Here is a 49,561-nt window from a genome sequence, read left to right as displayed (position 1 = left end):
CGCTGCTCGACAATTTCTCGCATCCCGACGCGGGTGGACAGAATGTCATCAACCTGACCGGCATCAATGTGGTCGCTACCGATTCGGACGGAGACCAGGCGAGCGCGACGGTTCAGGTCAATGTTACTGACGACGTGCCGACGCTAGGCTCCTTCACTTCCGCCACGATCCCCAACGAAATCGGCACCGTAAATGGTACGTTCAACGTCAGCTTCGGGGCCGATGGCCACTCCACTAACAATGCGTTCGACATCACCGGGCCGGTCATCGATGGAATCCATTACACCGAAACCGATCTTGGTAATGGAACGACACGGCTTCTCGCCGAGGACTCAAACGGCACGGATATCTTCGCGCTGACCGTCAAGGCCGATGCGACCTATACCTTTGAGCTGATCACACCCGGCGCGGCGACCACAGAACAGATTTCGTTCGCTCAACTTGGTGCTGGAGGCCCCGGTTTCCGCGAACTGGCCGATGATCCAAATACTCCGGTCAATGAATTGGGTCGGGTCGAATTTCAAAGCAACGGCAACGGAGTCAACGCCAGCAACCAGGGTTTCGGCGTCAGCAATCAATGGACCGACTACGGCGAATGGTTCGAGATGGAGTTCCACAAGCCCGGAGTCGCTGGCAACGATGCCGCGAGCTCCAATCCAGACCTTCTTGAATCCGTTACCATAAACATCCAGCAGATTCAGCAGGGCCCTGTAACAATACGATGGACCGCAACAAATCCAGTAAACGGGGATACAGAGACCCACGACATCACTGTATCCTCAACAGGTCCTCTAACCATCGATCCGACGATTCAATTCAGCGTCCTCAAGATCGAAAATATAGACACTGTAGGAACAGGAAGTTTGCGTATCGGGACGGATGTCAGCGTTTCGCATACCATTCTGCCTCCCGATCAAAGTCTAGATTTCCACATCGTCGCCCGTGATGGTGACGGCGACCTCTCGTCAAGCTCCACCCTCAGCATCAACGTTGAAACAGCTGGGACTGGCGGCAATTTCACGCTTACCGGTACGGCCGGCAACGATGTGATCGCCGCAAGCACGCATACCGACACAATGACAGGAGGAGCCGGCGCCGACACGTTCGTGATCGGGTCGGGTGAATCGACACCCGTCATCGGCGGATCAGGCAATGCAGGCACGATCACCGGATATGACATCATCACCGACTTCGTCGCCGGCACCGACAAGTTGACACTGCCCGGCAGTCTGGTGGCCGCCACCGCGGGCAACGTCAATGGCGGGGACTCCACGTTGACGATCGGCGGTGACACGGTTCAGTCCCATTCGGTCACGAACGGCATCGCCAGTTTCTTTGGAACCGACACCTTTACCGCGCCATTGGCGGTCACGTCCGCCGCAAGCCTGGCGGCGGTTGTCCAGTATCTTAACGCCACAGACATCGGCGACGCCGGGGCGACGCTCGCCTTCACGGCAACGATCTCAGGGGTAAACCACACCTACGTCTATACCCAGACAACCACGAATGCCGGCGTGGGAGCACTGGTCGATCTCCAGGGCGTCACCATATCGAACCTGAACAACCTCATCGGAGGCTCGGTCGACCCCATCATTCTCGACCTGAACCACAATGGGTTCGCCTTCTCCGACGTCAGCCACGGTGTCCAGTTCGACATGAACGGCGATGGCACCAAGGAACAGCTCGCCTGGAACACATCCCATGACGGCATGCTGGCGGTCGACCTCAACCATGACGGCAAGATCGACGATGGCACGGAGCTGTTCACGCCGAACTTCAACGGCGGCCATTTCGACAGCGGCGCGGCAGCGCTGGCTTCGCTCGACAGCAACCATGACGGCGTCATCGACCACAACGACGCGGCGTTCAGCAGCCTGGTGATCTGGCAGGACGCCAATGCCAACGGCATCAGCGACACCGGGGAATTGTCGCACCTCGCCGACAACGGTATCGTCTCCATCAGCACGGCAGCGAACGCGGCTGTCGGCGAAATCGACGGGCAGACCGTGACCGGCAACGGCACTTTCCAGATGGCCGACGGCACGAGCGGCAACTATGTCGAGGTGGAACTCGATACATCGCTGGTTGCCTCGACGCAGCCGTCGGTGGCCATGGACGGCACTTCGGGAGCCGACACGTTCAAGATCGACAATCTCAACATCAAGGATCTGATCGTCGACTACCATGGCGACGAAGGGGATAAGATCGACCTAACGGCGCTTTTCGACAAGGCGCCGGCTGGCAACATCGCCGACTATGTGCATTACAACAGCGCGACCAGCACAGTAAGCGTCGATACCAGCGGCTCGGGCAACGCGGCAAACTTCGTGGATGTGGCCGTACTGCAGAACGCACCCGCAGCCGGTACGATCAACATCCTCTATGACGACGCAACACATACGCAGCAGCATGTCACGATTTAACACTTCTGCGCGCTTGTGCTCCCATGCTATGCATTAGCGGAACATGAAATGGCAATTTGGAGAGGGGCTTACATGAAAATTCGTTCAAGATCGCTGGGCACGGCCGCGGCGCTGCTCTTGGCTGGATCCACCGGCTTTGCCGCCGACATCATCGAAGGTCCGACGGCCGACTATTGCCGCACCGTTGGAACCTCCAATCTCGTGCTGACCGAAAACACGGTCGACCTCACGAAACAGGTCGTGAAGCTGATGGATGAGTCGATCGCCGTCGCCAAGAGCCCGGAATGGATCAACTCGTCGCGGCCGGTCTTCGTCTGGGCATCGGAAGCCAAGGTCGCCTGCGGCATGGCTTACGGCTACCTGAAGACGAACTACAAGGACGAAGACACGCTCAACAAGTGCGAGTGTTTTCACGACCGTATGGTCGAGTACATGAACTGACCGCAACAGCGAGAGCGCGCCGGCAGAAAATGGTATCTGACCGGCAGGTCCACAGCTTGCGAACGTGCGTGGTCGCTTGCGCGCTGGCAATGTCGTTGCTCGGCTGCCAATCGAAAGGCGCGGTGTCAGACGCGCTCGACCCCGCTGCCATCCAGGCCCCCAATCAGCCGGCTGCTGTTGCTGTCGCCAACGCAAGCATGGCAACGCAGTCTCTCGGCACCGGCCCCACAAAAGTCGCCATGCTGCTGCCCCTCTCCGCCTCCGGATCCGCAGGCGAAAACGGCAGAAAGATGCTCGACGCCGCCAAGCTCGCGATGACGGATCTCGGCAACCCGCTGCTGACGCTTACCGTCGAGGACACGAAGGGAGACGCGACCTACTCGCAGCAACTGGCGGTAAAGGCCATAACTTCGGGAGCGAAAGTGGTCATCGGTCCGACCGAACTGCCGGCGGCCCAGCATGTCGCGAAACTGTCGGGCGCAAACCGGCCGGTGGTTCTGGCTCTTGCGGACAATTTTGCCGGTGGCCCGGGCGTCTATGCGGTATGTCTCAGCGAGGCAGACAGCGCCGCTGCAGGCGCCGGCGCGATTGCGGCCAAGGGCGGCAAGAAGTTCGTCCTGCTGGTGCCGGCGGGCGCGAGTGCCGATATCGTCGAAAAGCGGGTTGCCAACAGCCTCAGCGTGTACGGAGCCGCACTTGCGATCACCATACCCTATACGAGCGCCGACAGCGCGACAAAGGCGGTGACGGACATGGGCTCGCTGGTGGACGCCCCCGATGCCGTGGTCGTCGCCAGCGGCGACAGCAATCCGTCGCCAATCCTGATCGCCCTGAAGGCAAAAGGCATTCCCGGAAAATCGACCTCGGTGGTTGGCACGAACCGCTGGCTGGAGTACCCGGCCAGTCCACTATTCGAAGGTGCCTATATCGCGACCCTCGACCAACACGAAACAGGCCCCATTTCGGATCGTTTCAAGACAACCTTCAACTACCAGGCCGACGTCAATGTCGCCTATGCCTATGACATGGTCGCCCTGACCGCGGGCATCGCGAGCGCTGCCGGACCGACCGGCTTCAACAGGCAGGTTTTCGAGAACCCGAACGGATTTCGCGGATCGACCGGCTTGTTCAGGTTCCGCGCGGATGGATCCAGCGAACGCTCGATGCCGTTTTACCGGATTGAAAAAGGTGCGCTCAAACTGGTTGCCAAATCGACGTCCAGCTTCTAGCGAATTGGGCGCGGGCGGTCCGGCGGGACAAGCGGGGCGCCTTCGCGTGATGATCGCGGTCGCAAGCCTCGAGCTTCTCGTCGGCATCCTGCTGCTGGTCAAGGCAGCGACCCTGTTCCCTGTCGAGCGGACCGTCACCGACCCGGCCCCGGACGTCAGCGACGACGTCGCGCAGCACCCGGTTCGATCGATCGTCAATTCAGCCCGCAAGATTGCCGAAGATCTCATCGCACCGCCGCAGGTCGTGGGGTCAGAAGTGGAGCGGGTGGAACCTCGCTTGCCCCTTGGCGACCTCGGCCTCGCGTCACAACCCAAGCCATCGATGCCCAGGGATTGGCGGGAAACACCGCTGTATCATCCGGTGGCCACGTCCTCGGCTGGTTTCGACTCCATGGGGCGGAAACTGTTCATCAGCGGAACCCAGAGCGTCGAAGCCGACAGGATCTGCCTGTTTCACGAGAGTGCCTGGCCTTGTGGACAGCGGGCGCGTGCGGCTTTCAACAACTGGATGCGCGGGCGGGCGCTGAATTGTTTCGTGCCTCCGTCGGTCGACCGCTTCCCTGTCGCGGCGACATGCAGGCTGGGCAAACAGGATGTCGGAGCCTGGCTCGTGTCGAATGGCTGGGCGTTGGCCTTGCCGGGCGGTATCTATGGCAAGGCCGAAGCAACAGCCAGGACGGCGGAGATGGGAATCTTCGGCTCCCCATAGGCGGCAGCAACCGGAGTCGCCGCAAAGGCCGGCATCGCCTCCAGAAAGCTTAGCGATCTATCCCGACGCCTCAAATTGTATTGTTCTTTGAAACCGAAATCCTAACTTGCCGGTCTTATGCTTGGCGATCCAACGGAGATCGATCATGTCCAACGCAGCAGCTGATGTCCCGGCCCATCACGAATGGAGGAGCGTCGGCTGGTTGGCTTTCCTTGGAACCATCGGCAGCCTTTGCGTCTCCCTGAGCCTGAACTATCTGCTGTTGTTCAGCGAGACGCTGACGCCTTTCGGGCGCGGCATGATCACCGCAACGCTTTTGCCTTTGGTGATCTGCCTGCCGCTTTTTGTGTTCATAGGCCGGAACCTGGCAGAGATCCGTCGCTACCGGCGGGAACTCAACAAAGCCGCTACCTTCGATACGCTGACCGGTTGCCTGAACGGCAGGGTCTTCACGTCGCTGATCGAGAGACGGGCAATCAGGCCGTCCGTTCCAGGCGAGCGATCGGGCGCCTTCCTGGTCATTCATCCTGAGCATCTGAACGCCATCAACTTGCGCTTCGGCCTGAGCTGGGGCGACGAAGCCTTGCGTCTCATAGCCTCAACCATCCGGTCTTGCGTGCGCTCGCAAGACGTCATCGGCCGCATAGGCGCGTCGATGTTCGGCGTGTTCCTTCCCGGAACGAGCGAGGCCGAAGCCAGGATGGTTGGCGAGCGTATCCGCGCCAGTGTCTCGCGGGTCTATTTTTCCCCTCAGGGCGCCGTGGAGATCCTGGCCGTGACCGTCGGAGGCGTGGTTTTCGAGGAGGACCTCGACTTCGAGGATATGTTCCGGCCGGCGGAACAGAGCTTGTCGGGCAAAGGCGGTTTTGAGTTGTCGCGTATTCAACGCGCTTCAGCCTGACGTCCTCCAAGACCGGTTCAGTTTGCCGCGACTTTTGCGATTATCGGGAAAGTCGATGCCAAAATCCGTGGCTTATCGCCCGCGATCCCTTCGCTACGATCCTTGGAGATCATCAGACAGGGATAGCCAAGGACATGCTGACGGACAAGCAGGCACGCGAGGCGGTGGAGCAGTACCGCGAGGAGGGATACGCGGTCGTTCGACAATTCGTCGACGGCGACGAGATGGTCCGGCTGAAGAAGGAAACGGATGCCGTCTACGCCGAAGGGCTCAAGCATCACGCTACTTTCCGGGACGGCAATCTCAACTTCCAGATCCTGCCCGAGTCGGATTTCGGCCAACGCTACGTGCTGCAGGCCTACTGGTTTTCCTGGATCAATTCCTATTTCGAGCAATTCCGGCGCAATCCCAATTACCTGAAACTGCTCGAAGGCTTGATCGGGCGTGACATCAAGCAAATCGCCCAGCAGCTGCATTGGAAGCCACCCGGGGCCAATGTCACTGGTTATCGCTTCCATCAGGATCTGCGATTCCGCAACCAGGCCGCCTTCGACAATGTCGCCGATGCGACAGTGACGACGGGCCTCGCCGTCGACCGAGCGACGCTCGACAATGGCTGCCTTCAGGTCGTGCCTGGCAGTCACAAGCTCGGCTATCTCGGCCTGTCCGACGAAGGCAAGGGCGAGTTGATGAAGGGGCTGACCGCCGAGGAAGAATTGCGCAAGGTCGGCATCGACCCGGCGACGATCGTTCCATTGGTCCTGGAGCCTGGCGACCTCGCCATGTGGGGGCTGCTTACCGTGCATGGCTCCTCGCCCAACCTGTCGCAGCACGACCGGGCCTTTGCCCTGTCCAGCTATGTGCGGGCCGACTCGACCCAACGCGGCGAGTGGGCGTTCAAGGATGGTGCCTCGGTGGCGCTCGGCAAGACGCCGGCGCTCTGCAAATACGAGAAGCTCTTCGAGGAGCCGGGACCGATGTACGACACCACCGCCTGGTGGAAATGACACCGCCGAGTTTGCCGTTGGGGGCAAGGGTGGCCTGGCGTTCGCGCCGGGCCTTTGCTGGCGCCGACTGGCGATGCCCCTGCCGCGCCTCAGGCGGTAAAATCCGCCGACAGCTCACGGATCAGGAAATCGACGAAGGCGCGGACCTTGGCGGCGATATAGGTCCGGTGTGGGTAGAGGGCATAGATTGGGCTGGAATCCGGGCGAAACTCGTCGAGCCGTACCTCCAGCCGTCCATCGCGGATTGCCGCATCGACCAGGAGGCTCGGCAGGTTGCCGATGCCGAAGCCGGCGATCGTCATCTGATAGGCGGCCTCGACGCTGTTGGTCGAGATGCGCCCGCCGATCGGTGCGTCAAACGGCCCGTCAGGCCCTATGAAGGGCCACGTGCCGAGCCGCTTGGCGAAATTGCTCAAGACGCAGGAATGGCTTGCCAGTTGGTCCGGATGGGTCGGTCGGCCGTTTCTGTCCCAATAATCCGGCGTGGCGCAGACATAGTTGCGGACTTCGCCCAGGCGCCGCGCAATCAGAGCGGAATCGGCCTGGCCGCCGAAACGGATGGCAACATCATAACCCTCCTCGACGATGCCGACGACGTAGCGCGCTGTCAGATCGAATTCGATGGTAGTCAGCGGGTTCTCCTCGAGGAATTTCGGCACCAGCTTGGTGATGCGCGTGTGGCCAAGGACATTGGAGCAGGAAACCCGGATCAGGCCGCGCGTCTCCTTGTGCAGGCCGCGCGTCGAATCCTGCAGTTCCGAAATCTCGTCCAGCAGGCTGCGGGCCCGCGGTGCATAGTCGCGCCCGGCTTCGGTGACGCTGAGGCGCCGGGTCGTGCGGTTGATGAGACGCACGCCAAGATCCTCTTCCAGCTCCTTGATCGTCCGGCTGACCGCCGTCGTCGACATGTTGAGATCGCGCGCCGCCGCCGAGAGGCTGCCCAGCAGGCAGACCCGGTCGAAGACCCGCATGGCCGTCAGAAGATTCATCCTGTTTCCCCCTCGCCGCATCGGCTCGGCCGCTCGCGGTTTCCAACAAAAGACCGTGCCCAGCGCTGTTGCGGCAAGGGCATTCCACCCGATTTGGACGTAAAATCAACAATGGGAGAAACGATATGACATCCAAGCCTCTTCATCCCGCGATCGACGCCTTTGCGCGGGGTGCCAAAAACGGCGCGCTCAGCCGCCGCGAATTCCTGGCGCTGGCCAGCGCCTTCGGCGCCAGCACGGCGGTCGCCTACGGGCTCATCGGCCAGCCGGTTCCGGCCCTGGCCGACGACGCGGCCCAACCCAGAAAGGGCGGAATCGTCCGCGTCGCCATGCAGGTGATGGAGATGGAGGATCCGCGCAGTTTCAAGGTTTCGCAGATGGGCAACATCGCCATGCAGTTTCTCGAGCCGCTGGTGCGCTGGAAGCCGGATTTCACCTTCGAGGCGGTGCTGCTGCAGGGCTGGGAAATCAATACGGATGCCACGGAATATGTGCTCAAGGTACGCCCTGGCGTGAAATGGTCGAATGGCGACGATTTCACCGCCGAGGACGTTGCCTTCAACGTCACGCGCTGGTGCGAGAAGGGGGCCGCCGGCAATTCGATGGCCGGCCGCATGACGTCGCTTATCGATCCCGAAACCAAGGCCGCGCGCGCCGGCGCCATCACGGTTCGTGACGACCACACCGTGGTGCTGAAACTGTCGCAACCCGACATCACCATAATTCCGGCGCTGACTGACTACCCGGCGCTGATCGTGCATCGCACGTTCAATCCGAAACAAGCAGCCCTGTCCGCCAACCCGATCTCCACGGGCCCCTTTGAACTCAAGAAGCTCAATGTCGGTGTCGCGGCCTCCGTGCGCAGGCGGCCTGACGGCTCCTGGTGGGGCGGCGAGGTGTTCCTGGATGGTATCGACTGGATCGACTACGGCACCGACTCGGCCGCCACCGTCTCCGCCTTCGAATCCGGCGAGATCGATCTGAACGGCCAGACTCAATCCTATGACGTCGTCATGCTCGACGGGCTGGGCCTGAAGAAGAGCGAGATCGTCACCGCCGCCACGATCGTCTCGCGCTGCAACGTCAACGCCAAGCCTTATGACGACAAGCGCGTGCGCAATGCCATCCAGCTTGCGGTCGACAACGAGGCGGTGCTGCAACTGGGCGCCAACGGCATGGGCATCGTGGCGCAGAACGATCACGTCGGCCCGATGCATCCCGAACATGCCGAACTGCCGCCGATCAAGCGGGATCCGGCCCGGGCGAAAGCATTGCTCGCGGAAGCCGGCCAGCTCGATTTCGAGTTCGACCTGATCTCGGTCGAAGCCGACTACCGCAAGGAAAGTTCCGACGTGGTTGCCCAGCAGATGCGCGACGCCGGCTTCAAGGTGAAGCGTACCGTCATCCCGGAATCGGCGTTCTGGAACGACTGGACGAAATATCCTTTCGCCACGACCAACTGGAATGCCCGCCCGCTCGGCATCCAGACCTATGCTCTCGCCTATCAGAGCGGCTCGGCATGGAACGAGACGGGCTTCGCCGATGCCGCGTTCGATGCCAAGGTTCACAAGGCCAACGCCATCGCCGATCCGGACCAGCGTCGGGCGGTGATGAAGGAATTGCAGGTGATGTTGCAGGAGTCCGGCATCATCGTTCAGCCTTACTGGCGAAAGCTGTTCTGCCATATGAAACCCGCCTTGATGGGCTATCAGATGCATCAGGCCTACGAGCAGGATTTCACCAAGGCCTGGCTCGCCGCCTGATTGCTCATCCGACGGGGCGGTGCATTCCACGGTGCCGCCCTGCCGTTTTTTCACTGCGTGCTTCGCCTCGTGGCGACACTGTCGAGGACCGACGAGGCGCAGTTCAGGTTTCGCTTCGGACACGTCGCACAGATGCGCCCCCACGTGCCTTGCCCCGGCATGTCCGCGCGTATCCGTGGCCGCGTCGCCAGGTCCGCCGGATCGTCAGGCATACGAAGAATCCCGGTGTCTGGGTCTGTCATCGTCAAGCCGCTCCAATTGATGGCGAGAGCTTATCCTTGCCGAAATGAAGCGAAACCGGCTTTGACGGACAACAACCTTCCCTAAAAACGGGAAAATTCGCCTCGCGCACCAGCGGCAGCAGCGCGAGGGCTCGGCGCAACGGGGCGTCGCGACAAAGGAGGTCCGGATGACGGCTGAATAGAGTTCCTACGGGCCGCGGCGCTGTCAGCGTCAGCTTGCTTCGCGCATCGCCTCCGCGGCCTGCAAGTCGACGGAGACCAACTGGCTGACGCCCTGCTCGGCCATGGTCACGCCAAACAGCCGGTCCATGCGCGCCATGGTGATGGGATTGTGGGTGATGATGACGAACCGTGTCTCGGTGGTCTTGGCCATCTCGTCCATGAGATTGCAGAAGCGCTCGACATTGTGATCGTCGAGCGGCGCGTCGACTTCGTCGAGCACGCAGATCGGCGCCGGATTGGTCAGGAACACCGCAAAGATCAGCGACATCGCCGTCAGCGCCTGCTCGCCGCCCGACAGCAGCGTCATGGTCTGCGGCTTCTTGCCGGGCGGGCGGGCAAGAATCTCCAGTCCCGCCTCCAGCGGATCCTCGGATTCGATCAGTTGCAATTCGGCCGTGCCGCCACCGAACAGGTGCGAGAACAACCGCTGGAAATGGCTGTTGACCACATCGAAGGCGGCCAGCAGCCGCTCGCGGCCTTCACGGTTGAGGCTCTGGATTGCTTGCCTGAGCTTGCGGATCGCTTCGATGATGTCCTCGCGCTCCGACACGATGGTCTCCAGGCGCTCGGAAAGCTCCTTCTGCTCTTCCTCGGCGCGCAAATTGACGGCGCCGAGCCGTTCGCGCTCGATTTTCAGCCGATCCAACTGGCGTTCGATCTCGGGCATCTCGGGCATCGGATCGTCGGCTTCCAGGCCGGTGTGGCGGATGACCAGATGCGGCGGCGTGTTCAGCGTTTCCTGGATACGCGCCTCGACTTCCAGCCGGCGCTCGTCCGCCGCCGTCAGCCGTTCCTCGGCACGGGCGCGGGTTTCGCGCGCTTCGGCCAGCGACTGGATGGCTGATGTGGCGGCCTTGTCCAGTTCGGCCTGCCGGTTCTCCGCCTCCTGCAGACGGTCGGCGGCCGCCTTGCGCAAAGTCTCGGCCTCGGTGAGTTGCGACAGCAATGCACGGCGCTTGGCGTCGATCTCGTCGGGCGCATCGACCAGCCGTTCGCGCTCGGCCTCGGCCTCCGCCTTGCGTTCGCCGAGCGAGGCGATCTGGGTCGAGGCGTTTTCAGCACGCGCCAGCCAGTTGCCGCGCTCGGCGCCGATGGCATCCAGACGCCGAGTGCGTGCCTCGGCTTCGCGCCGCAAGCCTTCATGGACGGCGCGCGCGTCGGCCAGTGCGGCGCGGTCGCGAGAGACATTGGCCGATGATTGTTCGAGCAGCAATTGCAGGTCGCCGAGATCCGGCGCGTCCTGCAACAACATCTCGGCCTCGACGAAAGCCGCCGACGTCTCCTCGTGGCTGTCGACTATGCGGGCACGCGCCTCGTCCAGCGCGGCACGGCGGCTCGACAGTTCACCGCCGGCCTTTTCGGCCTCGGCCAGCGCATTGCGGGCGGCATCCAGCCGATGCTGGGCCTCGCGTCCGGCCTGGCGCGTGGTCCGCTCCGCTTCGCTTGCCTGGCGGAGGGCCTGCTCGGCCTGTGCCAGCGCCTCCTCGGCCTGGCGCAGGACGAGCGTCGCCTGCACCGCTTCGGCATCGAGTTCGGCAAGCCGGTTCTTCTGCGCCAGCCTTTGTGCCGCGGCGGTCGGTGCATCGGCGCTGGCGGTCAGGCCGTCCCAGCGCCACAGCGCGCCCTCACGACTGACCAGGCGCTGGCCGGGAGCCAGAAGCCCCTGCAACCGGCGGCCGTCAGCGGCCTCGACGATGCCGATCTGCGCCAGGCGGCGGGCAAGCTGTGCCGGCGCGCGAACCATGCTGGCAAGGCTCCTGATCCCTTCCGGAAGCGCGGCGTCGCCGGGCTGGATTTCGCTTTCGCCCCAATGCACCGGCGCGTTGCGGTCGAGCGGCACGTCGAGATCTTCGCCCAGGGCCGCCCCAAGAGCCGTCTCGAAGCCGCGCTCGACGCTGATCTGCTCCAGCACGGAAGGGAAGAGATCGCCGCTGGCCGCGTTCAGGATCTTGGCCAGCGTACGCGCTTCGGTCTCGATCCGCGCCAGTTCCGCCCTGGCGTCCTGAAGCGGCGGACGCGCGGCACTTTCGGCGCCACGAGCGTCGATGACCGACTGCTCGGCCTGCTCCGCCGCGGCCTCCGACTCTTCCAGCAACGCCAGCGCCTGTTCGACCAGGATCTGTTTCTCGGCCGGGTCCGGCAGGCCGGCCACCTTGGCGAGGATGTCCGACAATTCGCGGTCGACATCGGCGAGTTGGCGGGCGAAGCGATCGCGCCGCTCGGCGGTTTCGCGCAAAGTGCGTTCGATCTGATGGCGCGAGGCGGCAGCCTCCGCGCGCTCGGCGGTCAGCGCGGCGAGCTTGGCTTCGCTTTGCGCCAGCGTCGAGGCGGCCTGTTCGAATGCCGCGCGGGTGGTGGCCTCGCGCTCCGCGGCACCAGCGTTTTCGGAGTTCAGCGCGGCCTCTTCCGCGCGCAGGCGCTCGAGAACGTCGGCGTTGTCGCGCACCATCCGCTCTTCGCGGGCGATGTCGCCGTCGAGCTGCTGCAACCGGCGCTCGAGTTCGGCCTGACGGGTGCGGATGCGGCCGGCTTCCTCCTCGATCTGCGACCTGGCGATCGACAGCCGCTGGAAGGCGGCTGCAGCCGCGGCTTCCGCGTCGCGCAGGTCAGGCAAGCGATGGGCGGAGATGCCCTGCTCCTTGGCCGCGTTCATCTGCGTGGCGGCGCGGTCGCCAACGAGCGCCGTGGCCGTAGCCAGCGCCGAACGCGCCTCGCCTTCCTGCGTCTTGGCCAGCGTCCAGCGCAGGTGCAAGAGCGTTGCTTCGGCCTTGCGGATGTCGGCGGACAGGTTCTTGAAGCGCGAAGCCTGGCGCGCCTGGCGCTTCAGGCTTTCGATCTGGCTTTCCAGTTCGCCGACGACGTCGTCCAGGCGTTCGAGATTCTGTTCGGCGGCCTTCAGCCTCAGTTCCGCCTCGTGGCGGCGGGTGTGCAAGCCGGAAATGCCGGCCGCCTCTTCGAGCAGGGCGCGACGGGCCTGCGGCTTGGCCTGGATCAGTTCGCCGATACGGCCTTGCCCGACCATCGAAGGCGAGCGTGCACCGGTCGACTGATCGGCGAACAGAAGCTGCACGTCCTTGGCGCGTGCTTCCTTGCCGTTGATGCGGTAGAGGGAGCCCGCCTCGCGCTCGATGCGGCGCGACACCTGCAGCTCGTCGGCATCATTGAAGGCGGATGGCGCCGAGCGGTCGCTGTTGTCGAGGAAAAGCGTGACTTCGGCGGTGTTTCGGGCGGGACGCGTGCCCGAGCCGGAAAAGATCACGTCGTCCATGCCGGACGCGCGCATGTTCTTGTAGGAGCTTTCGCCCATCACCCAGCGCAGCGCCTCGACGAGGTTCGACTTGCCGCACCCGTTCGGCCCGACAATGCCGGTCAGGCCGCGTTCGATGACGAACTCGCCGGGTTCCACGAAGGACTTGAAACCAAGAAGGCGGAGGCGCGAAAACTTCATTCACGCGCCTCATACACCGGTTGCGCAAAAGTGTACCGAAGTTTTGCGATAGGGCGCATGGCGCGCGAACAGATAGAAAGGCAAGCAGCGCCGGAGCGCTGCCGCTTCAGCGCTGAGCCGATGTCAGAGCAGAGGGTCGATGATGGCCGACATTTCCTCAATCGACATCGCCCCTTTGTAGGTCTTACCGTTGATGAAGAAGGTCGGTGTCGAGTCGACCTTGAATTCATTGGCGCCACGCTTCTGGACCGATCTCACATCGTCCAGAAGTTTCTGGTCCGTCAAGCAGGCCTCGAAGGACTCCTGTGTAAAACCGGCAAGCTTGGAGATTTGCAGCAGCGCATCCTTGGTGTTGGACACGCCGACCCAGTTCGCCTGCTGCCGGAACAGGACATCGACCATCGGGAAATAGTTATCCTTGGCGCAGCGTGCCAGCATGAAACCGGCCTCGGCGCTCGGATCGAACGGGAATTCGCGCAGGATGTAACGGGCCTTGCCGGAATCGATGTACTTGGTTTTCAAATCCGGGAAGGTGGTCTCCGCGAAATGCGCGCAGTGCGGGCAGGTCATCGAAGCGTATTCGACGATGGTGACCTTGGCGTCATCCTTGCCGAGCTGCTTGTCGGGCAGCGCACCCGGCTTCAACAATTCGGCCATATCCACCGTGCCTTGCGCCTCCGGCACCTGGACCGCCGCGGGCGTGGCCGGCTTCGCGGGCGTTGCCGGGTCCGCGGGCTTGACATCCGCCGCCTTGGCCTGTTCGCCGGAATCACTGCAGGCCGCGAGCAGGGCCACCGCCGGAATGGCGGCCAGCGAAGTCAGGACGTTTCTGCGAGAGAAGCTTTGGCCAAACGGGGTACGGCTCATACGAATCACCTGATAAGGGTTGAATTTTGCAATGCAAAGACACGAAAAAGCGAGAGTTGGCGCGAATTAAGGCATCCCTGTCCCCAATCCAATCGCGAAACCTGACAAGGGTGATCACGAATGCGCGAGATTAACGACAAACCTATGACTGTTTCCAGTCAGAACTAGGCTTTCCTTGCGCCCAAAATGGTCGCACCCAGCCTTTCCAGTGAGGCGCGCAGTCCGTCATCCTCGATCAATCCGACTGTATCGGCCAATTTCGCCTTTTCCGCCGCGCTCAGTGGCCTGAGAGCAGGTTTGGGCCGGGCCTTTCCAGAAGTCACCGGCTTCTGCACGATCCTGATGCGGCCTATCGCGATAAAGCCCAGGAAGGCGTTGACCCGGTTGATGATCTCGCCGGTCTCGTGCTGCAGGTGAAGCGCGGCCATGCCTTCGCAGGCGATGACCAGCACGGCCGGCTCGAATGGATCGTCCTCGTGCAGGCGGCGCGGCCACTGGATCTTTTCGGGCCGCGAGTGAATGGCCAGGCGCGGGCCAGCAATCTCTTCCCAGGACTGGACGAGACCGATCGAGATGCCTGCCCGCTTGCGCAGCACCGGGTCGAGGATCTCGGTGGCGAGGTCGCTCACCGGAACGGGATTGCCGAAGGGCCTTTTCCCTGCCATGTGCGTTCTCCAGCCACGACCCAGCAGACACCGGCCAAGCCTACGCAAGATCAATGGCACCAGCAGACCAGACCCGCAAGGCCCAGACCAGCAGAGCCAAGGCCGACGATACGGCGTCACGGCTGGTCGCCTGGTACGACGCGCATCATCGCGAACTGCCGTGGCGCGTGACGCCGCGCGAGCATGCACGCGGCGTGCGGCCCGACCCCTACCGTATCTGGCTGTCCGAGGTGATGCTGCAGCAGACCACCGTCGAAGCGGTGAAATCCTATTTCCGCGCCTTTGTCGAGAAATGGCCCGATGTCGAGGCCTTGGCCGCGGCGCCGACCGAGGATGTGATGAAAGCCTGGGCCGGGCTCGGCTACTATTCCCGCGCCCGCAACCTCAAGGCCTGTGCCGATCTGGTGGCGGCACGCGGCGGCCGGTTTCCCGACACCGAGACCGGACTTCGAGAATTGCCCGGCATCGGCGCCTATACGTCGGCGGCAATAAGGGCGATTGCCTTCGACCGCCCGGCGGCCGTTGTCGACGGCAATGTCGAACGCGTCATCTCAAGGCTGTTTTCGATCACGACGCCGCTCAGCGAAGCCAAGGCCGAGATACGGGCCCAGGTCGAGCGCATGGTGCCGGCGACGCGACCGGGAGACTTCGCCCAGGCGATGATGGATCTCGGCGCCACGATCTGCACGCCACGCCGGCCGCGCTGCATGCTGTGCCCGCTGCGCGAGGACTGCAGCGCCGTCATTGCAGGCGACCCCGAGAATTTCCCGGTGCGGCTGCCAAAAGCCAACAAACCGCTGCGGCGCGGCGCGGCTTTCGTGGCCACGCGTGAGGACGGCGCCATTCTTTTGCGGAAGCGCCCGGAAAAGGGGCTGCTTGGCGGCATGACGGAAGTGCCGACCACAGCCTGGACCGCGCGGGTGGACGGCGCCACCACGCAAGCGGCGGCGCCCTTTCCCGGCGCCTGGCGGCACGCTGGGTCAATCACGCATGTCTTCACCCATTTCGCGCTCGAACTCGAAGTCTTTCACGCCCACATCAAAGGTGATGCGGTGGCAGGGCACTTCTGGTCGCCCGCTGGCGAGATTTCCGGCGAGGCGCTGCCGACTGTCATGAAAAAGGCAATCGAGGCTGCGATACCCGGCGCGACGAAAAAACCGTCGCCATCAGGTGCAAAGAGACCCCATGACTGAAATCCGCCACATCGTTTTCGACATCGGCAAGGTGCTGATCCACTACGATCCAAACATTCCGTTCAGCCGCCTCATTCCCGATGCCGACGAGAGAAAGTGGTTCTTCGACAATGTCTGCACGCATGACTGGAACCTCGAGCAGGATCGCGGCCGGACGTGGCAAGAGGCCGAGGCGCTGCTCATTTCGGATCATCCAGATCATTCTGAAAACATCCGCAATTTCCGCCGCCACTGGCACGAGATGGTGCCGCATGCCTATGACGACAGCGTCGCCATCATGCTCGGCCTGATCGAAAGCGGCCATGATGTCACCATGCTGACCAACTTCGCCTCCGACACGCTGGCCGAAGCCCGGCAGCGCTTCGATTTTCTCAACCGTCCGCGCGGCGTGACAGTGTCGGGCGATATCGGCAAGATCAAGCCCGACCGCGACATCTACGACCATCACGTGGCGGCGTTCGGCCTCGAACCGTCCGCGACGCTGTTCATCGACGACAGCCAGAAGAATGTCGACGGCGCCAAGGCGGCCGGCTGGAAAGCGGTGCTGTTCACCGATGCCAGGACGCTTCAAGCGGATCTTGAACGCTTCGGAATAAAGGCGTGATCTCTATCGCTTGCGGCGATCCGTTGAGACTTTGATTCAACGAATAAGCGGCAGGGGATCAGCCCCCTGCCCGCTCCATGCCGAGGCGGGCGATGCGGCGCAGTTCGTCGATCGGGGTAAGTCCGCCGCTGCGCTCATAATGCCAGAAGGTCCAGCCATTGCAGGCGTCCAGCCCCTGCACCTCGGCGCCGATCTTGTGGATCGAGCCGGCGCTGTCGCCGATAGCCACGGTGCCATCGGCGCGAACCTTGGCGGCCCAGCGCTTCTTGGCGTCATAGAGCGTGGCACCGGGCGTCACCAGACCGGTGTCGATCAGGCTGACGAAGGCGACGCGCGGCTCGGCGCGCTTGCCGGTAAGCACGGTGAGATCCGCTTCGTCGAGTGGCCGCACGGCATCGATGCGCTCATTGGCGGCGTCGATATAGGCCTGCTCGCGCTCGATGCCGACGAAGTGGCGGCCGAGGCGCTTGGCCACGGCACCCGTCGTGCCGGAGCCGAAGAACGGGTCGAGCACGACGTCCCCCGGCTTGGTCGAGGCCATCATGATACGGGCAAGCAGCGCCTCGGGCTTCTGTGTCGGATGCAGCTTGTCGCCATTGTCGTTCTTCAAGCGCTCGCCGCCGGTGCAGATCGGGAACAGCCAGTCGGAGCGCATCTGGATATCGTCGTTCGACGCCTTCAGCGCTTCGTAGTTGAAGGTATAGCCCTTGCCCTTCTGATCGCGCGAGGCCCAGATCATCGTCTCATGCGCGTTCTGGAAGCGGCGGCCGCGGAAATTCGGCATCGGATTGGTCTTGCGCCAGACCACGTCGTTGAGGATCCAGAAGCCGAGATCCTGCATCTTGGCGCCGACCCGGAAGATGTTGTGGTAGGAGCCGATGACCCAGATCGTGCCGTTGGGCTTCAGCACGCGGCGCGCCGCCAGCAGCCAGGCGCGGGTGAAGGCGTCATAAGCTTCGAAGCTCTCGAACTGGTCCCAGTCGTCGTCGACCGCATCGACCTTGGACTGGTCGGGACGATGCAAATCGCCGTCGAGCTGCAGATTGTAGGGGGGATCGGCAAAGATGACGTCGATCGACTTTTCCGGCAGGCGGTCGAGCGCCGCGACACAGTCGCCTTTCAGGATCGTGTCTAGCCATTCGGATTGCTGGGGAGCATGGGAGAGCTCGTCGAGAAGACGCACGGCTGACATTTTTACACCCAAGGCACGCGTTACTGTTTACTCCCCGTTATGGTTACCGATCAGCGTAAATATTCGGTGAAGCTTTATCGATCCGGTGCAGGAGTTTGCGAAGGCGTGCCCATTGGTGTATGCCGCGCCGCTTGAGCCCTGAGCGGCCATTTCTCCATCCTCCATCGTCCGGATCATCATGCCCCAGCCAGACCTTGTCATCTTCGATTGCGACGGCGTGCTCGTCGATTCCGAAATCATCGCCGCACGGGTCGAGGCCGAATTGATCACCCTGGCCGGATATGAAGTCTCGGCGGAGGAGATTGCCGAGACCTATGCGGGCCTGACCTTCAAGGACATACTGATGCGGATCGAGGAGAAGTCCAAGATCCCGTTCCAGGTCTCGTTGATCGATCGCGCCGAGGAACTGGTCGACCGCAAACTGCGCAGCGACGTTCGTGCCATCGAAGGCGTGCGGGAAGCGGTCGCCTCGGTCACGACGCAACGCTGCATCTGCTCCAATTCACGTTCGGAGCGGATCGAGTTCATGCTGGAGAAGGTGCATCTGCTGCCATTCTTCGCCGGACGCATCTTCTCGGCGCTGGAGACGCCGACCGGAAAGACCAAACCGGCCCCGGACGTGTTCCTGCATGCCGCCGAAAAGCTCGGCGCCAACCCGGCGAACACCTTCGTCATCGAGGATTCCGTGCACGGCGTCACCGGCGCCACGGCCGCCGGTATGCGCGTGATCGGTTTTACGGGCGCGAGCCACAGCTATCCCGGCCATGCCGATGCCCTGACGGAGGCCGGCGCCGAAACGGTGATCCGGCGGTGGGCGGAGTTGAAAAGCGTTATCGCGGCGCTGTCGGAGTGGTCTGCGAATGCTTGAGCTGCGTGCGCCCGACCGGACGCACGCCACGCTGAGGGCCGCTCAGTTCGTTGCCGCGGCTTTCTTCTTCTTGCGCTTCGACTTGTCGGTTGTAGCCTTGGGCGCGGTTTCATCATAACCGGCATAGGCCTGATAGTCCGCAGCCGTCGGCGCCGGTACGACGATATTGGAATCGGTGAAGACGAACTGGGTCGCGACCGAGGGATCGGTGACCTGGACCTGATACTGGTGGATTTGCGAATAAAGCACGTCGGTGCCGTGCATCACCGCGGTACGGATCGGCATGGTGATGGTGCCCGGAGTGAATTTCGGCCCTGGTACGATCTTGCCGGCAACCGCGATCGTCATCGTCAGTTGTCCGTCGGCACGGCTGCAATCGCGGGTCACGTCGCTGATCGATGCCTGATAAATGATCCTCGCCGAATCGTCGGGCGGTGTAGCGGCGGCGGCGTCAGCCGCTGCCTGGGCCGCTGCATCCGCAGCGGCGTCGCCGGTCTTCTTGAGCTTCGGCTTGGGCTTCCGGGCCTCGTTGACATAGGTGTTGAAGAACGCCGTGCCATCGCGCACCGTCACCCTTGGGCAGTAGGCGTTCAGCTGGCTGGCCAGCACCTTGGGGTCCTGCGGCGGCGGTGGCGCCGTCGGGTCCTTCTTGCCGAAACCGAGGTTCAAGATGCCATTGTCGCCGGATTGGCAGCCGGCGGCGGCAAGCATAAAGCCCGTGAGCGCGAGACCCGCCAAAAAGCGACCACTTGATATACGAAACGCCATGAAACTGCACTTCCCTCTCGCAAAGCTGGTGACGTATATCAACCGCGCGGCAAAAATGCGACTACAGCCGGTGCAGAAATTAACCACCTTGTGGTGAACGGAAAAACAGCGGCAAACGGATCTGTGACATGCACTATGTGAGTACCCGCGGGGAAGCGCCCGCGCTTGGATTTTCCGACGCCGTCCTGGCCGGCCTGGCGCGCGATGGCGGGCTTTATGTGCCGCGCGAATGGCCACACTTCTCGTCATCCGAGATCCGCGCCATGCGTGGCCTTGCCTATCCTGACCTTGCAATCCGCCTGCTGACGCCGTTCCTCGGCGGCGAGATCGCCGCACCGGTCTTCGAGCGCCTGGTCCGCGAAGCCTATGCCACCTTCCGCCATGAGGCTGTTTGCCCGCTGGTCCAGACCGGCGCCAACACTTTTGTCCTCGAACTCTTCCATGGGCCGACGCTGGCGTTCAAGGACGTGGCGATGCAATTGCTTGCCCGGCTGATGGACCATGTGCTTGCCGAACGCGGCCAGCATGCCACCATCGTCGGCGCCACGTCGGGCGATACCGGCGGCGCGGCCATAGACGCCTTTGCCGGGCGCAGCCGCACCGACATCTTCATCCTGTTCCCGCATGGCCGCGTCTCGCCGGTGCAGCAGCGGCAGATGACCACGTCGAAGGCTGAAAATGTCCATGCACTGGCGATCGAAGGCAATTTCGACGACTGTCAGGGCCTGCTGAAGGATATGTTCAACGATCACGGCTTTCGCGACCGGGTGTCGCTGTCGGGGGTCAATTCGATCAACTGGGCGCGCATCATGGCCCAGATCGTCTATTATTTCTCCTCGGCATTGTCGCTCGGCGCACCGGACAGGCCGGTCTCCTTTACCGTGCCGACCGGCAATTTCGGCGATATCTTCGCCGGCTACGCCGCCAAGAAGATGGGCCTGCCGATCGACCGGCTGGTCATCGCCACCAACGACAACGACATATTGGCTCGCACCTTCGCGACCGGCGAATACCGCACCAAGGGCGTCTTTGCGACCACCTCGCCGTCGATGGACATCCAGGTTTCCTCGAACTTCGAACGCCTGCTTTTCGAGGCATCAAACCGCGATGCGGCGACGGTGCGGCGCTACATGGCCGGCCTGAAGCAATCGGGCGCTTTCACCATCGAAGCCCGGGAAATTGCCGGGATGCGGTCCGAATTCGATGCCGGCCGCGCCGATATGGACGAGGTCGCCGCCACCATCCGCTCGACGCTCGCGGGCAGCAATTATCTTCTAGATCCGCACACCGCCGCGGCCATGTATGTCGCGGCCGGCAAAGCATCGGGCGCCGTGCCGATGGTGGTGCTGGGCACTGCACATCCGGCGAAATTCCCGGCCGCCGTCGAGGCCGCCAGCGGTGTCTCGCCCGCCCTGCCCGCATGGCTAGGGGGATTGATGACATTTGAGGAAAAATACACGGTACTTCCATCCGACCTGAAAATGGTGGAAGATTACGTCAGCCGCCGTGCGCGGGCGGCGCGTTAGGGAGTACGAGCCATATGGGTGTTGAGGTAAGCCGTCTGTCGAACGGCCTGACAGTCGCCACCGAAACCCTTCCAAGTATCGAATCGGTTGCCTTGGGTGCCTGGGTCAAGTCGGGTGCCCGCAATGAACGCGAAGAAGAGCATGGCATGGCCCATCTGCTCGAACACATGGCGTTCAAGGGGACGAAGCGGCGAAGCGCCTTCGAGATCGCCTCGGAAATCGAGGACGTCGGCGGCGAGATCAATGCCGCCACCAGCGTCGAGACCACCTCCTACTACGCCAGGGTGCTCTCCGACGACGTGCCGCTGGCCGTCGACATCCTGTCCGACATCCTGCAGGAGTCCGAATTCGACCCGCAGGAACTCGAGCGCGAGCAGCACGTCATCCTGCAGGAGATCGGCGCCGCGCACGACACGCCCGACGACATCGTTTTCGACCGTTTCACCGAGACGGCCTTCCGCCACCAGACCATCGGCCGCTCGATCCTGGGCACGCCCGAAACGGTAAAATCCTTCACCTCCAAGCAGTTGCACGATTTCATCGAACGCCAGTACGGCGCCGAGCGGATGGTGATCGTGGCGGCCGGCGACATCAAGCACGACAAGTTCGTGCGCGAGGTCGAAAACCGGCTCGGCGGCTTCCGCAGCAAGGCCGACAGCACCATTCCGCAATACGCGCAATATGTCGGCGGCGATTTCCGTGAGGACCGCGACCTGATGGACGCGCAGATCGTGCTGGGCTTCGAGGGCCGCGCCTATCATGTGCGCGATTTCTACGCCTCGCAGGTGCTGTCGATGATTCTGGGCGGCGGCATGTCGTCGCGTCTGTTCCAGGAAGTCCGCGAGAAACGCGGCCTGTGCTATTCGGTCTATGCCTTCCACTGGGGTTTTTCCGATACGGGCATATTCGGCGTCCATGCCGCCACGGGGCAGAGCGACATCGCCAAACTGGTGCCTGTCATCATTGACGAGTTGCAGAAGGCCGGCGAGAGCATCCTGCAGGAAGAACTCGACCGTGCGCGCGCCCAGTATCGCGCCGGGCTGATCATGTCCGCCGAAAGTCCGGCCAGCCGCGCCTCGCAGATCGCGCGCCAACTGCTGCTTTTCGGCCGTCCGATCGCAAAGGAAGAGTTGATGGAGCGGCTGGCGGCGCTGACGATCGAGCGCCTGACCGACTTGTCGTCGCGGATGTTCTCGACCAAGCCGACGCTTACCGCTGTCGGGCCCGTGGGTACGCTGGCACCATACGAGGCGATCCTCGATTCGCTTCCGGGTACGCAGGCCACGGCCCGCAGGCTCGCCGTCTAAGTCCCAAGCGCCGTGTTCGCGCTCCCTTTCTTTCGCCGTGACCTGCCGGCACTGAAGGGCAACCTCGTCACGCTGCGCGTGCCGTTCACCAGCGATTATCGCGAGTGGTCGGCGGTGCGCGGCGAAAGCCGGACGTTCCTGGAGCCGTGGGAGCCGCGCTGGACCCCCGACGAACTCGACCGCACGGCATGGCGCCTGCGCATCAGCCGCTATCGCGAGGACTATGCACAGGGAACGGCGATCGCCTTCTTCATCTTCGAGAAGTCGAGCGGCAAGCTCGCGGGCGGCATCACGCTCGGCAACATACGTCACGGTGTCTCGCAAAGCGGCCATGTCGGCTACTGGATCGGCGAACGCTTCGGCGGCCGTGGCCTGATGACCGACGCGGTCAAGGTGGTGGCCCGCTTCGCCTTCGATACGCTGAGGTTGCACCGGATCGAAGCCGCCTGTATTCCCGACAATATCAGGTCGATCCGCGTGCTTGAAAAAGCCGGATTCCGGCGCGAAGGACTTCTGCGATCCTATCTCAGGATCAACGGCATCTGGCAGGACCATTACCTCTACGCCCGGATCGCCGACGATCCGCCGGGCGCTGGAACGAAGGACTGATTTTTGACGAATTTCCTGCGAAACGGACCGCTGTTCGCCTTTCTGCTGGCGACGATGCTGACGCTGTGCGCGGCTTCGTCGGCCTTTGCCGTAGAACCCATCAAGATTGCCCGCGACGATGTCGCGCTCGACCTTTCGCGCGCCGTCGAGATCTACCGCAATCAGGGTGAGAACTTCCAGGTGTCGACCGCGCCCGGGCCGGACGGCATCGTGCGGCGCATCGAGGTCGAAGCCAACGACGCCCGCTCGACCGGCGACTGGGCGGTGTTCGCGCTCGCCAACACCACCGACCAGCAGCTCGACAGGCTGATCGTCGCGCCGCATTTCCGGCTGGTCAATTCCGGCATCTTCTGGCCGGATCTCGGCTCGACGCGCATCGCGGCCATCACGCCCAGCGAAGGCTTCGCACTCGACCGCCAGACCAGCCCCGATGCCGACGTGTTCCGGGTGACGCTGAACCCCGGCACGGTGATCACCTTCATCGCCGAGCTTGCCTCGCCGAAGCTGCCGCAGGTCTACCTCTGGGATCCGGAATCCTACAAGGACTCGGTCAATTCCTACACGCTGTTTCGCGGCATCGTCATCGGCATTGCCGGCCTTCTGGCGCTGTTCCTGACCATCCTGTTCGTCGTCAAGGGAACGTCGATGTTCCCGGCGACGGCAGCCCTCGCCTGGGCGGTTCTTGCCTATATCTGCGTCGATTTCGGCTTCCTCAACAAGGTCATCGAGATTTCGCCCGGCAACGAGCAGATGTGGCGAGCCGGAACGGAGGTGGCGCTGGCGGCGACCTTCGTGGTGTTCCTGTTCGCCTATCTCAACCTCAATCGGTGGCACGGCCATTTCAGCTATGGCGCCCTGGTCTGGATCCTCGGCCTGCTGCTGATCGCCGGCGTCGCCATCGTCGATCCGGCGGTCGCCGCCGGCATCGCCCGCATCTCGTTTGCCGCCACGGCGCTGACCGGGCTCGGCCTGATCATCTTCCTCGGCATTCGTGGTTATGACCGCGCCATCATGCTGGTGCCCAGTTGGGTCATGGTGCTGTTATGGCTATGCGGGTCATGGATGGCGATCACCGGCATGCTCGACAACGACATCGCCCAGCCAGCACTTGGCGGCGGGCTGATCCTGATCATCCTCTTGATCGGCTTCACCGTCATGCAGCATGCCTTTGCAGGCGGCGCGCTGCATCAGGGGCTGTTCTCCGACCTCGAGCGACAGGCGCTGGCCGTCGCGGGGTCGGGCGATACGGTGTGGGACTGGGACGTGCTGCGCGACCGCGTGGTGACCAAACCCGATGTCAGCATCCAGCTCGGCCTTGCTCCCAACAGCCTGGGCGGTGCCGCGCGCAACTGGCTGCCGGTGCTGCACGCCGATGACCGCGACACGTTCCGCACGACGCTCGACGTCGTTCTGGAACATCGCCGCGGCAAGGTGGCGCAGAATTTCCGCCTGCGCGGCGCCGACGGGCACTATCACTGGTTTGCCCTGCGCGCGCGCCCGGTCATCGGGTCGGACGGCGAGGTGATCCGCTGCGTCGGCACCATGGTCGACGTCACCGAACAGAAGAAATCCGAGGAAAGGCTGCTGCACGACGCCGTGCATGACAACCTGACCGGCCTGCCGAACCGCGAATTGTTCATGAACCGGCTGGAGGCGATCATCTCGATCGCCCGCACCGAGGAGAAGGTGCGTCCGACCGTCTTCGTCATCGACATCGACCGCTTCAAGCAGGTCAATGACGGGCTCGGCATCTCGGCCGGCGACACCATCCTGCTCACCATCGCGCGCCGCCTGCACCGGCTGTTGAAGCCGAAGGATTCGCTGTCGCGCTTCGCCGGCGACCAGTTCGCCCTGATGCTGCTGTCGGAGCAGGATCCCGCCCGCATCGCCGGCGTGGCCGATGCCATCAAGCATGCGATCAACAACCCCATCACCTTTGCCAAGCGCGAGATCGTGCTGACCGCCTCGATCGGGCTGATCACCTGGACCTCGGCGCAGACCTCGGCGGAGGACATGGTCAAGGACGCCGAGCTCGCCATGCATCAGGCCAAGCGTTTTGGCGGCGACAGGATCGAGCCGTTCCGCCCGGCTTTCCGCACCGTCGGCACAGATCGGCTGCAATTCGAATCCGACCTGCGGCGCGCCATTGAGCGGCGCGAATTCACGCTTGCCTACCAGCCGATCGTGCGGCTCGAGGACGGCAGCGTTGCCGGCTTCGAAGCGTTGCTGCGCTGGGACCATCCGCGCCGCGGCATGATCCCGCCGGCCGATTTCATCCCGGTCGCCGAAAGCTGCGGGCTGATTGTGCAGCTTGGCCTGTTCGCCATGCAGCAGGCGGCCGAGGATCTCGCAGGATGGCAAAAGCAGATCGGCGACGCACCGCTGTCGGTCTCGGTCAACTTGTCCAGCCGCCAGCTCATCCGCCGCGACCTGGTCAGCGATGTGCGTTCCGTGATCGCACGCGCCAATTTGAAGCCGCGCTGCTTCCGGCTCGAACTCACCGAGTCCCTGGTCATGGACAATCCCGAACAGACGGCCCATGTGCTGACCAAGCTGAAACAGCTCGGCATTGGCCTGTCGCTGGACGATTTCGGCACCGGCTATTCATCGCTCGCCTATCTGACGCGGTTCCCCTTCGACACCATCAAGATCGACAAGAGCTTCGTCGACGACAGCACGCCCAAGCGCGCCGTGCTGCTCAAATCCATGGTCAACATGGCGCATGAGCTCGGCCTGTCTGTCGTCGCCGAGGGCATCTCCGACGAGCGCGATGCGCTCGAGCTGCGCCAGATGGGCTGCGAATATGTGCAGAGCTTCATGTTCGGCGCGCCGATGCCGGGCGACCAAGTGCTGAAAACGCTGAAAGAGCAGTATCCGCTGACGCAGGCCTAGAGGCCCTCGGGGTCTAGCGCATCGCGCACGACTATTGTTGCGAGTGTCGCAGCGCGTTCACCAATGCAGACAGCGCCGCCGGCTGAAGCTGACGGCTGGGATAATACAGGAAAAAGAACGCTTCGTGACGAGAAATAGCCAGGCGACCCTACCACGGCCAGCCGCAACTCCGGCGTGACGCGTACCGCGATCATGTCCTTTTGAATGTATTCGCCGAGCTGGATACCGGCATCGAACTCGCCGGCAACGAGGTCTACAGGACCTGTCACGGTGACAACGTCGAGGACGATGTCGGGGTAGGCCTCGGCGAATGCCGTGAGCCGTGGCAGCAATACCATTACGGCGGCCGAGCGGGACATCACAGTTCGAAGGCGGCCCGCTGGGCGGCGCCTGAGGGTTCGCACTCCGTCAAGGGCAGCAGCGATTTGCTCAAGCGCTGGAGACAAATCCTTCAAGAGAGCCGCCCCCGCGGCGGTTGGCGCGACGCTCTTCGTCGTTCGCGCTAGAAGCCGTAACTCGAGCCGCTGCTCAAGCCCACGGATAGTGTGGCTCAGCGCGGACTGAGACACACCCAATTTTGCCGCGGCTCGTGTGAAGCTTCGTTCCCGCGAGACCATCGCGAACGCAGCGAGTTCATTCAGCTCGTTCCTCATCATTTATGAATATCACTCATAAGGCCTCCCAGCTCAACAGGCCTATCCTCATAGGTAACCCTGTCGTAAATTTGATCGGCAAACGGTAGATTGAGGGACCTTATGATCGTGACATTCCGCAGCGACAACGTTCTCGGCTGTACCACGGGCGCTTGGCGCGTCTGGTCGCTCTCGGACGGCTATATCGAGATGCCGGCGGACCTTCTTCGGGATCCGCAGGACAAGCCGGTGCTGCAAGTCGCGCAGGCAGGAGCGCTACTCCTTTCCGTCAATTGCTTTGCCCTCGCAGGTCCAGGCGTTGACGGCATTCTGATCGATAGTGGAGGAGGAAGCTGGGCCCCCACAACAGGACGTCTCGAGCAGGCGCTGGCCGAAGCCGGCATCGATCCCGGCTCGATCACGGTCTTGGCTCTCACCCATGCCCATCAGGATCATGTGTACGGCCTTTTGACCCTCGACGATCGGGGGCTTTTTCCGAACTTGAAGGCCATTGTAATTGCCGAGGAGGCTGTGAAGAGCTTTCTGGCCGAAACAAGCCTTGCGCGATTCCAATCCCTGTTGAAGCCGGTGCGGAATGGCGACCCAGTGGCTGAGCGGTTGAGAGCAGTTGCCCTGCCGGGTCATGCTCCCGGCCACATCGGCTACGCATTCGACACGAACGAAGACCGCTTCCTGTTTTTCGGGGACGTCGTTCATGTGCCGGCCTTGCAGTTTGGCAATCCCGCGTTGAGTTGGGGGTATGACGACGATCAACCGGCCGCACGTGCAACACGCCAGAAGGTTTTCCGCGATGCGGCCGAGGCTGGAATGTGGGTCGCTGGAGCGCACCTTGGCTGGCCAGGCGTCGGCCGCGTGGTGCGCGCGGGCGGAGCGTACGGCTATGAACCGGCATAAAAGCTCTTGCGCACCGTCACGGGATAAGATTGGGCTCGCGGCGCATCGTTCCGGCTCCGCTGCGCCCCGGCCAAAAGGTCACTATCGGCAAGACGAGGCTTAAGCGTGGCCGGCGGCGAGGCTGAGATGCGCGAGATCGATGCCGATCGAGGCGAGAATCCGGTCGTATTTGCGCTCGATATCGGCGTCGAACAGCAATTCCGGTGTCGCCGGGCAGGTCAGCCAGCCATTCTCGGCGATCTCGGTCTCCAGTTGGCCGGCGCCCCAGCCGGAATAGCCCAGCGCCATCAGCGCACGACGCGGCCCGCGCCCCGACGATATCGCCCGCAATATGTCGACCGTCGCGGTCAGGCAGATGTCGTCGGAAACGGTGAGCGAGGATTCCACGCGGTAGTCACCCGAATGCAGGACGAAGCCCCGGCTGCGGTCGACAGGCCCGCCATTGCGCACGACGAAATCGCGCGCCTGCGCCGGCAGGCGGATCGCCTCCTGCTCGTTCATGATGCCGAGCTGCACCAGAAGGTCCGGAAACAGCATCTGCTGCGTCTGGTTGATGATCAGGCCCATCGCGCCTTCATCGCTGTGCGCGCAGACGTAGATGACCGAGCGCGTGAAACGGTCGTCCTTCATGCCAGGCATGGCAATCAGGAACTGATCGTCGAGAAAGCCACGGCGGGCGGCTGTCTTCTTGTGGCGCAACAAATCCATTCCAGGGAGGGTAACGCGTTTCCCGGGCGCCGAAAAGATGCGCCGTACCGGATTCGACCAAAGCCCATATTGCGGGGCCGGTCTTGGCTTGCCCGCAAAGGTCACGCAAATATGATATCAGTACGGCCATGAAATCATTGCGCGGCCACGAACGGACGATCAAATCACCGCCATGCAAAGCTTGAAAATCCTGTTGCTCGGCGCCGCCATCGGATTGGCAACCGCCCTTCCCGCCACCGCCTCCTCATCCGCCTGGTACAACAGCGAAGGCGGCAAGGTACGGCTGGTGACATCAGGCAAGCCGGACGACGCCGGCCGCATCCGGGGTGTCCTCGACATAGCCCTCAAACCCGGCTGGAAGACCTATTGGCGCGACCCGGGTGACGCCGGCGTGCCGCCGCAGCTCGACATTTCGGCCAGCACCAATATCGCCGATGCGACACTGTCGTTTCCCGCGCCGCAGCGCCACGACGATGGCTATGGCAAATGGGCCGGCTACAACTATCCGGTTTCGCTGCCGGTGACGTTCACGCTGTCGACGCCGAACCAGCCGGCCGTCATCGATGCCGACGTCTTTCTCGGCATTTGCGAAACCATCTGCATCCCCGTGCAGACACGGCTGAGCGTCGACCCCGCTGCCGATCCCGACAATGCCGACGACACGGCATTGGTAAAGGCGAGTTTCACGGCATTGCCGGCGGCTGCAAAACCCGACTTTGGCATCAAGGTACTGCCGGGCAATCACGAGACGCTGGTTGTCGAGGCGAGTTTTCCTGGCGATCCGCAGGCGGCGGATTTCTTCGTCGCCGGCGAGCGCGACTATATGTTCGGCACCCCTTCCCGCGCGGAAAAGGACGGCAAGTTGACCTTCACCGTGCCGATCCTCGATCGCCCCTCGACGACGCCGACGGACGGCGGGCTTCACTACACGCTGACGAGTTCGGCGGGCGCGGTCGAAGGGCTGCTGCCTTTCCCTTGATCCAGCTCGCCCGAACAGTTGCAGGGAGCCCCCTAGTTCGCTACGCAAGCACCGTCCTTCCCCAAATCCCCAAGCGAGGAACTCATGACCCTTTCCGTTGGCGACAAGCTGCCCGAGGCGACCTTCAAGACCATGACCGCCGACGGCGCCAAGGCGATCACGTCGGCCGAGATTTTCCCGGGCAAGAAAGTGGTTCTGTTCGGCGTTCCCGGCGCCTTCACGCCGACCTGCAGCAACAACCATCTGCCCGGCTATCTCGAGAACCATGACGCGATCCTGGCGCGCGGCGTCGACACCATCGCAGTCGTTTCGGTCAACGACGTCCATGTCATGGGCGCCTGGGCGCGCTTCACCGGCGGCGAAGGCAAGATCCTGTTCCTCGCCGACGGCAATGGCGATTTCGCCAAGGCGGTCGGTCTTGACGCGGACTACTCCGGTGGCGGCATGGGCCTGCGCTCGAAGCGGTTTTCGATGATTATCGACGACGGCAAGGTCACCGCGCTCAATGTCGAGACCAAACCCGGCGTCGACGAGTCCGGCGCGGCTCATATTCTCGGCCAGCTCTGAGCTTCGACGGCCGGTCAGGCGGGGGCCGCAACGGCTGGCCTCGCCTAACAAGCGGCTGCGCTCCAGAACTGCCGGCTTTCGGGGGGAATTCCAACGATGTTTGACATCATCTGGCGCGCTATCGCGATCGGCGTCGGCGCCACTGTCCTGATGGATATCTGGGCCTTCTTCCTGCACAAGACGTTCGGCCAACCACGGCCGAACTGGGGGCCGGTCGGGCGCTGGGTCTGGCATCTGCGTCACAAGGTGTTTCACGACGATATTGGCGATGCCACGCCCTACGCCCATGAGAAGGCGCTGGGCTGGGCTTTCCATTACTTCGTCGGCATTGTCTACGGCATCATCCTGGTGGTGCTGGCGGGCGCGGGCTGGTTGGCGGCCCCGACCTTCCTGCCGGCCTTCATCCTCGGCATCGTCACCATCGGCGCCGGCTGGTTCCTGCTGGCGCCAGGCATGGGCGCCGGCTGGGCGGCGTCAAAGCGGCCTAATCCGATGCTGATCCGCGCCCTCAACCTGGTCTCGCACACCGTGTTCGCACTCGGTCTTTGGGGAACGGCGCTGCTGATCCGCTAAGGATTCAGGGGCTGTTCTACCCTGTCGATCGGCCGCCATCCATGGATGAGGCGGCGGGCGCCGATATCGTAGGCGAAATAGTTGCCGCCGCCCGCCGGCTGATCCGCGTCGCGGCTGATCCGGCTGTCGCTCAGCGACACCAGCAGGAGCGTGCCGACACCGCCATGTCCGACAAAGGCGATATCTCCGGCGCCGCCGGCATCAAGCACGGCCTCGACCTCGCTCACAATGCGCTGCTGCGCGTCGATGGCTCGCTCCCAGCCACGAATGCTTTCGTGCGGATTGGCGAAGAAACGGTCGGCGACCGCCTCGAACTCAGGAGGCGGCAGGAAACCCGTCGCCGACCGGTCGTTCTCATGCATCCGCTCCCTCACCTGCACCGCAAGGTCGAGGTGCCGCCCGAGCACCTCGGCGGTTTCAACGGCCTTGCGTTCGCCCGATGATACCACACGCGCGATCGATGCGATCCACGGCTGGTCCAGCATTGCATGCGCCCTGGCGCGGCCGATGTCGGACAGACCCCAATCCGGTACCGGAATGGTGGCGTCGATCTGAACCTGAGGATGGGTGATGTAGTAGGCGATCGACATGACAGAAACTCTCCGGCCGGTCAGCCCCCTCGAACAGAAGCTCAATAGCTCTGCGTAGAACGACGCGGCTTCGAAGCCAGCGGCTGCTCTGCCTGGCCATCAGGCTTTGGCGCCAGCACTGCCGGCCTGAAAGGCCCCTTCTTGAACGGCGCCATGCCTTCCCGTGCCAGTTCGTCGGCACGCTCGTTCTCGGTGTGGCCGGCATGGCCCTTCACCCAGTTCCAGGTGACCTTGTGGCGTCGGTTGGCCTCGTCCAGCGCCTGCCACAACTCGCCGTTCTTGACCGGCTTCTTGTCGGCGGTCTTCCAGCCGTTCTTCTTCCAGCCATGGATCCATTTGGAAATGCCGTCCATGACGTATTTGCTGTCGGTATGAAGCTCGACCGTGCAAGGCTCCTTCAACGCGTTCAGCGCCGAAATGGCCGCCAGCAATTCCATGCGGTTGTTGGTCGTCTCGGCCTCGCCGCCGGAGAGTTCCTTGGTGGCGCCGTTGAAGCGCAGGATGGCGCCCCAGCCGCCGGGGCCGGGATTGCCGGAACAGGCGCCATCGGTAAAGATTTCAACCTGCTTGCTCATGATGCCCCATATTCGGCCAATCCATATTCCGAAGGAGATCTGATCGCCCGATGGAACCGCATCCTTCTGATGTATTCGGTCGGGTCGCGTTTCATGACGAGCCCGCCATCGGGGACGGTCAGCCAGTCGTAAAGCCGGGTCAGCATGAAGCGCAGCGCCGAGCCGCGCGCCAGCATCGGTAGCGCCGCCTTCTCCTCCGCGCTCAGCGGGCGCACGCTCTGATAACCGGCAAGCAATGCCTTGCCCTTGGTAAGGTTGAAGGAAAAATCCTTCTCGAAGCACCAGGCATTGAGACAGGTGGCGACATCGTAGGCGTAGAGATCGTCACAAGCGAAATAGAAATCGATCAGACCCGAAAGCTTTTCGCCCAGGAAAAAGACATTGTCCGGGAAAAGATCGGCGTGGATTATGCCCTTGGGGAGCCCCTTGGGCCAGTTCTGTTCGAAATCGGCGAAGTCGGCATCGACCTCGGCCGCCAGTCCCGGCTCGACTTCGTCGGCGCGGGCGCGGGCCGCGTCCCAAAGCTTGCGCCAGCCGTCGATGGCGAGCGCGTTGGGGCGGGTCATAGAGAAATCGGCGCCGGCCAGATGCAGCGCGGCCAGCGCCTTGCCAACCTCGGCGCAATGGGTCGCGGCCGGTCGCCGCAGCGAAAGCCCTTCGAGGAAGGTGATGATGACCGCCGGCCGGCCGGCCAGCGTGCCGATGACGCTGCCGTCATGCGCGGTAACCGGCAACGGGCAGGACACCCCCTTGTTGGCGAGGTGGCCCATCAGCCCAAGGAAAAACGGCAGGTCCGCCTTCTCGACCCGCTTTTCATAGAGCGTCAGGATGTAGGAACCGCTGGAGGTGTGCAGCAGGAAGTTCGAATTCTCGGTACCTTCGGCGATGCCCTTATAGGACAGGAGGTCGCCGACCGGATAGTGCTTCAGGAAAGCGCCGAGTTCGCCCTCCGCAACGTCGGTGTACACCGCCATGGCCGTTCACGCGGCCCCGTTGACGAAGGCCATGTCGGCCGGCGTCAGTTCGACATCGCGCAATACCCGCATGACCGGAAAATCCTCTGTTTCGGTGGCCGTGATGGCCAGGTCGATGGTCACATCGAAACGCTGACGGAACGCGTCGATGATCTCGTCGACGATGATCTCCGGCGCCGATGCTCCCGCCGACAGGCCAAGCGTCGAAATGCTGCCGATGTCATTCCACGGAATTTCGGCGGCGCGCTGCACGAGAAGCGACATGGCGGCGCCGGCGCGTTCGGCAACTTCGACGAGGCGGCGCGAATTCGAGGAATTGGGAGCGCCGACGATCAGATAGAGGTCAGCACCGGGGGCCGTGTCCTTTACCGCTTCCTGGCGGTTGGTGGTGGCATAGCAGATCGATTCCGCCGCCGGCGCCTGCAGGTCCGGAAAGCGTTCCTGCAGCGCGCGGATGATACCGGCAGTATCCTCGACCGAGAGCGTTGTCTGGGTGACGAAACCGAGTGCCTCGGGATCGGCCGGCACAAGCCGGGCGGCATCGGCCTCGGTCTCGATCAGCGTTACCGCGCCTTCCGGCAACTGTCCCATGGTGCCGATCACCTCGGGGTGCCCGGCATGGCCGATCAGCAGAACGTGGCGGCCAAGCCGCTGATGCCGCATCGCCTGTTTGTGGACCTTGGAGACCAGCGGACAGGTTGCATCGAGATAGAACAGGTTGCGCGCCTGCGCGTCCGCCGGCACCGACTTGGGCACGCCGTGCGCCGAAAAGACGACGGGCGACTGCCGATGTTCGGCCGGGATTTCGGAAAGTTCCTCGATGAACACGGCGCCAAGGCTTTGCAACCCCTCGACGACGTAGCGATTGTGCACGATCTCGTGGCGGACATAGACCGGCGCGCCATATTTCTTCAGTGCCAGCACGACAATCTGGATGGCACGGTCGACGCCCGCGCAAAAACCGCGCGGCTGGCAGAGCCGGATCGTCAGAGGAGGCTTGGCGGTTGTGTGAAGCATTAAATCCTGCCGGTTCGTCAGCGCCGAAATGAGGTGCCCACCCCCGCCCTGTCAAGGGTCTGTGTAGAAAGGGGGGCGTCGCTCGCGCTCAGTCCTCTTTCGCGGGCCGGCGAAGCCGCAGGACGAGTATGGCGGCAAGCGCGGCGGCGAGCCCGTACCAGGTGACAGCATATTGCAGATGGCTGTTCGGCAGGTCGATGATGGTGACGCCTCCGACCGGCAGGCCGCCGGGGTTAGTCGTCTTGTCGGCATCGATGAAGATCGGCACCAGCTTGAACCCAGCCGGCAGGCCGGCGCTCGCGGCCATGACGTCGCGGTCCTTCCAGTAGAAGATGTTCTTGGCCACGTCATTGTCGGGAAGCATCATCGAGGGCTTTGCCGACAGCGGGTTGCGAGCAAGCCCGGTGACCGTGACCTTGCCCGTTGGCTGTCCCTTGGCACGCTTGGCGGCATCCTTGAGGTCGTAGGGCACAAAGCCACGGTTGATCAGAACGAAACGGCCGTCGTCGAGGGCCAGCGGCGTGTAGATGTTGAAACCGGCATCTCCTTCCCAGGTCGCGTAGAAGTGCCGTTCGCCGGAATGCAGGAAAGTGCCGGTGACCGTGACCGGCGTGTAGTCGACGTCGCCGGTTGCGGCGAATTCCTTCTCGGCCTCTGCCAGCGGCAACGGCGCCGAATGGGTGCGCTGGTCGATGGTCTGCAGCAGGCCTTCCTTCCAGTGCAGGCGCTGGACCTGCCAGGTGCCGAGCGCCAGCAGGATGAAGAACAGCACAAGGCCAATGGCGATCAACAGCGCCGATCTCGGCCGCGAACGGCCGCCGGCCTTGGCGGAAGCTTCGCTCATTCGCCGCGATCCAGCCGACCCTCGGCCGCTTTGTTGCGGTATTGCAGGGTGAGCAGCACGCCCTTGATCAAGCGAAGCGCCGTCAGGCACAGCACCAGGGCGAGCGGGATCCATATCAGCAGATGCAGCCAGAGCGGCGGGCTCAGCGTCACTTCAACCCAGAGCGCCAGCCCGACGATGATGAAGCCGATGATCAGGATGACGAACACCGCCGGCCCGTCGCCGGCATCGGCGTAGGAATAGTCGAGGCCGCAATTGACGCAGCGCTTGCCGACGGTGAGGAAGCCGGAAAACAGCCGCCCCTCGCCGCAGCGCGGGCAACGGCCGTGCAGGCCGGCCGAAATCGGATCGATCGGAGGCCAGATCGCCCTATCTTCACTCATGGTTGTCTTCATTCATGGTCATTGCTCGACATCGATCGGCGTCCCATCGGCCACCATTGCCCAGATTTCGTCCATGTCGGAGTCCGTAACCGCAATGCAGCCGTCGGTCCAGTCGACCAATTGAAGCAGCCAGCCCCACCACGACAATCATAGCGCCGAAAAGAAGAAGGCGGCCACGTTGCCGCGACCGCCTTCCCCAAATCGAAATCCCAAAGGCTGGATCAGTGGCCCTCGATCACCGCGCCGACCGATCCCCAGACGTAAATCGAGGCGAACAGGAACAGCCAGACCACGTCGACGAAGTGCCAGTACCAGGCGGCCGCCTCAAAGCCGAAATGCTGCTTGGGGGTGAAGTCGCCCTTCATCGCGCGGATCAGGCAGACCAGCAGGAAGATGGTGCCAATGATGACATGGAAGCCATGGAAGCCGGTCGCCATGAAGAAGGTGGCGCCGTAGATGGAATCCTTGAAGCCGAACGGCGCGTGCATGTACTCGTAGGCCTGCACCATGGTGAACAGCATGCCGAGGCCGACGGTCAGCACGAGGCCGTTGACCAGCCCCTTACGGTCGCCATGGATGAGCGAGTGATGCGCCCAGGTGACCGTGGTGCCCGACAGCAGCAGGATGACGGTGTTGTAAAGCGGCAGGTGGAAGGGATCGAGAACCTCCATGCCCTTCGGCGGCCAGACACCACCGGTAAACGTGTGGCGCGCGTAGTTCTGCACCTCACCGGCAAAAAGACTGGCATCGAAATAGGCCCAGAACCAGGCGACGAAAAACATCACCTCCGAGGCGATGAACATGATCATGCCGTAGCGCAGGTGCAGCGACACGACGCGCGTGTGGTGGCCCTCATGCGCTTCCTTGATCGTGTCCGACCACCAGGCGAACATGGTGTACAGCACGATCACGATGCCGATGAAGAACAGCCAAGGATTGGCAATGTTGAAGCCGAAGATCGGGAAGGAACCGCCCTTCAGGTATTCCATGAGGCAGACACCGCCAAAAGCGGTGACAAGCGCCCCGACCGATCCCAGGAAAGGCCACGGGCTCGGGTCGACGAGATGGTAGTCATGGTGTGGTTTTGCGTGCGCGTCTGCCATATCAACCCCCGAGATTTCCTTCGGTATCTGAAACTGTCTTGCTATTGCCCTTGGCCGGCTCCGAGGAGGCGACCGGCTTGTTCTTCTCGACCGGGAACATCGTATAGGACAGCGTGATCGTCTTGATGTCCTTCAGTTCCGGCACGTTCACGATGTCGGGATCCACATAGAACAGGACCGGCATGTCCAGCGTCTCGCCGCGCTTCAGCGTCGTATCGGTGAAGCAGAAGCATTCGACCTTGTTGAAGTAAGGGCCCGCCAGTTCCGGCTGCACGTTGAACGTGGCGCGGCCGGTGACTAGGCGATCGAACTTGTTGGTGGCCTGATAATGTGCCTGCACGGTCTCGCCGATCTTCATGGTCATCGAGCGCTGGACCGGCTGGAACTCCCACGGCACGCCGGCAATGTTGGCATCGAAGCGGACGGTGATCTCGCGGTCAAGCACGCGGCCGGCATACTGCTTCTCGACACGCTGCGTCGTGCCGCCATAACCGGTCGCCTGGCAGAACATCTTGTACAGCGGCACGGCTGCATAGGCCATGCCGATCATGCCGGTGAAGAAGGCGAGGCAGACAGCCGCGACGACGCGGTTGCTGGTCTTGCCCGCCGTCTTTCTGGGCGTCTCGATGCTCATCACATCTTGCCCGACAAATTGTGGCCGAACTTCACGATCGTCGCGATGTAGAAAATCACGACCAGCAGAGCCAGCGCCACGCCGATCGCGATGGAACGGCTGCGCTGGGCCTTCTTCTGGCGATCGGTCAGGGTGACCGTCTCGAGTTCTTTCTCGACCATGGTCATGCCCCACCCATGGCAAGCGCGCGTTCGACGACACTGTCGGCCAGATAGGCGGCGAAGATGGCGAAGAGATAGAGCAGCGAATAGGCGAACAGGGCCTTGGCCGGCTTCATGGCGCGGTCATCGTCGACCATGCCAAGCACTTTCCAGGCATACCAGACGAAACCAGCGCCCAGCAGCAGAGCGGCCATGCCATAGAATGGCGTCGTGTAGCCGAGCAGCCAGGGCAGCACGCCAACCGGGGCCAGCACCAATGCATAGGCGAAAATCTGACGACGGGTCGATGCATGACCAGCGACGTTCGGCATCATCGGGATGCCGGCGCGGCCATAGTCCTCGGACTTGAACAGCGCAAGCGCCCAGAAATGCGGCGGCGTCCAAAGGAAAATGATCAGGAACAGGATGATGCTTTCGAGGCTGACCGACCCGGTCACCGCGGCCCAGCCGATCACCGGAGGAATGGCGCCCGCGGCACCGCCGATCACGATGTTCTGCGGCGTCGAGCGTTTCAGCCACATCGTGTACACGACGGCATAGAAGAAGATGGTGAAGGCAAGCAGCGTGGCGGCCAGCCAGTTGACCAGCACGCCGAGCGTCATCACCGACAGGACCGAAAGCACCAGGCCGAAGCTGAGCGCCTCGTGCGGCTGGATACGGCCGGACGGGACCGGGCGGCTGGCGGTCCTGGTCATCACCGCGTCGATGTCGGCGTCGTACCACATGTTGAGGGCACCGGAGGCGCCAGCCCCAATCGCAATGGCCAGGATGGCTATCACCGCCAGCAGCGGATTGATGGTCACCGGTGCGGCGACCAGCCCGACAAAGGCGGTGAACACCACCAGCGACATGACGCGCGGCTTCAGGAGGGCGAAGAAATCGCCCGCCGTCGCTTCCGACATGCGGAAGCCCGCTTCGTCAATGCTGGTTTCGTCGACTAGGGCCATGCGTACTGAAGTCCATTATTCCGTTGGCCAAAACCGCCGGCGGACCGGCGGTTTCGCATTCGAGGGAGAGCCGCCTTACTTGATCTTCGGCAGTTGCTCCCACTGGTGGAAGGGCGGCGGCGAAGGCAGCTGCCATTCAAGCGTCGTTGCACCCTCGCCCCACGGATTGGCGCCGGCCACCCGCTTCTTCTGGAAGGCTTCGAACACGCAGTAGAGGAAGATCAGGACGCCGACGGCCGAGATATAAGAACCGATGGACGACACATAGTTCCAGCCCGCAAACGCATCGGGATAGTCGATGGTGCGGCGCGGCATGCCGGCGAGGCCGAGGAAATGCTGCGGGAAGAAGATCAGGTTGACGCCGACGAAGGTGACCCAGAAGTGGGTGTTGGCGATGACGGGCGAGTACATGTAGCCGGTCATCTTCGGGAACCAGTAGTACCAGCCGGCGAAGATGGCGAACACCGCGCCCAGCGACAGCACGTAGTGGAAGTGGGCAATGACGAAATAGGTGTCATGCAGCGACCGGTCGAGGCCGGCATTGGCCAGCTGGACGCCGGTGACGCCGCCGATGGTGAACAGGAAGATGAAGCCCAGCGCCCACAGCATCGGCGTCTTGAACGAGATCGACCCGCCCCACATCGTTGCGATCCAGGAGAAGATCTTCACGCCCGTCGGCACCGCGATGACCATGGTGGCGAAGACGAAATAACGCTGCGTGTCGAGCGACAGGCCGGTCGTGTACATGTGGTGCGCCCAGACGATGAAGCCGACGGCGCCGATCGCGACCATGGCGTAAGCCATCCCGAGATAACCGAACACCGGCTTCCTCGAGAAGGTCGAGACGATATGGCTGATGATGCCGAAGCCCGGCAGGATCAGGATGTAGACTTCCGGATGGCCGAAGAACCAGAACAGGTGCTGGAACAGCAGCGGATCACCGCCGCCATCGGGAGCGAAGAAGGTGGTGCCGAAATTGCGGTCGGTGAGCAGCATGGTGATGCCGCCGGCCAGAACCGGCAGGGACAGCAGCAACAGGAACGCAGTGACCAGCACCGACCAGGCAAACAGCGGCATCTTGTGCAGCGTCATGCCAGGGGCGCGCATGTTGAAGATCGTGGTGATGAAATTGATGGCGCCGAGGATCGAGGAGGCGCCGGCGATGTGGATCGACAGGATCGCCAGATCCATGGCCGGACCGGGCTGGCCCGAGGTCGAGAGGGGTGGGTAGAGCGTCCAGCCGCCACCAACGCCGTAGGCGCCCGGCGCACTCGGCACGAACATCGAGGTGAGCAGCAGGATGAAGGCCGGCGGCAGCAGCCAGAACGAAATGTTGTTCATGCGCGGGAACGCCATGTCCGGCGCACCGATCATGATCGGCACCATCCAGTTGGCAAAACCGCCGATCAGCGCCGGCATGACCATGAAGAAGATCATGATCAGGGCGTGCGCGGTGGCGAAGGCATTGTACATGCTTTTGCCGCCGTCGACCGCGGCGTCACCGTTCATGCCGTAGACCATCTGCGCCAGGCCGCTGAAGATCTGGATGCCAGGCTCCTGCAGCTCCATGCGGATGGCGACCGACAGCGCGCCGCCGATGATACCGGCCATGATCGCGAAGATCAGGTAGAGCGTACCGATGTCCTTGTGGTTGGTCGAATAAACCCACCGCACCCAGCCATGATACGGCTTGTGGTCGTGCCCGTCGTGAGCTGCAGCGTCTGCCATGTTCCGCTCCGTTCCCTAAATCTTGCTAAACCGCGGCATCAATTGCCGGCGGCCGCTACTTTGTTCTGGCCATCGACCTCGGCCATGAGCGTCTTGTTGGCGCCCGGCAGATCGGTCTTGGCTGCCGCCAGCCACGTCTTGAACTGCGCATCCGAGACGACACGGATGGCGATCGGCATGAAGGCATGGTCCTTGCCGCAGAGCTGCGAGCACTGGCCATAGTAGAGACCTTCCTTTTCCGCCTTGAACCAGGTCTCGTTGGTACGGCCTGGAATGGCGTCGATCTTGATGCCGAAGGACGGCATGGCGAAGGAGTGGATCACGTCGGTCGCGGTGACGAGCACGCGGGTCATGGTGTTGACCGGCACCACCAGTTCGTTGTCGACGGCGAGCAGGCGCGGATAGACCTTGCGGTCTTCCTTGCCGGCCTTGGCGCGGTCGCCGTCCTGGAGGATCGCGGAGTTGAAGGCGAGCGTGTTGTCGGTCTGGTATTCGTAGTCCCAGTTCCACTGGTTGCCGGTCGCCTTGACTGTCAGCTTGGCCTCTTCAGGCGGCGTATATTGCGCGGTCAAGAGCTGGAACGAGGGAATGGCCAGGCAAAGCAGGATGACGACCGGACCGACGGTCCAGATCACCTCGATCAGCGTGTTGTGGCTGGTCTTGGAGGGAACCGGGTTGGCGCTCGCGCGAAACCTCACGATGCAGTAGGCGAGGAGAAGGAGCACCAGGATGGTGATCGGAACGATGAACCACATCGTGTAGTTTCCGAACCACTCGATCTGCCGCATCATGTCGGTCGCCGGCGCCTGGAAGGTGGTCTCCCACTCCACGGGCTGGTCGGCTTGGGCGGATGTGCCGGCAAAAATCGTGGCGGCGGCACAAGCACTCAGAAACTTGGCACTTGCTAGAAACCTGGCGCCAGCTAGGAAATTTCTCATCGCCCTCTTCGTCTCCCAGTTCCTCGCGGCTGCGCCAACGAGAATAACGAACAATGCCCGGACGGGAATCCCGACAGTCTCAAGGTGGTTCAAACCATACTCTTTTTCCCTCCGCAAGAAAGGAGCGGTCGAAACCGTGCGGCATTTTTGCGCGCAAGCTGACATGGCTCTTCGAAGGCAATGGCGATGGTGGCGAATCGCGTATGTTCGGCGGGCTGTCCGCCCTACGCTGGCGGAGCCCGCAGAGCGTCGTAATTCAGGCGAATTTGACAGGGAAAAGCGCTGTATTGCCTGTTTCGGGACAGTCCGGCCGCGGTCTGGTCCTTTACTTGGCATTGGCGCAGCTTAAAGTGCCGTGATTCGCAATGGAGCCGTCATGAACTCTTGGCTTTCGAGACTGAGGCATACGCGACTGAGACTTTCGAGAACCCTGGCGAACGCCGTGTTTCTCGCCGTCCTGTCCGCGGCCGGTCTGTTCGTGGCCGGGCAAGCCAATGCGGCCCAGCCGAGCGGCACGGTCAAGTCGACGCATGGCGCATGGTCGATCATCTGCGACACCCCGGCCGGCGCCACCTCCGAACAATGCGTGATGATGCAGAACGTCGTCGCCGAGGACCGTCCGGAGATGGGGCTTTCGGTCGTCGTGCTGCGCACCGCCGACAACAAGGCCGAGATCCTGCGCGTGCTGGCGCCGCTCGGCGTGCTGTTGCCGAACGGCCTCGGTCTCAACGTCGACGGCAAGGACATCGGCCGCGCCTATTTCGTGCGCTGCTTCCAGGACGGGTGTTATGCCGAGGTCATTCTCGAAAAGCCCCTGCTCGACACGCTGAAGACCGGCACGTCGGCAACGTTCATCGTCTTCCAGACGCCTGAGGAAGGCATCGGCATCCCGGTCGACCTCAAGGGTTTCGCCGAGGGTTTCGCCGCCCTGCCCTGATCGCGGCCTCGCGCTGAACCAGACCTTGACGCCGCTTTTGCCGACCCCGGACGCATGCCTTGCATCGAGCGGACGGTGTCATTCGTCGGCGCTGATCTTCATTGCCGATTGTGCGGGCGCGGCTTCACGCCTACATCGGGGGGAAGCAATCATCCCACGGACGGACGCGCCATGAACAGCCTGATCGGCCAATTCGACATTTCAGACGACCGCATCAAGCAGATCGTCGCCGACACCATCAAGGGCGCCGACGACGGCGAGCTTTTCCTCGAATACAGCGAGAGCGAGGCGCTGATGTTCGACAACGGCCGGCTGAAGACCGCCAATTTCAACACCGACCAGGGCTTTGGCCTGCGTGCGGTCGCCGGCGAAGCCAGCGGCTACGCTCATTCCAGCGACCTGTCCGAGGCGTCGCTGCTGCGCGCGGCCAATGCCGTGTCGACCGTCAAGGGTGGGTATTCCGGCACGCTTGCCGCGGCCCCCGCCCGCACCAACCGCCATCTTTACGGCGACGAGAATCCGATCCCCTCGCCGTCCTTCGAGGCCAAAGGGAAGCTGCTGCAGGAAATCGACGCCTGGCTGCGCGCCGAGGATCCACGCGTACGCCAGGTGACGGCCTCTATCGCCGCATCCTGGCAGCATATCGAGATCGTGCGCGCCGACGGCCAGGTGGTGCGCGATATCAGGCCGCTGGTCCGCGTCAACGTCTCGGTCGTCGTCGGCGATGGCGACCGCCAGGAGAGCGGCTCCTATGGCATGGGCGGGCGAAAGGCGTTCGGCGACTTCCTGGTCGAGGACAGCTGGAAGCACGCCGCCAGGGAGGCGCTCAGGCAGGCGCTGGTCAACCTCGAGGCGATCCCGGCCCCGGCTGGCACTTTCGACATCGTGCTGTCCAGCGGCTGGCCGGGCGTGATGCTGCACGAAGCCGTTGGGCACGGGCTGGAAGGCGATTTCAATCGCAAGAAGACCTCGGCCTTCGCCGGCCTGATGGGGCAGCAGGTGGCCGCCAAGGGCGTCACCGTCGTCGACGACGGCACCATCGCCGAGCGGCGCGGGTCGCTCACCGTCGACGATGAAGGCACGCCTTCGGCCCGCAACGTTTTGATCGAGGACGGCAAGCTGGTCGGCTACATGCAGGACCGGCAGAACGCGCGTCTGATGGGCATGAAAGCCACCGGCAATGGCCGGCGCGAAGGCTATGCGCACCAGCCGATGCCGCGCATGACCAACACCTACATGACCTCGGGCGACATGGAGCCGGACGAGATCATCGCCTCGGTCAAGAACGGCATCTATGCCGTCTCCTTCGGCGGCGGCCAGGTCGACATCACGTCGGGCAAATTCGTGTTCGGCTGCACCGAGGCTTACATGATCGAGAACGGCACGGTGACGCAGCCGATCAAGGGTGCCATGCTGATCGGCAACGGACCTGACGCCATGCACCGCGTCTCGATGGTCGGCAACGACATGAAGCTCGACAATGGCATCGGCATGTGCGGCAAGGCCGGCCAGGGCGTGCCGGTCGGCGTCGGCCAGCCGCATCTGAGGATGAACCAGATGACGGTCGGTGGCACCCGGGTTTGAGGCTCGGCGCCGTTCGGCGTGGAAGAAATCGGCGAAGCGGTGACGCATTTCGACCTGTTCGTGGCGATAGAAACGAGCGGCAGCGTCTAGCCGGCGGCGGGGTTGGTCGAGGAGGCGCGCTGCCGACGCCTTGACGATCGAACTCAACCTGAAATGCGCCGGCTGGGCCTCCCGTTTCGACGAACAGATCGAGCGGCCGGCGACACGGATGGTGCCTGCCTTCGTCGAGCGTATTCTCTCAGCGACAGGCTATTGCCGGCGTTCCCAACCTGAATCCCGGCCGCGACCTTGAAGCGAACACAATCCACATTAAGACATTATTAGGTCTTTGACTGCTTGGGCTGCCTTTTGCGCACGAACGCAGCACCAGTTCCTCGTTGCGGTGGTGGTTTTGGCAATGCGGCCCGTCCTGACTTCGTCTTTCCTGCTTGGCTTCGTTTCGTTGATTGGCGCGACAGCGCTGCAAGCCAGTCCGGCGGCAGCACAGTCGACGTGGTTCAAGGCGCGATCGACGCAATCTTCTGCCGCCGCCGTGGGTGGAAGCACCAGCGTCCCCTACGGTTGGATCGACTTCTGTCATCGCCGGCCAAAAGAGTGCAAGGTGCCCGCTCTGCCGGCCGCGAATGTCAAGCTGACAGCACGGAACCTCCGCATCCTCAAGCGGATAAATCAGAAGGCGAACAGCGCCATCGAACCCGTCAGCAATTTCGATCACTGGGGCACAATGGCGGACCATTGGGATTACCCGGTTGACGGCAAGGGCGATTGCAAGATCTACGCACTCTACAAACGCAAGCTCCTTCAGGAGGCTGGATTTCCCAGACAGGCGCTGCTGATGACGGTCGTGCGCGACCTCAACAATGAGGGCCACACCATCCTGACGGTGAAAACCGACAAAGGCGATCTCGTCCTCGACAATATGGTCGACGAAATCAGGCCCTGGAACGCGACCGGCTACTACTTTCTGAAACGTCAGTCGCAGCAGAATCCGAATGTCTGGCAGTCGGTCAACCAGCGAGGCGGCACGCCGAAAACCTGACGGATGCCGCCAAGCGCGTAATCTGAGCGGCCGGAGCGATCGCCTTTGACGGGCTGATGCGCCACACCAGAGGCCCCCTGTCTGGCAACGAGCAAGGATGTTCGCCCCGCGAACGGAAAGGGCGACTCCCGGCCGCGGCAGCCTACTGGTTGCAGGCCGGTTCGCCCTGCTTTCCGCAAGACGGCTTTTTCTTGAGCTGCTGTGGCGGCTGCTCCTGCGGGAGACGCCGCTCTTGCATCTGCTGTCTCGGCTGCGCCCGGAATTCCGGCTTCGGCTCCGATCTCTGCGGCCGGAGCACCTGCTCGTTAGGCCTTTCCTGTCTCAACTGACGCTGCGCATTCTCGTTCGGCCTGATCTTGAGGTTGCGCTGGACGTTAACCTCCGGGCCGGCGGCCCCCTGTTCGCTGTTCTGCAGCCGGCGCAACGTCCTGCCCCTGTCGTTCCTGCTGGCGGAGCCCTGATTCTCGTCGGAGAACACCGCCGGATTGTTCCTGCTGAACCGTTTCTGCACGCCCGGTCCGTTGTCGGTTGGCTCACCGTTGACGGTCGGCAGTCTGCGGAGCTTCCTGCTCTTGTCGTTTCCGCTGGCCGGGCCTTGACCTTGGTTGGAGAACACCTCCGGATTGTTCTTCCTGAGCCGCTCCTGCACGCCAGGCCGATTTTCGGCCGGAGCACCGTTGACGGTCGGCAGCTTGCGGAACTTCTTGCCGTTCTGCCGAGCTGTGCCCTGCTCTCCGGTAACAGCTGCACCGGCATTTCCAGTCGCCTCTTGGTTGCGGCCTACGATGCCTTGCTTGCCAAGCTGCTTCCTGGACTTGTTGCTGCGCAAATTCTCGTCGTTCAGCGCCGGCCTACCGTTGATGAGCGGCAGCTTTCTACCGTTGGCTCCTGGCAGGGCGTGATCGGTTTCAAGCTTACCGGTCGACAAGGTCTTCGACAGCGGAGTCGCGGCATCAGGTTGCTGGCCCTGTATCACACGTTGGCCAGGCTTCGGCGGCAAGCCGCCCTGTTGCTGATTGGACGGGGCCTGACCGGACATGGCCACTCTCTTTTTCAGCAGCGGCGGCAGCGCGACCCTGGCCGCCAGTGCAGCCGGGCCGGCCCCAACCGTGCCTCCGGCCGTCTTCTGGCCTGTCGTGAGGCCACCCTGAGCATTGTGATTGATGGTCTCGCTTTTGATCGTCGTGTTGATGTTGTTGATGACGGTCGTGTTGTGGATGTTGTTGAAGATGATGTCGTTCGGCGGCGGCACGATGTGACGCGGCGGATTGATAAACACAGGTATCGGCACGAATACCGGTGTCGGCAGGACGAAGACGTCAACCGGCGGCGGAGGCGCTTCCAACACGACGAATTCCGGCGGCGGCGGCGGCAGGAAGATCACCGCGATCGGCGGTGGCGGCTCGAAGTCGAAATCGGGATCGTCGAAATAGAGCACCGGCCTGTCGACGTAGACGATTTCCTCCTCCGGCGGCGGCGGCAAATCATAGTCATAGACGGTGAATTCCTCCGGCGGTTCCAGCGCAGCGTCGAAATGCTCGAGCCGCCAGCGCGCGTCCCAGGCATGCGGACCATGCCGATAGCGTCGCAGATAAGACCAATAGGCTTCCGGGGTGTCCTGCAGCCAGGTCTCACGCCACGTGATCGCCTCGCGCCGCGCGGCGATGATGGCGCGCACGCGCTTGGCCATCGGATCGTGTGGATAAGTGACGAGGAAATCCTCGTAGCCGCGCATCGTGTCGCGATCGAGAGCCGCGACATAGGCGTCATGAGCATTGAAATCGCGGATCGCCCTGGTTCGATTGGACCGGGAGTCGGCCTCCGAGACCTTGGGCGCGGGCGCGTCCGCAGCGCGGTCGAAGAAGACGAAAGGCGTGACGATTTTCGAGGCGTTCCACGGCACTTCCGCACCTTGCGTCACCTCGTTGACACGCAATCGTGTGCGGTCGAACACGTCGTCAAGCGACAATCCGCCTTGGCGTATCATCTCGGCCAGCGCCTGGGCATAGGCACCGTAGGGGCCTTTGCCTTCGGGCGCGACCGTTCCGGGAGCGGCGTTGAAGGCAATCAGCATGTTCGGGTCGGGATCGACCAACGCAAGGCCGCCGGCCAGCGGCTCTTTCCACTTCGGGAAGGGATTTGGCCGCGCCGCGTCAAGCACGACGATGTTGACCTTCGTCGGCAATCCGGCCAGCGATTTGGTGACATCGGAGAGCCGCATCGCCTGAAGCGGCACGTCGGCTGGACTGGCAATCTGGGCATCGATCGGCAAGTAGTAATTCTCGCCTTCGAACTGCACGCCGTGGCCGGCGAGATAGACGAAGACAATCGCGTCGGGACCGGCGGCGGAGACCTTGCCGAGGAAATCGCGCAATGCGCCGCGCAGCGATTCCTGATCGACATCGCGCGCCCCGACCACATCGAACCCGGCCGCCTGCAAGGTCTGCGCGATCAGGCCCGCATCATTGGCGGCGGTCGCGAGCTCGCCGGCCTGATACGCGCCATTGCCGATGACGAACGCCAAGCGCTTTTCACCTTGCGCGAGGGCTCCGGTCGAGGAGCTGACCGCGAAAAAGATAAGAACGATGATGAGGCCGGTGAATTTCTGAAGGGTCTGCATGTCCGTTATCGCCATCGGTTCATATTAGTAACGGCGAATGGGCCGAAATGTTTCCCAAAGATGCGAAATTAGGAACCCGCACAAAGGCGGCTTTAGGGCACAATTTGGTCGAAAGAACAGAGGCTTCAGAAATTTCCTGCGAACCGGCGGTCGTGAACTACCGCCGCCTCTTCGGCCTTTCCAGCAAGGCGACCGCTTCGACGTGAGGAGACCACAGGAACTGGTCGATGGGCGTCACGCTTTTCAAGCTGTAGCCGCCATCGATGAGCATGCGCAGGTCGCGAGCCAGCGTCACCGGATTGCAGGACACCGCGGCAACGAACGGGACATCCGAGCGGGCGATCTGCTTCGACTGATCCTCGGCGCCGGCGCGCGGCGGATCGAAGACAAGGCCGTCGAAGGCGTTCAACTCCTTGAACGTCAGTGGCCGGCGAAACAGGTCGCGGCGTTCGCCCGTCACCCGCTTGATGCCGGTCGCGAAGCGGGAACCCCGGTCGAGCGCCGAGAGTGCGGCCGCATCGCCTTCGACCGCGTGCACCTCCGACTTCGCGGCCAGCCGCAAGGCGAAGCTGCCGCAACCGGCAAAAAGGTCGGCGACCTTTTTCGCACGCTTCAGATGTCCGCCGACGATCTCGGCCATTGCCTGTTCGGCTGCCTCGGTCGCCTGCAGGAAGGCGCCCGGCGGCACGGCGACCGCGACGCTGCCGAACATGACGACAGGCTTCCTCGGCTCGATGACGATCTCGTCGTCGATGGACAATCTGGCAAAGCCCTGCGCAATGACAAAATTGGAAGCGATACGGCGCTGGTGTTCGCCGAGCTTGCCGGGGTCGTGCGCCGCGACGTCGAGGCCCGAAGCCGTCACGGTGACCGCCATCCGGAATGATTTGGTGGTGGCACATATCAATCCGGCCAGCGCCTTCAACGGGCCGAGCGCGGCGACGATCTCCGGCAGCGAGATCGGACATTCGGATATCGAGATGATTTCCGGCGACAGATGGCGATTGAAGCCGAGCAACATGCCTGTTTCAGTGCGCCGGGCGGCAAGCACGACACGGCGGCGCGATCGCGGCGCGCAGGCGACCAGTTCGCCAATCTCGCAATCGATGCCCTTCAATGCGTGCACCACCTTTTCGCGTTTCCACCCGCGATAGGCTTCGGTCTCGAAATGTTGGAGGGCACAACCGCCGCATTCGGTGAAATGGCGGCAGGCAGGGTCGACGCGCAGCGGCGAGGCCTCCAGCACCGCCATCAGCGTGGCGCGATCCCTTTCGCGCGCGGCGGTGACGGTCTCGCCCGGCAGCGTGAAGGGAATGAACAGATCGCCGCTTTCGGTTTCGGCGATGCCGTCGCCCTGCGATCCGAGCTTTCGTATTGTGAAGCGTGCGCTCATCGGTCCTTGATCCCACCGAGCAGGAATTCGCGATTGCCGTCGCCACCTTCGATCGGCGACAGATGGAGGCCGAGCGAGCGCCAGCCGGGAACGGCATCCAGCCAATCCTGCAGCAGGCCCGCGACACGGGCGGCATCGAAGGGGTCCTTCAACAGACCGCCCTTGCCGATCGCCTCGCGACCCGCCTCGAATTGCGGTTTGACCAGAAAGACCGCGCCGGCGCCGGGCCTCGCAAGAGCAAGCGCCGGCGGCAGCGCAAGTTTCAGCGAGATGAAACTGACGTCGGAAACGATGAAATCCGGACTGTGGCCGGCAAGATCGGCGGCGGTGAGATCGCGTGCGTTCAGGCCTTCGATCACGGTTACGCGCGGATCACCGCCGACATCAGGATGCATCTGGCCGTGGCCGACATCGATGGCCGTGACATGGGACGCGCCGCGTTCGAGCAATACCTGGGTGAAACCGCCTGTCGAGGCGCCGATGTCGAGGGCCTCGCGGCCGGCGGGGTCGAGGCCGAAATGGTCTAGCCCGCCGATCAGTTTGAGCGCCGCGCGCGAAACATAGCCTTGCGCCGGATCGTCGATGACAACGAGGCATTGCGGCGAAACGTTCTGGCCGGGCTTGCGGGCAATTGCGCCGTCAACCGTCACCGTGCCACGCTCGACCGCGTCACGGGCGCGCGAACGGCTGGCAAACAGCCCACGCTGGACGAGCAGGTCGTCGAGCCGCTGGCGTGTGCTGGCTGGCAGAGGCGAATTCATCGGCCTTCTCTGGCGAAAGCCCGCGATGAAGGCAAGGACATTACACGGAACAGGGTGACGTCGTGCGTGAACGGCTGGAGCAGCGGGCCAAGCCGCGGCTTGCGCGCATCGCGTCGGGTCCGGCAAAATGGCCGTCGGGGACAGCCTCCATCGGGGAATCCGGGGAGAACGAATGCTGACGGGAACCTGCCACTGCGGCGCGACCCACTGGACCCTGGAGGGCGATCCCGGCCCGGTGACCGCCTGCAACTGCACGCTTTGCCGCCGCTATGGCGCGCTCTGGGCCTATGATTATGTCGACGAGCGCATTCGCGTTTCGGGGCCGACGGCCAGCTATAGGCGCGCCGGAAAGGACACGCCGTCGCTCGAAGTCCTGTTCTGCCCGACCTGCGCCTGTGTGCTGGCCTGGCGCGGCTTGCGCGCCAGCGATTCTGGCCGAATACGCATCGCCGTCAATGTGCGGCTGGCGCCACCCGAAGCCGTTGCCGACCTGCCGATCGACCATTTCGATGGCCTCGACTCTTTCGACGATTTGCCACGCGATGGTCGCTGCGTGCGCGATATGTGGTTTTAGAAGATGGTTCGCGGAACCTGGCGCTCGATAGCCGGAGACAGACCATCGTTCCGGTTGCCCGACGCCTGTTCACGTGGATGCTCGGTCGTAACAGCGGGCTGAGGTGCGGCGTTGGGCACGACCACAAGCTGCGGCATCTGCTTGTAGGAAAAGCCGCCGCGGATACCGCCCATCTTGCCGGCGACAATCCCTGTCGCCGCCTTTTCAAGATTGCGGTCGTAGGGCGTCTCGGCGGCAGCCGGTACCACTATCACGGCCAAGAGGGCCGTGCCGCACAGAAGCGTCTTCATTTTCGTTGTCTCCCTGCCTGGCTGCTGTCTAGCAGGGCGCCGTTGAAAAACGGCCAAGGGACACGGTAAGCGAAAGGCCAAACGGCAGCGTTAACAATGCGTTATGAAATCAAGCCGGCAAACTGAGTCAGACTGTTCAGATTTTGATTCAGGCGCGCTGGGCGCGGACCGTGTGGCCGAGGGCGGTGAAAACGGTGCGCACGATCCCGGCGGCGTCGAGTCCGGCGTCG

47 protein-coding genes and 2 pseudogenes (1 of these 49 running past the window's edge) are annotated in these 49,561 nt (G+C 63.0%); 22 read left to right on the top strand and 27 right to left on the bottom strand.

The features are described 5' to 3' along the window. The 6 genes from EN851_RS36370 to EN851_RS19375 all read left to right on the top strand — a co-directional run. The coding region (locus tag EN851_RS36370) for a type I secretion C-terminal target domain-containing protein (protein WP_189521888.1) at window positions 1-2,423 on the top strand (2,423 nt) is incomplete at its 5' end. 72 nt (window positions 2,424-2,495) lie between these two features. Continuing rightward, on the top strand, window positions 2,496-2,864 hold the full coding sequence (locus EN851_RS19395) for a hypothetical protein (RefSeq protein ID WP_127279953.1): 369 nt from the start codon (window positions 2,496-2,498) through the stop codon (window positions 2,862-2,864). Between the two features lie 29 nt (window positions 2,865-2,893). Next, window positions 2,894-4,093: a penicillin-binding protein activator gene (locus EN851_RS19390; protein ID WP_127279954.1), complete on the top strand. Its 1,200-nt coding sequence runs from the start codon at window positions 2,894-2,896 to the stop codon at window positions 4,091-4,093. A 49-nt stretch (window positions 4,094-4,142) separates the two neighbouring features. Then, complete coding sequence (locus EN851_RS19385) at window positions 4,143-4,802, top strand: thermonuclease family protein (RefSeq protein ID WP_245512077.1); 660 nt, start codon at window positions 4,143-4,145, stop codon at window positions 4,800-4,802. Window positions 4,803-4,947: 145 nt separating this feature from the next. Then, on the top strand, window positions 4,948-5,703 hold the full coding sequence (locus tag EN851_RS19380) for a GGDEF domain-containing protein (protein ID WP_127279607.1): 756 nt from the start codon (window positions 4,948-4,950) through the stop codon (window positions 5,701-5,703). 134 nt (window positions 5,704-5,837) lie between these two features. Next, window positions 5,838-6,710 (top strand): phytanoyl-CoA dioxygenase family protein, encoded by an 873-nt coding sequence (locus EN851_RS19375; RefSeq protein ID WP_189343688.1) that lies wholly within the window; start codon window positions 5,838-5,840, stop codon window positions 6,708-6,710. Window positions 6,711-6,799: 89 nt separating this feature from the next. Here EN851_RS19375 and EN851_RS19370 read toward each other — a convergent pair whose 3' ends face one another. Further along, entirely contained in the window at window positions 6,800-7,699 is a 900-nt protein-coding gene (locus tag EN851_RS19370) for a LysR family transcriptional regulator (protein WP_127279606.1), read from the bottom strand. A gap of 125 nt (window positions 7,700-7,824) precedes the next feature. Here EN851_RS19370 and EN851_RS19365 point away from each other — a divergent pair, with 125 nt between their 5' ends. Next, window positions 7,825-9,462: an ABC transporter substrate-binding protein gene (locus EN851_RS19365; RefSeq protein ID WP_127279605.1), complete on the top strand. Its 1,638-nt coding sequence runs from the start codon at window positions 7,825-7,827 to the stop codon at window positions 9,460-9,462. A gap of 453 nt (window positions 9,463-9,915) precedes the next feature. On the opposite strand, the gene smc is transcribed toward EN851_RS19365, so the two are convergent. From smc to EN851_RS19350, 3 genes are all read right to left on the bottom strand, one after another. Next, a complete protein-coding gene (smc, locus tag EN851_RS19360; RefSeq protein ID WP_135929853.1) occupies window positions 9,916-13,374 on the bottom strand; it encodes a chromosome segregation protein SMC in 3,459 nt (1,152 codons plus the stop codon). A 123-nt stretch (window positions 13,375-13,497) separates the two neighbouring features. Then, complete coding sequence (locus tag EN851_RS19355; protein ID WP_135929852.1) at window positions 13,498-14,241, bottom strand: DsbA family protein; 744 nt, start codon at window positions 14,239-14,241, stop codon at window positions 13,498-13,500. 164 nt (window positions 14,242-14,405) lie between these two features. Continuing rightward, window positions 14,406-14,906 (bottom strand): DUF721 domain-containing protein, encoded by a 501-nt coding sequence (locus EN851_RS19350; protein ID WP_135929851.1) that lies wholly within the window; start codon window positions 14,904-14,906, stop codon window positions 14,406-14,408. A gap of 53 nt (window positions 14,907-14,959) precedes the next feature. On the opposite strand from EN851_RS19350, the gene mutY reads away from it, so the two are divergent. Together mutY and EN851_RS19340 are read left to right on the top strand one after the other, a co-directional pair. Further along, the gene (gene mutY / locus EN851_RS19345; RefSeq protein WP_135929850.1) at window positions 14,960-16,099 is read left to right on the top strand and encodes an A/G-specific adenine glycosylase; all 1,140 of its coding nucleotides are present in this window, start codon (window positions 14,960-14,962) and stop codon (window positions 16,097-16,099) included. Next, the gene (locus EN851_RS19340) at window positions 16,092-16,703 is read left to right on the top strand and encodes an HAD family phosphatase (protein ID WP_135929849.1); all 612 of its coding nucleotides are present in this window, start codon (window positions 16,092-16,094) and stop codon (window positions 16,701-16,703) included. The genes mutY and EN851_RS19340 overlap by 8 nt, the downstream gene beginning before the upstream one ends. A 58-nt stretch (window positions 16,704-16,761) precedes the next feature. On the opposite strand, the gene EN851_RS19335 is transcribed toward EN851_RS19340, so the two are convergent. Next, a complete protein-coding gene (locus EN851_RS19335; RefSeq protein ID WP_127278140.1) occupies window positions 16,762-17,895 on the bottom strand; it encodes a site-specific DNA-methyltransferase in 1,134 nt (377 codons plus the stop codon). Between the two features lie 178 nt (window positions 17,896-18,073). Here EN851_RS19335 and EN851_RS19330 point away from each other — a divergent pair, with 178 nt between their 5' ends. After that, the gene (locus EN851_RS19330; protein ID WP_127278139.1) at window positions 18,074-18,763 is read left to right on the top strand and encodes an HAD family hydrolase; all 690 of its coding nucleotides are present in this window, start codon (window positions 18,074-18,076) and stop codon (window positions 18,761-18,763) included. Between the two features lie 42 nt (window positions 18,764-18,805). Here the strand turns inward: EN851_RS19330 and EN851_RS19325 are convergent, their stop codons facing one another. Next, window positions 18,806-19,531 (bottom strand): hypothetical protein, encoded by a 726-nt coding sequence (locus tag EN851_RS19325; RefSeq protein WP_127278138.1) that lies wholly within the window; start codon window positions 19,529-19,531, stop codon window positions 18,806-18,808. Between the two features lie 128 nt (window positions 19,532-19,659). Here EN851_RS19325 and thrC point away from each other — a divergent pair, with 128 nt between their 5' ends. Genes thrC through EN851_RS19305 form a run of 4 tightly spaced genes read left to right on the top strand, consistent with a single transcriptional unit; the run spans window position 19,660 to window position 25,865 of the window. After that, the gene (gene thrC, locus EN851_RS19320) at window positions 19,660-21,057 is read left to right on the top strand and encodes a threonine synthase (protein WP_135916285.1); all 1,398 of its coding nucleotides are present in this window, start codon (window positions 19,660-19,662) and stop codon (window positions 21,055-21,057) included. Window positions 21,058-21,071: 14 nt separating this feature from the next. After that, entirely contained in the window at window positions 21,072-22,364 is a 1,293-nt protein-coding gene (locus EN851_RS19315; RefSeq protein ID WP_127278136.1) for a pitrilysin family protein, read from the top strand. A gap of 12 nt (window positions 22,365-22,376) precedes the next feature. Continuing rightward, on the top strand, window positions 22,377-22,973 hold the full coding sequence (locus EN851_RS19310) for a GNAT family protein (RefSeq protein ID WP_127278135.1): 597 nt from the start codon (window positions 22,377-22,379) through the stop codon (window positions 22,971-22,973). A gap of 3 nt (window positions 22,974-22,976) precedes the next feature. Then, window positions 22,977-25,865: an EAL domain-containing protein gene (locus tag EN851_RS19305; protein WP_127873126.1), complete on the top strand. Its 2,889-nt coding sequence runs from the start codon at window positions 22,977-22,979 to the stop codon at window positions 25,863-25,865. Here EN851_RS19305 and EN851_RS37230 read toward each other — a convergent pair. Together EN851_RS37230 and EN851_RS37225 are read right to left on the bottom strand one after the other, a co-directional pair. Next, the gene (locus tag EN851_RS37230; RefSeq protein WP_245520779.1) at window positions 25,862-26,224 is read right to left on the bottom strand and encodes a LysR substrate-binding domain-containing protein; all 363 of its coding nucleotides are present in this window, start codon (window positions 26,222-26,224) and stop codon (window positions 25,862-25,864) included. The two genes, EN851_RS19305 and EN851_RS37230, sit on opposite strands and share 4 nt — an antisense overlap. 165 nt (window positions 26,225-26,389) lie before the next feature. Continuing rightward, window positions 26,390-26,482: pseudogene (locus tag EN851_RS37225) on the bottom strand (LysR family transcriptional regulator); the annotation flags it as partial. Window positions 26,483-26,620: 138 nt separating this feature from the next. On the opposite strand from EN851_RS37225, the gene EN851_RS19295 reads away from it, so the two are divergent. Continuing rightward, window positions 26,621-27,412, top strand: a complete 792-nt coding sequence (locus EN851_RS19295) for an MBL fold metallo-hydrolase (RefSeq protein WP_127873124.1) — start codon at window positions 26,621-26,623, stop codon at window positions 27,410-27,412. A gap of 99 nt (window positions 27,413-27,511) precedes the next feature. On the opposite strand, the gene EN851_RS19290 is transcribed toward EN851_RS19295, so the two are convergent. Next, a complete protein-coding gene (locus EN851_RS19290) occupies window positions 27,512-28,120 on the bottom strand; it encodes a YqgE/AlgH family protein (RefSeq protein ID WP_135929848.1) in 609 nt (202 codons plus the stop codon). Window positions 28,121-28,292: 172 nt separating this feature from the next. On the opposite strand from EN851_RS19290, the gene EN851_RS19285 reads away from it, so the two are divergent. From EN851_RS19285 to EN851_RS19275, 3 genes are all read left to right on the top strand, one after another. Beyond that, window positions 28,293-29,099: a protein-disulfide reductase DsbD domain-containing protein gene (locus EN851_RS19285; RefSeq protein ID WP_135929847.1), complete on the top strand. Its 807-nt coding sequence runs from the start codon at window positions 28,293-28,295 to the stop codon at window positions 29,097-29,099. An 84-nt stretch (window positions 29,100-29,183) separates the two neighbouring features. After that, on the top strand, window positions 29,184-29,666 hold the full coding sequence (locus EN851_RS19280) for a peroxiredoxin (protein WP_127280543.1): 483 nt from the start codon (window positions 29,184-29,186) through the stop codon (window positions 29,664-29,666). A gap of 96 nt (window positions 29,667-29,762) precedes the next feature. After that, the gene (locus EN851_RS19275; RefSeq protein WP_135929846.1) at window positions 29,763-30,239 is read left to right on the top strand and encodes a DUF2938 domain-containing protein; all 477 of its coding nucleotides are present in this window, start codon (window positions 29,763-29,765) and stop codon (window positions 30,237-30,239) included. Here EN851_RS19275 and EN851_RS19270 read toward each other — a convergent pair. The 13 genes and pseudogenes from EN851_RS19270 to coxB all read right to left on the bottom strand — a co-directional run bounded on the left by EN851_RS19270 (window position 30,236) and on the right by coxB (window position 40,250). Continuing rightward, window positions 30,236-30,829, bottom strand: a complete 594-nt coding sequence (locus EN851_RS19270) for a histidine phosphatase family protein (RefSeq protein ID WP_127280541.1) — start codon at window positions 30,827-30,829, stop codon at window positions 30,236-30,238. The genes EN851_RS19275 and EN851_RS19270 overlap by 4 nt on opposite strands. A gap of 41 nt (window positions 30,830-30,870) precedes the next feature. Then, the gene (gene rnhA, locus EN851_RS19265) at window positions 30,871-31,404 is read right to left on the bottom strand and encodes a ribonuclease HI (protein ID WP_127280540.1); all 534 of its coding nucleotides are present in this window, start codon (window positions 31,402-31,404) and stop codon (window positions 30,871-30,873) included. Then, entirely contained in the window at window positions 31,401-32,378 is a 978-nt protein-coding gene (locus tag EN851_RS19260; RefSeq protein ID WP_127280539.1) for a homoserine kinase, read from the bottom strand. The genes rnhA and EN851_RS19260 overlap by 4 nt, the downstream gene beginning before the upstream one ends. Before the next feature lie 6 nt (window positions 32,379-32,384). Continuing rightward, window positions 32,385-33,395, bottom strand: coding sequence for a 4-hydroxy-3-methylbut-2-enyl diphosphate reductase (gene ispH, locus EN851_RS19255; RefSeq protein ID WP_127873120.1), 1,011 nt, complete (start codon window positions 33,393-33,395; stop codon window positions 32,385-32,387). Window positions 33,396-33,483: 88 nt separating this feature from the next. After that, the gene (locus EN851_RS19250) at window positions 33,484-34,239 is read right to left on the bottom strand and encodes an SURF1 family protein (RefSeq protein ID WP_189521887.1); all 756 of its coding nucleotides are present in this window, start codon (window positions 34,237-34,239) and stop codon (window positions 33,484-33,486) included. Next, on the bottom strand, window positions 34,236-34,622 hold the full coding sequence (locus EN851_RS19245) for a DUF983 domain-containing protein (protein ID WP_027142361.1): 387 nt from the start codon (window positions 34,620-34,622) through the stop codon (window positions 34,236-34,238). The genes EN851_RS19250 and EN851_RS19245 overlap by 4 nt, the downstream gene beginning before the upstream one ends. A gap of 18 nt (window positions 34,623-34,640) precedes the next feature. Then, a pseudogene (locus EN851_RS37840) lies at window positions 34,641-34,763 on the bottom strand (L,D-transpeptidase family protein); the annotation flags it as partial. A gap of 80 nt (window positions 34,764-34,843) precedes the next feature. Further along, window positions 34,844-35,725 carry a cytochrome c oxidase subunit 3 gene (locus EN851_RS19240; protein WP_127279330.1) on the bottom strand — a complete coding sequence of 294 codons (882 nt, stop codon included), beginning with the start codon at window positions 35,723-35,725 and terminating at the stop codon, window positions 34,844-34,846. Window position 35,726: 1 nt separating this feature from the next. Continuing rightward, complete coding sequence (locus tag EN851_RS19235) at window positions 35,727-36,359, bottom strand: cytochrome c oxidase assembly protein (protein ID WP_135929845.1); 633 nt, start codon at window positions 36,357-36,359, stop codon at window positions 35,727-35,729. Next, window positions 36,359-36,526, bottom strand: a complete 168-nt coding sequence (locus EN851_RS19230) for a hypothetical protein (protein ID WP_167531499.1) — start codon at window positions 36,524-36,526, stop codon at window positions 36,359-36,361. Before EN851_RS19230 ends, EN851_RS19235 begins: the two co-directional genes overlap by 1 nt. Then, complete coding sequence (locus EN851_RS19225) at window positions 36,523-37,467, bottom strand: heme o synthase (protein ID WP_127873117.1); 945 nt, start codon at window positions 37,465-37,467, stop codon at window positions 36,523-36,525. The genes EN851_RS19230 and EN851_RS19225 overlap by 4 nt, the downstream gene beginning before the upstream one ends. 75 nt (window positions 37,468-37,542) lie before the next feature. After that, the gene (gene ctaD, locus EN851_RS19220) at window positions 37,543-39,195 is read right to left on the bottom strand and encodes a cytochrome c oxidase subunit I (RefSeq protein WP_127279327.1); all 1,653 of its coding nucleotides are present in this window, start codon (window positions 39,193-39,195) and stop codon (window positions 37,543-37,545) included. A 38-nt stretch (window positions 39,196-39,233) separates the two neighbouring features. Next, window positions 39,234-40,250, bottom strand: coding sequence for a cytochrome c oxidase subunit II (coxB, locus tag EN851_RS19215; protein ID WP_189521886.1), 1,017 nt, complete (start codon window positions 40,248-40,250; stop codon window positions 39,234-39,236). A gap of 259 nt (window positions 40,251-40,509) precedes the next feature. Between coxB and EN851_RS19210 the strand changes: the two genes are divergently transcribed. From EN851_RS19210 to EN851_RS19200, 3 genes are all read left to right on the top strand, one after another. Beyond that, complete coding sequence (locus EN851_RS19210) at window positions 40,510-41,070, top strand: invasion associated locus B family protein (protein ID WP_135929844.1); 561 nt, start codon at window positions 40,510-40,512, stop codon at window positions 41,068-41,070. Window positions 41,071-41,241: 171 nt separating this feature from the next. Next, a complete protein-coding gene (gene tldD, locus EN851_RS19205; protein WP_135929843.1) occupies window positions 41,242-42,654 on the top strand; it encodes a metalloprotease TldD in 1,413 nt (470 codons plus the stop codon). A 397-nt stretch (window positions 42,655-43,051) separates the two neighbouring features. Beyond that, entirely contained in the window at window positions 43,052-43,693 is a 642-nt protein-coding gene (locus EN851_RS19200; RefSeq protein WP_189343685.1) for a transglutaminase-like cysteine peptidase, read from the top strand. Between the two features lie 142 nt (window positions 43,694-43,835). Here the strand turns inward: EN851_RS19200 and EN851_RS19195 are convergent, their stop codons facing one another. The 3 genes from EN851_RS19195 to EN851_RS19185 all read right to left on the bottom strand — a co-directional run bounded on the left by EN851_RS19195 (window position 43,836) and on the right by EN851_RS19185 (window position 48,467). Further along, entirely contained in the window at window positions 43,836-46,313 is a 2,478-nt protein-coding gene (locus EN851_RS19195) for a caspase domain-containing protein (RefSeq protein ID WP_135929842.1), read from the bottom strand. Window positions 46,314-46,470: 157 nt separating this feature from the next. Continuing rightward, window positions 46,471-47,706 (bottom strand): class I SAM-dependent RNA methyltransferase, encoded by a 1,236-nt coding sequence (locus tag EN851_RS19190; protein ID WP_135929841.1) that lies wholly within the window; start codon window positions 47,704-47,706, stop codon window positions 46,471-46,473. Then, on the bottom strand, window positions 47,703-48,467 hold the full coding sequence (locus tag EN851_RS19185; RefSeq protein ID WP_127873114.1) for a TlyA family RNA methyltransferase: 765 nt from the start codon (window positions 48,465-48,467) through the stop codon (window positions 47,703-47,705). The genes EN851_RS19190 and EN851_RS19185 overlap by 4 nt, the downstream gene beginning before the upstream one ends. A gap of 172 nt (window positions 48,468-48,639) precedes the next feature. Between EN851_RS19185 and EN851_RS19180 the strand changes: the two genes are divergently transcribed. Next, a complete protein-coding gene (locus tag EN851_RS19180) occupies window positions 48,640-49,041 on the top strand; it encodes a GFA family protein (RefSeq protein WP_127873113.1) in 402 nt (133 codons plus the stop codon). Here EN851_RS19180 and EN851_RS19175 read toward each other — a convergent pair. Together EN851_RS19175 and dxs are read right to left on the bottom strand one after the other, a co-directional pair. Then, on the bottom strand, window positions 49,038-49,331 hold the full coding sequence (locus tag EN851_RS19175) for a hypothetical protein (RefSeq protein WP_127873112.1): 294 nt from the start codon (window positions 49,329-49,331) through the stop codon (window positions 49,038-49,040). The two genes, EN851_RS19180 and EN851_RS19175, sit on opposite strands and share 4 nt — an antisense overlap. Before the next feature lie 148 nt (window positions 49,332-49,479). Continuing rightward, a protein-coding gene (dxs, locus tag EN851_RS19170; RefSeq protein ID WP_189521884.1) for a 1-deoxy-D-xylulose-5-phosphate synthase crosses the window boundary here: on the bottom strand, window positions 49,480-49,561 show its 3' end. Its footprint extends 1,856 nt past the window's final position; the window shows 82 of its 1,938 coding nt (coding positions 1,857-1,938); the start codon falls outside the window, past its right edge; its stop codon occupies window positions 49,480-49,482.

Source organism: Mesorhizobium sp. M8A.F.Ca.ET.208.01.1.1 (assembly GCF_004791315.1).
GTDB lineage: Bacteria > Pseudomonadota > Alphaproteobacteria > Rhizobiales > Rhizobiaceae > Mesorhizobium.
Note: the sequence above shows the minus strand (reverse complement) of the source record. Positions and strands in the feature narration are given on the sequence as shown.

Excerpts from the sequence above, each read along its gene's own strand:
- EN851_RS19290 (WP_135929848.1), bottom strand. The coding sequence starts at position 28,120 with ATGGATTTGTTGCGCCACAAGAAGACAGCCGCCCGCCGTGGCTTTCTC.
- EN851_RS19190 (WP_135929841.1), bottom strand. The coding sequence starts at position 47,706 with ATGAGCGCACGCTTCACAATACGAAAGCTCGGATCGCAGGGCGACGGC.
- EN851_RS19280 (WP_127280543.1), top strand. The coding sequence starts at position 29,184 with ATGACCCTTTCCGTTGGCGACAAGCTGCCCGAGGCGACCTTCAAGACC.
- EN851_RS19185 (WP_127873114.1), bottom strand. The coding sequence starts at position 48,467 with ATGAATTCGCCTCTGCCAGCCAGCACACGCCAGCGGCTCGACGACCTG.
- EN851_RS19260 (WP_127280539.1), bottom strand. The coding sequence starts at position 32,378 with ATGGCGGTGTACACCGACGTTGCGGAGGGCGAACTCGGCGCTTTCCTG.
- EN851_RS19200 (WP_189343685.1), top strand. The coding sequence starts at position 43,052 with ATGCGGCCCGTCCTGACTTCGTCTTTCCTGCTTGGCTTCGTTTCGTTG.
- EN851_RS19270 (WP_127280541.1), bottom strand. The coding sequence starts at position 30,829 with ATGTCGATCGCCTACTACATCACCCATCCTCAGGTTCAGATCGACGCC.
- ispH (WP_127873120.1), bottom strand. The coding sequence starts at position 33,395 with ATGCTTCACACAACCGCCAAGCCTCCTCTGACGATCCGGCTCTGCCAG.
- EN851_RS19395 (WP_127279953.1), top strand. The coding sequence starts at position 2,496 with ATGAAAATTCGTTCAAGATCGCTGGGCACGGCCGCGGCGCTGCTCTTG.
- EN851_RS19340 (WP_135929849.1), top strand. The coding sequence starts at position 16,092 with ATGACTGAAATCCGCCACATCGTTTTCGACATCGGCAAGGTGCTGATC.
- EN851_RS19390 (WP_127279954.1), top strand. The coding sequence starts at position 2,894 with ATGGTATCTGACCGGCAGGTCCACAGCTTGCGAACGTGCGTGGTCGCT.
- EN851_RS19325 (WP_127278138.1), bottom strand. The coding sequence starts at position 19,531 with ATGGCGTTTCGTATATCAAGTGGTCGCTTTTTGGCGGGTCTCGCGCTC.
- EN851_RS19225 (WP_127873117.1), bottom strand. The coding sequence starts at position 37,467 with ATGGCCCTAGTCGACGAAACCAGCATTGACGAAGCGGGCTTCCGCATG.
- EN851_RS19375 (WP_189343688.1), top strand. The coding sequence starts at position 5,838 with ATGCTGACGGACAAGCAGGCACGCGAGGCGGTGGAGCAGTACCGCGAG.
- EN851_RS19285 (WP_135929847.1), top strand. The coding sequence starts at position 28,293 with ATGCAAAGCTTGAAAATCCTGTTGCTCGGCGCCGCCATCGGATTGGCA.
- EN851_RS19210 (WP_135929844.1), top strand. The coding sequence starts at position 40,510 with ATGAACTCTTGGCTTTCGAGACTGAGGCATACGCGACTGAGACTTTCG.
- EN851_RS37230 (WP_245520779.1), bottom strand. The coding sequence starts at position 26,224 with ATGTCCCGCTCGGCCGCCGTAATGGTATTGCTGCCACGGCTCACGGCA.
- tldD (WP_135929843.1), top strand. The coding sequence starts at position 41,242 with ATGAACAGCCTGATCGGCCAATTCGACATTTCAGACGACCGCATCAAG.
- EN851_RS19295 (WP_127873124.1), top strand. The coding sequence starts at position 26,621 with ATGATCGTGACATTCCGCAGCGACAACGTTCTCGGCTGTACCACGGGC.
- EN851_RS19365 (WP_127279605.1), top strand. The coding sequence starts at position 7,825 with ATGACATCCAAGCCTCTTCATCCCGCGATCGACGCCTTTGCGCGGGGT.
- rnhA (WP_127280540.1), bottom strand. The coding sequence starts at position 31,404 with ATGAGCAAGCAGGTTGAAATCTTTACCGATGGCGCCTGTTCCGGCAAT.
- EN851_RS19330 (WP_127278139.1), top strand. The coding sequence starts at position 18,074 with ATGCCCCAGCCAGACCTTGTCATCTTCGATTGCGACGGCGTGCTCGTC.
- EN851_RS19355 (WP_135929852.1), bottom strand. The coding sequence starts at position 14,241 with ATGAGCCGTACCCCGTTTGGCCAAAGCTTCTCTCGCAGAAACGTCCTG.
- EN851_RS19245 (WP_027142361.1), bottom strand. The coding sequence starts at position 34,622 with ATGAGTGAAGATAGGGCGATCTGGCCTCCGATCGATCCGATTTCGGCC.
- EN851_RS19275 (WP_135929846.1), top strand. The coding sequence starts at position 29,763 with ATGTTTGACATCATCTGGCGCGCTATCGCGATCGGCGTCGGCGCCACT.
- EN851_RS19335 (WP_127278140.1), bottom strand. The coding sequence starts at position 17,895 with ATGTCAGCCGTGCGTCTTCTCGACGAGCTCTCCCATGCTCCCCAGCAA.
- thrC (WP_135916285.1), top strand. The coding sequence starts at position 19,660 with ATGCACTATGTGAGTACCCGCGGGGAAGCGCCCGCGCTTGGATTTTCC.
- mutY (WP_135929850.1), top strand. The coding sequence starts at position 14,960 with ATGGCACCAGCAGACCAGACCCGCAAGGCCCAGACCAGCAGAGCCAAG.
- EN851_RS19230 (WP_167531499.1), bottom strand. The coding sequence starts at position 36,526 with ATGACCATGGTCGAGAAAGAACTCGAGACGGTCACCCTGACCGATCGC.
- EN851_RS19195 (WP_135929842.1), bottom strand. The coding sequence starts at position 46,313 with ATGCAGACCCTTCAGAAATTCACCGGCCTCATCATCGTTCTTATCTTT.
- EN851_RS19350 (WP_135929851.1), bottom strand. The coding sequence starts at position 14,906 with ATGGCAGGGAAAAGGCCCTTCGGCAATCCCGTTCCGGTGAGCGACCTC.
- EN851_RS19315 (WP_127278136.1), top strand. The coding sequence starts at position 21,072 with ATGGGTGTTGAGGTAAGCCGTCTGTCGAACGGCCTGACAGTCGCCACC.
- smc (WP_135929853.1), bottom strand. The coding sequence starts at position 13,374 with ATGAAGTTTTCGCGCCTCCGCCTTCTTGGTTTCAAGTCCTTCGTGGAA.
- ctaD (WP_127279327.1), bottom strand. The coding sequence starts at position 39,195 with ATGGCAGACGCTGCAGCTCACGACGGGCACGACCACAAGCCGTATCAT.
- EN851_RS19250 (WP_189521887.1), bottom strand. The coding sequence starts at position 34,239 with ATGAGCGAAGCTTCCGCCAAGGCCGGCGGCCGTTCGCGGCCGAGATCG.
- EN851_RS19385 (WP_245512077.1), top strand. The coding sequence starts at position 4,143 with ATGATCGCGGTCGCAAGCCTCGAGCTTCTCGTCGGCATCCTGCTGCTG.
- EN851_RS19175 (WP_127873112.1), bottom strand. The coding sequence starts at position 49,331 with ATGAAGACGCTTCTGTGCGGCACGGCCCTCTTGGCCGTGATAGTGGTA.
- EN851_RS19380 (WP_127279607.1), top strand. The coding sequence starts at position 4,948 with ATGTCCAACGCAGCAGCTGATGTCCCGGCCCATCACGAATGGAGGAGC.
- EN851_RS19240 (WP_127279330.1), bottom strand. The coding sequence starts at position 35,725 with ATGGCAGACGCGCACGCAAAACCACACCATGACTACCATCTCGTCGAC.
- EN851_RS19370 (WP_127279606.1), bottom strand. The coding sequence starts at position 7,699 with ATGAATCTTCTGACGGCCATGCGGGTCTTCGACCGGGTCTGCCTGCTG.
- EN851_RS19235 (WP_135929845.1), bottom strand. The coding sequence starts at position 36,359 with ATGAGCATCGAGACGCCCAGAAAGACGGCGGGCAAGACCAGCAACCGC.
- EN851_RS19180 (WP_127873113.1), top strand. The coding sequence starts at position 48,640 with ATGCTGACGGGAACCTGCCACTGCGGCGCGACCCACTGGACCCTGGAG.